This window comes from Sphingopyxis panaciterrae, assembly GCF_011762125.1.
Lineage (GTDB): Bacteria > Pseudomonadota > Alphaproteobacteria > Sphingomonadales > Sphingomonadaceae > Sphingopyxis > Sphingopyxis panaciterrae.
In genome coordinates, this window is the sequence record NZ_JAASQN010000002.1 from 858,603 (window position 1) to 916,273 (window position 57,671).

46 protein-coding genes and 2 pseudogenes (2 of these 48 cut by a window edge) are annotated in these 57,671 nt (G+C 61.4%); 28 read left to right on the forward strand and 20 right to left on the reverse strand.

What is annotated here, in order from left to right; translation table 11 throughout:
• From FHR22_RS11510 to FHR22_RS11530, 5 genes are all read left to right on the forward strand, one after another.
• A protein-coding gene (locus tag FHR22_RS11510; RefSeq protein ID WP_166942237.1) for an amidohydrolase family protein crosses the window boundary here: on the forward strand, positions 1-614 show its 3' portion. It extends 430 nt beyond the left edge of the window; 614 of the gene's 1,044 nt are visible here — the last part of the coding sequence; its start codon lies beyond the left edge, outside the window; its stop codon occupies positions 612-614.
• Positions 615-632: 18 nt separating this feature from the next.
• Entirely contained in the window at positions 633-1,406 is a 774-nt protein-coding gene (locus tag FHR22_RS11515; protein ID WP_166942240.1) for a cyclase family protein, read from the forward strand.
• A 161-nt stretch (positions 1,407-1,567) separates the two neighbouring features.
• Positions 1,568-2,155 (forward strand): OsmC family protein, encoded by a 588-nt coding sequence (locus FHR22_RS11520; RefSeq protein WP_166942243.1) that lies wholly within the window; start codon positions 1,568-1,570, stop codon positions 2,153-2,155.
• 94 nt (positions 2,156-2,249) lie between these two features.
• On the forward strand, positions 2,250-3,194 hold the full coding sequence (gene kce / locus FHR22_RS11525) for a 3,5-dioxohexanoate:acetyl-CoA acetone transferase (RefSeq protein ID WP_166942245.1): 945 nt from the start codon (positions 2,250-2,252) through the stop codon (positions 3,192-3,194).
• 123 nt (positions 3,195-3,317) lie between these two features.
• The gene (locus FHR22_RS11530) at positions 3,318-4,913 is read left to right on the forward strand and encodes an AMP-binding protein (protein WP_166942248.1); all 1,596 of its coding nucleotides are present in this window, start codon (positions 3,318-3,320) and stop codon (positions 4,911-4,913) included.
• A 166-nt stretch (positions 4,914-5,079) separates the two neighbouring features.
• Here FHR22_RS11530 and FHR22_RS11535 read toward each other — a convergent pair whose 3' ends face one another.
• Together FHR22_RS11535 and FHR22_RS11540 are read right to left on the reverse strand one after the other, a co-directional pair.
• A complete protein-coding gene (locus tag FHR22_RS11535) occupies positions 5,080-7,338 on the reverse strand; it encodes a TonB-dependent receptor (RefSeq protein WP_166942251.1) in 2,259 nt (752 codons plus the stop codon).
• A 304-nt stretch (positions 7,339-7,642) separates the two neighbouring features.
• Positions 7,643-8,596 (reverse strand): 3-hydroxyacyl-CoA dehydrogenase, encoded by a 954-nt coding sequence (locus FHR22_RS11540; RefSeq protein WP_166942254.1) that lies wholly within the window; start codon positions 8,594-8,596, stop codon positions 7,643-7,645.
• 129 nt (positions 8,597-8,725) lie between these two features.
• Here FHR22_RS11540 and hisD point away from each other — a divergent pair, with 129 nt between their 5' ends.
• The 3 genes from hisD to FHR22_RS11555 all read left to right on the forward strand — a co-directional run bounded on the left by hisD (position 8,726) and on the right by FHR22_RS11555 (position 11,317).
• Positions 8,726-10,051 carry a histidinol dehydrogenase gene (gene hisD / locus FHR22_RS11545; RefSeq protein WP_166942257.1) on the forward strand — a complete coding sequence of 442 codons (1,326 nt, stop codon included), beginning with the start codon at positions 8,726-8,728 and terminating at the stop codon, positions 10,049-10,051.
• A gap of 1 nt (position 10,052) precedes the next feature.
• Positions 10,053-10,817 (forward strand): SDR family NAD(P)-dependent oxidoreductase, encoded by a 765-nt coding sequence (locus tag FHR22_RS11550; RefSeq protein WP_166942259.1) that lies wholly within the window; start codon positions 10,053-10,055, stop codon positions 10,815-10,817.
• A gap of 68 nt (positions 10,818-10,885) precedes the next feature.
• Positions 10,886-11,317, forward strand: a complete 432-nt coding sequence (locus FHR22_RS11555; protein WP_166942262.1) for an acyl-CoA thioesterase — start codon at positions 10,886-10,888, stop codon at positions 11,315-11,317.
• Positions 11,318-11,780: 463 nt separating this feature from the next.
• Here FHR22_RS11555 and FHR22_RS11560 read toward each other — a convergent pair whose 3' ends face one another.
• Positions 11,781-12,260: a nuclear transport factor 2 family protein gene (locus FHR22_RS11560; protein WP_166942265.1), complete on the reverse strand. Its 480-nt coding sequence runs from the start codon at positions 12,258-12,260 to the stop codon at positions 11,781-11,783.
• Positions 12,261-12,302: 42 nt separating this feature from the next.
• Positions 12,303-13,055, reverse strand: coding sequence for a glucose 1-dehydrogenase (locus FHR22_RS11565; protein WP_166942268.1), 753 nt, complete (start codon positions 13,053-13,055; stop codon positions 12,303-12,305).
• A 357-nt stretch (positions 13,056-13,412) separates the two neighbouring features.
• Between FHR22_RS11565 and FHR22_RS11570 the strand changes: the two genes are divergently transcribed.
• On the forward strand, positions 13,413-14,336 hold the full coding sequence (locus FHR22_RS11570; protein ID WP_166942271.1) for a LysR family transcriptional regulator: 924 nt from the start codon (positions 13,413-13,415) through the stop codon (positions 14,334-14,336).
• Between the two features lie 62 nt (positions 14,337-14,398).
• On the opposite strand, the gene dmpG is transcribed toward FHR22_RS11570, so the two are convergent.
• The 4 genes from dmpG to FHR22_RS11590 form a co-directional block, all read right to left on the reverse strand.
• A complete protein-coding gene (dmpG, locus tag FHR22_RS11575) occupies positions 14,399-15,433 on the reverse strand; it encodes a 4-hydroxy-2-oxovalerate aldolase (RefSeq protein ID WP_166942274.1) in 1,035 nt (344 codons plus the stop codon).
• The gene (locus FHR22_RS11580) at positions 15,430-16,371 is read right to left on the reverse strand and encodes an acetaldehyde dehydrogenase (acetylating) (RefSeq protein ID WP_166942277.1); all 942 of its coding nucleotides are present in this window, start codon (positions 16,369-16,371) and stop codon (positions 15,430-15,432) included. The genes dmpG and FHR22_RS11580 overlap by 4 nt, the downstream gene beginning before the upstream one ends.
• A gap of 11 nt (positions 16,372-16,382) precedes the next feature.
• Positions 16,383-17,174, reverse strand: a complete 792-nt coding sequence (locus tag FHR22_RS11585) for a 2-keto-4-pentenoate hydratase (RefSeq protein WP_243853657.1) — start codon at positions 17,172-17,174, stop codon at positions 16,383-16,385.
• An 81-nt stretch (positions 17,175-17,255) separates the two neighbouring features.
• On the reverse strand, positions 17,256-20,765 hold the full coding sequence (locus FHR22_RS11590; protein ID WP_243853658.1) for an indolepyruvate ferredoxin oxidoreductase family protein: 3,510 nt from the start codon (positions 20,763-20,765) through the stop codon (positions 17,256-17,258).
• A 555-nt stretch (positions 20,766-21,320) separates the two neighbouring features.
• Between FHR22_RS11590 and FHR22_RS11595 the strand changes: the two genes are divergently transcribed.
• The 9 genes and pseudogenes from FHR22_RS11595 to FHR22_RS11635 all read left to right on the forward strand — a co-directional run.
• Positions 21,321-22,292, forward strand: coding sequence for a nitronate monooxygenase (locus tag FHR22_RS11595; protein WP_166942283.1), 972 nt, complete (start codon positions 21,321-21,323; stop codon positions 22,290-22,292).
• 233 nt (positions 22,293-22,525) lie between these two features.
• Entirely contained in the window at positions 22,526-23,350 is an 825-nt protein-coding gene (locus FHR22_RS11600; protein ID WP_166942285.1) for an alpha/beta fold hydrolase, read from the forward strand.
• Positions 23,347-23,793: a (2Fe-2S)-binding protein gene (locus tag FHR22_RS11605; protein WP_166942288.1), complete on the forward strand. Its 447-nt coding sequence runs from the start codon at positions 23,347-23,349 to the stop codon at positions 23,791-23,793. Before FHR22_RS11600 ends, FHR22_RS11605 begins: the two co-directional genes overlap by 4 nt.
• A 13-nt stretch (positions 23,794-23,806) precedes the next feature.
• Positions 23,807-26,002: a xanthine dehydrogenase family protein molybdopterin-binding subunit gene (locus FHR22_RS11610; RefSeq protein WP_166942291.1), complete on the forward strand. Its 2,196-nt coding sequence runs from the start codon at positions 23,807-23,809 to the stop codon at positions 26,000-26,002.
• A 47-nt stretch (positions 26,003-26,049) separates the two neighbouring features.
• Complete coding sequence (locus FHR22_RS11615) at positions 26,050-26,358, forward strand: hypothetical protein (protein ID WP_166942294.1); 309 nt, start codon at positions 26,050-26,052, stop codon at positions 26,356-26,358.
• Between the two features lie 288 nt (positions 26,359-26,646).
• Positions 26,647-28,974, forward strand: coding sequence for a TonB-dependent receptor (locus FHR22_RS11620; protein WP_208417627.1), 2,328 nt, complete (start codon positions 26,647-26,649; stop codon positions 28,972-28,974).
• A gap of 194 nt (positions 28,975-29,168) precedes the next feature.
• Entirely contained in the window at positions 29,169-30,053 is an 885-nt protein-coding gene (locus FHR22_RS11625; RefSeq protein WP_166942300.1) for a cupin domain-containing protein, read from the forward strand.
• Between the two features lie 140 nt (positions 30,054-30,193).
• Complete coding sequence (locus FHR22_RS11630; protein WP_166942303.1) at positions 30,194-31,201, forward strand: XdhC family protein; 1,008 nt, start codon at positions 30,194-30,196, stop codon at positions 31,199-31,201.
• Between the two features lie 39 nt (positions 31,202-31,240).
• Positions 31,241-31,771: pseudogene (locus tag FHR22_RS11635) on the forward strand (nucleotidyltransferase family protein); the annotation flags it as partial.
• Positions 31,772-32,109: 338 nt separating this feature from the next.
• Here the strand turns inward: FHR22_RS11635 and FHR22_RS11640 are convergent.
• From FHR22_RS11640 to FHR22_RS11690, 11 genes are all read right to left on the reverse strand, one after another.
• On the reverse strand, positions 32,110-32,913 hold the full coding sequence (locus FHR22_RS11640; RefSeq protein WP_166942306.1) for an SDR family NAD(P)-dependent oxidoreductase: 804 nt from the start codon (positions 32,911-32,913) through the stop codon (positions 32,110-32,112).
• 353 nt (positions 32,914-33,266) lie between these two features.
• The gene (locus FHR22_RS11645; protein ID WP_166942309.1) at positions 33,267-33,713 is read right to left on the reverse strand and encodes a hypothetical protein; all 447 of its coding nucleotides are present in this window, start codon (positions 33,711-33,713) and stop codon (positions 33,267-33,269) included.
• A 150-nt stretch (positions 33,714-33,863) separates the two neighbouring features.
• On the reverse strand, positions 33,864-34,121 hold the full coding sequence (locus tag FHR22_RS22665) for an aldehyde dehydrogenase family protein (RefSeq protein WP_166942312.1): 258 nt from the start codon (positions 34,119-34,121) through the stop codon (positions 33,864-33,866).
• Positions 34,072-35,184, reverse strand: coding sequence for an acyl-CoA dehydrogenase family protein (locus FHR22_RS11655; protein WP_166942315.1), 1,113 nt, complete (start codon positions 35,182-35,184; stop codon positions 34,072-34,074). The genes FHR22_RS22665 and FHR22_RS11655 overlap by 50 nt, the downstream gene beginning before the upstream one ends.
• A gap of 2 nt (positions 35,185-35,186) precedes the next feature.
• On the reverse strand, positions 35,187-36,383 hold the full coding sequence (locus FHR22_RS11660; RefSeq protein WP_166942318.1) for an acyl-CoA dehydrogenase family protein: 1,197 nt from the start codon (positions 36,381-36,383) through the stop codon (positions 35,187-35,189).
• A gap of 102 nt (positions 36,384-36,485) precedes the next feature.
• The gene (locus FHR22_RS11665) at positions 36,486-37,298 is read right to left on the reverse strand and encodes an enoyl-CoA hydratase-related protein (RefSeq protein ID WP_166942321.1); all 813 of its coding nucleotides are present in this window, start codon (positions 37,296-37,298) and stop codon (positions 36,486-36,488) included.
• Positions 37,295-38,224: an NAD(P)H-dependent flavin oxidoreductase gene (locus FHR22_RS11670; RefSeq protein WP_208417628.1), complete on the reverse strand. Its 930-nt coding sequence runs from the start codon at positions 38,222-38,224 to the stop codon at positions 37,295-37,297. The genes FHR22_RS11665 and FHR22_RS11670 overlap by 4 nt, the downstream gene beginning before the upstream one ends.
• A 165-nt stretch (positions 38,225-38,389) precedes the next feature.
• The gene (locus FHR22_RS11675) at positions 38,390-39,607 is read right to left on the reverse strand and encodes an MFS transporter (protein ID WP_166942326.1); all 1,218 of its coding nucleotides are present in this window, start codon (positions 39,605-39,607) and stop codon (positions 38,390-38,392) included.
• 66 nt (positions 39,608-39,673) lie between these two features.
• Positions 39,674-42,031, reverse strand: coding sequence for a membrane-bound PQQ-dependent dehydrogenase, glucose/quinate/shikimate family (locus FHR22_RS11680; protein WP_166942329.1), 2,358 nt, complete (start codon positions 42,029-42,031; stop codon positions 39,674-39,676).
• A 180-nt stretch (positions 42,032-42,211) separates the two neighbouring features.
• Positions 42,212-44,530 (reverse strand): TonB-dependent receptor, encoded by a 2,319-nt coding sequence (locus tag FHR22_RS11685; RefSeq protein WP_166942333.1) that lies wholly within the window; start codon positions 44,528-44,530, stop codon positions 42,212-42,214.
• Between the two features lie 142 nt (positions 44,531-44,672).
• Positions 44,673-45,455, reverse strand: coding sequence for an SDR family NAD(P)-dependent oxidoreductase (locus tag FHR22_RS11690; RefSeq protein ID WP_166942336.1), 783 nt, complete (start codon positions 45,453-45,455; stop codon positions 44,673-44,675).
• 432 nt (positions 45,456-45,887) lie between these two features.
• Between FHR22_RS11690 and FHR22_RS11695 the strand changes: the two genes are divergently transcribed.
• The 10 genes and pseudogenes from FHR22_RS11695 (at position 45,888) to FHR22_RS11735 (ending at position 57,096) form a co-directional block, all read left to right on the forward strand.
• On the forward strand, positions 45,888-47,066 hold the full coding sequence (locus FHR22_RS11695; RefSeq protein WP_166942339.1) for a saccharopine dehydrogenase family protein: 1,179 nt from the start codon (positions 45,888-45,890) through the stop codon (positions 47,064-47,066).
• A gap of 75 nt (positions 47,067-47,141) precedes the next feature.
• Entirely contained in the window at positions 47,142-47,711 is a 570-nt protein-coding gene (locus tag FHR22_RS11700) for a VOC family protein (RefSeq protein WP_166942342.1), read from the forward strand.
• Between the two features lie 334 nt (positions 47,712-48,045).
• On the forward strand, positions 48,046-49,275 hold the full coding sequence (locus tag FHR22_RS11705) for a thiolase family protein (RefSeq protein WP_166942346.1): 1,230 nt from the start codon (positions 48,046-48,048) through the stop codon (positions 49,273-49,275).
• A gap of 51 nt (positions 49,276-49,326) precedes the next feature.
• Positions 49,327-50,574 (forward strand): acyl-CoA dehydrogenase family protein, encoded by a 1,248-nt coding sequence (locus FHR22_RS11710; protein ID WP_166942350.1) that lies wholly within the window; start codon positions 49,327-49,329, stop codon positions 50,572-50,574.
• On the forward strand, positions 50,571-51,596 hold the full coding sequence (locus FHR22_RS11715; protein WP_166942353.1) for a phosphotransferase: 1,026 nt from the start codon (positions 50,571-50,573) through the stop codon (positions 51,594-51,596). Before FHR22_RS11710 ends, FHR22_RS11715 begins: the two co-directional genes overlap by 4 nt.
• A 9-nt stretch (positions 51,597-51,605) precedes the next feature.
• Positions 51,606-52,382: an SDR family oxidoreductase gene (locus FHR22_RS11720; protein WP_166942356.1), complete on the forward strand. Its 777-nt coding sequence runs from the start codon at positions 51,606-51,608 to the stop codon at positions 52,380-52,382.
• A gap of 137 nt (positions 52,383-52,519) precedes the next feature.
• Positions 52,520-54,550: a 3-hydroxyacyl-CoA dehydrogenase NAD-binding domain-containing protein gene (locus FHR22_RS11725; RefSeq protein WP_166942359.1), complete on the forward strand. Its 2,031-nt coding sequence runs from the start codon at positions 52,520-52,522 to the stop codon at positions 54,548-54,550.
• A 140-nt stretch (positions 54,551-54,690) separates the two neighbouring features.
• A complete protein-coding gene (locus tag FHR22_RS11730) occupies positions 54,691-55,863 on the forward strand; it encodes an acetyl-CoA C-acyltransferase (protein ID WP_166942362.1) in 1,173 nt (390 codons plus the stop codon).
• A 105-nt stretch (positions 55,864-55,968) separates the two neighbouring features.
• Positions 55,969-56,226, forward strand: a pseudogene (locus FHR22_RS22775) (epoxide hydrolase N-terminal domain-containing protein); the annotation flags it as partial.
• Positions 56,227-56,247: 21 nt separating this feature from the next.
• Entirely contained in the window at positions 56,248-57,096 is an 849-nt protein-coding gene (locus FHR22_RS11735) for an alpha/beta hydrolase (protein WP_243853706.1), read from the forward strand.
• A 29-nt stretch (positions 57,097-57,125) separates the two neighbouring features.
• Here FHR22_RS11735 and FHR22_RS11740 read toward each other — a convergent pair whose 3' ends face one another.
• On the reverse strand, positions 57,126-57,671 hold the 3' portion of the coding sequence (locus tag FHR22_RS11740; RefSeq protein ID WP_166942368.1) for an SDR family NAD(P)-dependent oxidoreductase. 198 nt of this gene lie beyond the right edge of the window; 546 of the gene's 744 nt are visible here — the last part of the coding sequence; its start codon lies beyond the right edge, outside the window — the gene reads right to left on this strand; it ends in the stop codon at positions 57,126-57,128.

Here is a 57,671-nt window from a genome sequence, read left to right on the forward strand (position 1 = left end):
CGCACGAACTCGACCGCGCGATCGCGCTGGGCGCGCGCGCCATCACGGTGGGCGCTCACAGCATAGCCGGGCGGGAATTGTACGACGAGGACCTCTGGCCATTATACGCCAAGATGGCGGACGCCGGCCTCCCGCTTTTCGTTCATCCCTATCCGTTCGCGCTCGTGGGGGCGCCGAGAACGCGGTTCGACGGACCGATGCTCGAATTCCCCTATCAATCATCCACCGCGGCGACCAATCTCATCCTCAGCGGCGCACTCGACGCCGTTCCCGATCTCAACGTCTGCATCTCGCATGGCGGCGGTTTCTTCCCCTATCAGTTCGGCCGGATCGAGGCCTTTGCCCAGCTCAATCCGAACAACAAGGCAAGGAAGCCGCTGCGCGAATATCTCTCGCAGATATATTTCGACAATCTCATCCACGATATCTCGGCGCGCCGGTTTCTCGTCGACTGGATGGGCGCGGACAATGTCGTCGTCGGCGACAATTATGCCGGCCTCGATTCGGCCGACGGATTCGCGTTGCTCGACGAGCTCGATCTTCCATCCGACAAGGCCGCAGCCATCGCCGGCGGCAACGCCGCCCGCATCATGCGGCTGTCGAGAGCCTCGTGATAGCTTGAAGGACCGCATATGCCGCGCAGACTCATCGATCTTTCGACCTATCTCGAGAATGATGTTCCTTCGGACCCGCCGGGATTTCAGCCGAAGATCGAATATATCGACCATCACACTTCGGTTCCCGGCCTGACCGCGTTCTTCCCCGGGCTGGAAGCAGAGGATCTCCCAGCCGGCGAAGCATGGGCCTATGAGAGGGTGGAGCTGATAACCCACAACGGCACCCATCTCGATGCTCCTTATCATTATGCATCGACGATGGATAATGGCCAACGCGCGATCACCATCGACGAGGTGCCGCTGGAATGGTGCCTGCAGCCGGCGGTCAAGTTCGATTTCACGGCCTTCGACGACGGCTATGTCGTCACGGCCGACGATGTCAGGGCAGAATTGGACCGGATCGGTCACGAGCTTGCGCCTCTGGAAATCGTTGTGGTCAACACTAGGGCGGGCATGCGCTATGGTCACGAAGACTATATGAACCGTGGCTGCGGCATGGGTTATGAGGCGACGATGTTCCTGCTCGAGCGCGGCGTCCGGCTCACCGGAACCGACGGTTGGAGCTGGGATGCGCCCTTTTCGCATACCGCGATCCGCTATGAGGCCGACCACGACGCTTCGATCATATGGGAGGGTCACAAGGCCGGCCGCGACATCGGCTATTGCCACCTCGAAAAGCTGCACAATCTCGAAGCCTTGCCCGCGACCGGCTTCACGGTCGCATGCTTCCCCGTCAAGATTCGCGGCGCATCGGCGGGCTGGACCAGGGCGGTCGCCATCCTTGACTAGACGGGACGATAGGGGTCCGGCGACGCCGGCTCACGCCGCCTCCGACAGGCGGATGGAGGGGCTCGCACGCGAACGTGGGCGATCGTCACCGCGCGATCCCTCCCCAGGCTACTGACGATTACTATATCATTCGGCGACCCTTCGCCGAACAAGGAGGAAAGATGACGAAATCAGAAATTGTGCGGACGGTCGATCATGAGCCTCCCTTTACGGCTTTCGAACCCACGCCCTTCAGGAAGGCGCGGGCCGGCGAATCGCTCCAGATTGAAATCAATCTCGTTGCAGAGGTTGAAGAGAATTTTCGCAAACTTGCGTTCGTGAAGCCGAACCTGCCGAATATGATGACCTTTGCGATCCGGTCGGATGAAGGTGCCATTCCTTCGAGGAACAATTACAGCGGAGAGGGTTCAGCCCCGCCTCCCTTGAGCTACTTTTGCGCCGGGATCGCCTTTTGCCTCATGTCGCACCTGAAGGGGTTCATCCACGAACGGAACCTCGATATCAAAAGCTATACGGTCGAACAGCGTCTGATATTCTCACGGGGTGCGCCCGAAGATCTCGAGCTATCCGGCAAGACCGGCGCCTCCTGCGATCTGTTCGAGACCCATGTAATCGTGGAGAGCGATGAGCCGGCTGCCGCCGTGAAGGCGTTGATCGAAGACGCCCAGGCGGTCTGCATGGCGTCCGTCGCGCTGGTCAATCCGGTGCCTTCCGTCACCCGCGTTCAGCTCAACGGCGACGCAATCTGACACTTTGAGCCTCGCCGAACGGGTGATGGTTCGATCGATAGTTGCGCCGCGGCCGCACCGGCCGCGCGGCGCGCGTGCGTTTGAGGAGCAAGACATGGCGAAGAAAGTCATCATTACCTGCGCGATCACCGGATCGGCGCACACACCAACCATGTCGCCGGCGATCCCGATCACGCCCGAAGAGATTGCCGAGCAATCGATTGCGGCGGCGGAGGCAGGCGCGTCGATTATCCATCTTCATGCGCGAAATCCCGAGACCGGCGAGCCGACCGGGGATCCCGCCATCTACGCACCCGCTATCCGGCGCATTCGCGAGGCGAGCGACGCGGTGATCAATCTTACGACTGGCGGCAGTCCGGTCATGACCGTCGAGCAGCGGCTAACGGCGGCATTGCATTTCAAACCCGAAATGTGTTCGCTGAACATGGGGAGCATCAACTTTGGCTTCTTCAATGCAGCCAAACGCATTTCCGAATGGAAGCACGACTGGGAAAAGCCCTATATTCTCGGCAGTGAGGACTATGTGTTTCGGAACACCTTCCGGGATATAAGATATATTCTTGAAACAATGGGAAGCGAGGGCAGCAAGTTCGAGCATGAATGCTACGACGTGGGGCATCTCTACAATCTCGCTTATTTCGTCAATCAGGGGCTGGTGAAGGCTCCCTTCTTCATTCAGTTTATTTTCGGCATCATGGGCGGGATCGGACCCGATCTCGACAACCTCATGTTCATGAAACAGACGGCAGATCGCCTGTTCGGCGCTGAAAACTATCATTGGTCGGTGCTGGCGGCCGGACGGCACCAGATGCCGTTCATCACCCAGGCGGCGCTGATGGGCGGCAATGTGCGCGTCGGACTAGAGGACAGCCTTTTCATCGAACCGGGCAAGCTGGCCGGATCCAACGCCGAACAGGTGGCGAAGGCGGTCCGCATTCTCGGCGAAATGGGGCTGACGCCCGCTACCCCCGACGAAGCGCGGGCCATGCTCGGGCTGAAAGGCAAGGCTGCTGTCGAGGCCGAGGCGCATGTCGGTTGATTGCCGTCCAAGGGGAGCATCCATCGTCCGGATGGAATCCCACGCCATAGGCTTTTGCGGCCATGACCATAAACGAGCAAATCATCGATGTCAGGCCGCGCATCATCTACGAGGTAAATAAGCATGGAATCGTTCGACCATGATGGGCCAGCGCAGGGGCGCTATAATTTCGCGCGTGACGTCTTTGCAAAGCTGGTCGCCGAACGCCCCGACGACCGGGCGTTGTTGTGGGTCGGCCCGGCCGGGGAAACGCATGACCGCAGCTTCGCCGACCTCGACGCGGCGGCGGCGCGGGCTGCCGCGGTCCTCGCCGGCGTCGGGGTTCGACGCGGCGACGTGGTGCTCTTGTTGATGTCGCGCGAGCTGGAATGGTGGGACCTGATGCTCGGGTGTCTGCGGCTCGGCGCCATCGCATCGCCGGGAACCGTCCAGTCGACCGTAAAGGACATCGCATATCGCGCAACAGCGGCCAAGGCGCGTTGCGTGGTGGTCTCCGCGGAGATGGTCGACAAGGCAACGGAAGCCCTGAACGGCCTGGCGATCGCGCGAATAACGCTCGGCGATCCGCGCCCGGAGTGGCCGGGTTATCGGGAGCTTGCCGCGACGGTGGAGCCGCTGCTGGAAATCGCCGATACGGCAGCGGATGAGCCTGCGCTATGCTATTTCACCAGCGGCACGACCGGACTGCCCAAGATGACCGAGCACGGGCACGGCTATGCGCGCGCGCACGCCATCACCGGGGAATATTGGCTGGACCTGGGTCCCGACGACCTGCACTGGAACCTGTCGGATACCGGCTGGGCAAAGGCCGCGTGGGGCAGCCTGTTCGCGCCATGGTGCCGGGGCGCCGCGATCTTCGCTTACCATTGCCCCCAGTTCGACCCGGCGGAATCGCTCGACCTGCTGCGGCGATATCCCATTTCCACGCTGTGCGCGACGCCGACAGCCTATCGCATGTTCGTCCGCTCGGGCCTGGAGGGCGAGCGGATGAATGCATTGCGGCATTGCGTCAGTGCGGGCGAACCGCTCAACCCCGAGGTGATGAACCGTTGGCACGCCGCTACGGGCCTTGATATCCACGACGGCTATGGCCAGACCGAGACCGTTCTCCTGTGCGCCAATCGGCCGGGCATGGCCCGACGAGGGTCGATGGGTCGCCCGGCGCCGCCCTTCGATCTGGCCGTGATCGACGAGGCCGGAGCACGGCTGCCGGCCGGGGTGGAGGGGAATGTTGCGCTGCGTACAGCCGGCGGGCGGGCGCCAGGCCTGTTTCTGGGCTACCGGGGCGATCCCGTACGCACCGAGGCGGTTTTCCAGGACGATTGGTATCTGACCGGAGACCGCGCCTATGTCGACGAGGAAGGCTATTTCTGGTTCGTCGGCCGCGCCGACGACGTGATCCTCTCGTCGGGCTATCGGATCGGTCCGTTCGAAGTGGAGAGCGCCCTGTTCGAACATCCGGCCGTCGCCGAAAGCGCGGTGGTGTCCAGCCCCGACCCGACCCGCGGCGAGGTGGTCAAGGCGTTCGTGATCCTGTCGTCCGGGTGGGACCCATCGGACGAGTTGGTCAAAGCCCTGCAGGAACAGGTAAAGAAGACCACCGCGCCGTATAAATATCCTCGCCGGATCGAGTTCGTCGCCGACCTGCCGAAAACCGCCAGCGGCAAAATCCGGCGCAAAGAGCTGCGCGATCAGGAGTGGCACGAGCTCGGTCGTTAAAGCAACGAGAACGGCCACCTCGCATCGCCGGGGAGCGACGATCTACTCGCCGAACCGCCGTTCCTCGTCGGTGTCTTTGTCGCAGTGCCAAGAGGCGCGGGAACCTTGCCCCGCGCCTCTTTTTTTGAGCGCCCGACTGGAGTGCCGCCCGGGATTCACGGCCTCGTCAGAACTTGAAATCCACGGTCGCCGTGAATGTCCGTGGCGCGCCATAGGTGGCGCGAGCATAGTTGACCGAGGTGAGCGTGTTCACGATGAAGGCTTTGTTCAGGGCGTTGGCGACCGCGAGCCGCAAGCTCATCTTTTCCGCCGGATCCGAGATGGCTACCGACCCGTTCAGCATGACGTAGGATTTCTGGTGCGCAAAGCCGACGTCGAGGAAATAATCGCCGTTGTAAGTGGCCGTGGTATTGAAGGCCAGGTTCGCGCCGCCGAGGCTGTGCTTATAGGTAGCGGCCAAGGTTCCGGCGAAGTTCTGGGCCAATGGTATGCGCAATCCATCAGCACTGGCTCTTCTCTGCACGATACCGCCAAATCCATCCATCGCCGGCGAATTGATAACAGCGCTGTCATATTTATCGAATTTTGCATGAAGGAGCTCGAAGCCTCCGTTCAGCGTCAGCCCCGGCGCCGGCCGAGCGGCAAAGTCGACGTCGATTCCGTATAGAGTGGAGGCCGCGGCATTTCCGAACGTGGCCCGCGCGGCGCCCACGCCTCCCTCGGGAAGAAACAGGATCTGCATATTCTTATATTTATAATAGAAACCATTGACATTGAACGTCAGCGCCCGGTCGAACAGCTCACTTTTCAGGCCGACCTCCCAATCATCGAGTTTTTCTGGAAGAAACGGATCGACGTTGGGAGATGTGGCACTGAACCCGCCACTCTTGAATCCACGATTATATGAAACATAGCCCATGATGTCCGGCGAGAACTTGTGGTTGAGCGCGATACGCCAGGTCGGCTCCTCGGCCGTAACCGATTTCCGAGCCGTGACCGGCAGGTTGATGGTCGGGCCGGCGACGAGGGTAACGGCGAAGGCCGCGTCGCTGAGCTTGCGCTTCTCGTAAGTAAAACGTCCGCCGAGCGTCAGCGTCGTCGCATCGCCGAGTTTATAGTCCATCTGAGCAAAAGACGCGGCCGATTCAGTCGTTTCAATGCCTTGCGTCAGAATCCTTGCAAAAGACATGGGCGCGGGCGCCAGGGCGCCGAACGGCGTCGCGTCGCTGCTGAACGGCAGCACGCCCGAACGCGAATGGAAATAGAACACACCCGCGGTCCATTGAAGGCGCCGGTCGGAGGCGGAAACCAGCTGGAATTCCTGCGTGAAGTTCTTGTTGGGCAAATGGGCGTCGGAAGTCGCCAGCGTGGGCGTAATTCCGACGACGTCGAGCCTGGCTTCGCTTCGTCCCTTGCGGTACGACGTAATCGACGCGAATTTGGCGAAGCCGAAATCATGATCGATCTGCGCGCTGACGCCGCCGCCCCGAAAGCGATTATACTCCGGAATATTGCTGCAATTGTCGTAACGGCTGCGCACCGCACAATAGGGAATGATCGCCGGCGGTATCGGGCCGGGCAGCCCCACGCCACCTATACCCCGGTTCGAATATGTCGTGCCCGGCAAGGGCTGGCGCGCCTGCCCATTATCCTCCCTGTCGGAATAATCGCCTATAAGGGAGATGTCGGTGCTTTCGGAAGGCTGGAAGAGCAGCCTGCCCCGGATGCTCACGTCGCGAACGAGCCGGGAGGCCTCCTTCCCCGTCACACGATTTACGCCCCATCCCTTGGCCTGCCTGGCATAACTCGCCGTCATGCTGACCGCCAGCGTGTCCGCGACCGGGCCGGAGACGTAGCTGCTGGCACGAAGCGTTTGATAATTGTCATAGCTGAGAGATGCGGCGCCCACCGTCGTAAAGCTCGGTGCGCGGGTCGAGATCTGAATGACACCCGCCGTCGCGTTCCGGCCGAAAAGCGTGCCTTGCGGTCCTTTCAGGACCGTGATCTGTTCGATATCGAATAGGTCACGAAAGCCTTCACGCTGATTGGGGATCAAGACGCCATCGACATAGATGGACGTCGGATTTTCCGCCGTATTCAGGCGCGTGCTGATCCCGCGGATCGCGGGCACGAATGCGCCGAACGACGGTTTGCTGATATTAAGCCCGGGAACGAGCGTGCCGAGCGCCTCCGTATTCTGCAACCCTGACGACCGCAGCTGATCGGCGACCACAACATTAACCGCCAACGGAACATCCTGAAGACGCTCGGAACGTTTCTGAGCCGTAACCAATATCTCGGTGACGTCTTCAGCGGCGCTGCCTGAATTGCTCGTGCTCGCGGGATCTGATGGAAGCGACTGCGCCCCCGCCGGCGCCGCCCATAACTGCGCCAACGCCGCAGCGATAAAAACCTCTCTATTCATAAACCCTCCCCCTTTTTTGATCGGCCAAAAAGGGGCAGGTAACTTAAAACAATTCAAATTATGATTTTAGATAATGTTTATAATATTTCTTTATGCATGAGAATATTCACTCTCAAATATACAGTATGAATTTATACCGGATTTATCAAAGAAAATCACAGACAATCAAGCCGAAAGGCGCAGCTCGATCCGCAGCGAAAGACTCGTGGCATCGGATGATGCTTTGCTCCATGAAGGCAGCCGTAAGTCATCAAGCAATCCCGGGCCGTCCAAATCGCCGTCCCGGCATGTTGATATTGCGGGCTCAAGCTCCCGCATCCCCATTCGTCATTGTCCGATGCGCCGTGAGCGCCATCAGCATTCTGTCTCGCCATCCACAGCGGCTCGCCAAGTCTTCGAGAGGAAGCGCATCGCGCCGTTCAGCCGCGACCCTTGTAATGAGCTCGGGCGACCATCGCTCGGGATGCTGCCGCTCCATGGCGATCGAATGATAAAGCTGTCCAAGGCGCTCGGCATAGTCGGTCACGCCGCCGGGCGCATTCAGGTCTATCGTCTCGAATGGCCCCATGAAGGACCATCGCATTCCGAGCCCGTCGGACACCGACCGGTCTATGTCGGCTGCCGAAGCGATCCCGGCGTCGAAGAGAGCCCAGGCCTCGTTCAGCAGGGCCCCTTGCAGCCGGTTGAGGACAAATCCCTCAATCTCCCGGCTCAAGACAATCGGCTTTTGCCCCGCGCTTTCCATGAAGTCCCGCAGCACCGGGGCGATCGAAGGATCGGTCCAGGGCGCGGGGACGATTTCTACCAGGGGAATGAGATGGGGCGGATTGACCGGGTGCGCGATGATGAACCTCTCGCGTTTCGCCACATCGCTGGTGAATTCGGATGCGGGAATTCCGGAGCTTGAGCTGCCGACGATCGCGTCGGCGCGCATGGCGGCGCCGATCGCCTGCGAGATTGCGCGCTTTACGTCGACCCGCTCGAAGACCGATTCCTGAATATAATCGGCCTCGCTGACAGCATCTTCGAGACTGTCCGATATCGTGATCCGCGCCATAATGGCGGGAACGTCGCGGACCAGTCCGGAGCGCTCCATGTCGGACAGGCTGTCGGCGATCCAGTCCAGCACGGATGCGCGGGCTGCGTACTGGGCGTCATAAATCGATACCGATTGTCCGGCGCGCGCAAAAACAATCGCCCACCCTGCGCCGACCAGGCCCGCTCCGACGATAGCTACCCGTTCAAATCGGTGATTCATGCAATTCCTCCGCGATCCGCGCCGTAAAAAAATCCGGTGACAATCGCCATCACCGCCGCTAGTGAAACTTCGTAGTCAATAAAATGACTCAAAGGTCAGAACCGGGACATATACGAGGAGTTGGCGGAGATGCAATATTTGAAGCGGAGCGTGACGGCGAACGAGCGCGCGAAGGCCGACCGCAGTGTCCGCGACATCGTCGAGAAGACACTAGCCGATATCGAAGACCGCGGTGACGCCGCGGTGCGCGAGCTTTCGATCAAGTTCGACGGATGGGATCGCGAGAGCTACGCGCTGACGGCAAGCGAAAAGCAGGATTGTCTCGATCAGCTCTCCGGTCAGGATCTCAAGGATATTGAATTTGCGCAGGCGCAGGTCCGCAATTTCGCCCAGATTCAGCGCGATTCAATGACCGACGTCGAAGTCGAGACGCTACCCGGCGTCATTCTCGGCCACAAAAACCTGCCGCTGAACAGCGCCGGATGCTATGTCCCCGGTGGGAAATATCCGCTCCTGGCGTCGGCGCACATGTCCGTGATCACCGCGAAGGTGGCCGGGGTGCCGCGCGTCATCACCTGCGCCCCGCCGTTCCAGGGCAAGCCGGCACCTGCGATCGTCGCTGCGCAGGTCATGGCGGGCGCCGACGAAATCTACGCGCTCGGTGGCATTCAGGCAATCGGCGCCATGGCGATCGGAACCGAGAGCATCAGCCCGGTGGATATTCTGGTCGGCCCTGGCAATGCCTTTGTCGCAGAGGCCAAACGCCAGCTCTTCGGACGCGTGGGCATTGATCTCTTCGCCGGGCCCACCGAAACGCTGGTGATCGCCGACGAGATCGGCTGCGATGCCGAACTCGCCGCCACCGATCTCCTCGGCCAAGCAGAGCACGGTCCGGACAGTCCCGCCATTCTGCTGACCACCTCGGAAAAACTCGCTCGCGAAACGATGAAAGAGATCGAACGGTTGCTCCAGATCCTGCCGACGGCTGACTATGCGCGAAGGGCATGGGAAAGCTATGGCGAGATCATCGTGGCGGACGACGCTGCCGAAATGGTGCGGATCGCCGACGATATCGCGTCCGAGCATGTTCAGGTGATGACGGCCGATCCCGATTTCTTCCTGCAAAACATGACGAACTATGGGGCGTTGTTTCTCGGCGCCCGCACCAATGTCAGTTTCGGCGACAAGGTCATCGGCACCAACCACACATTGCCGACCAAGAAGGCTGCCCGCTATACGGGAGGGCTGTGGGTCGGAAAGTTCCTCAAGACCTGTACATATCAAAAAGTGCTGACCGACGAGGCGTCGGCGATGGTCGGGGAATATTGCAGCCGGCTATGCGCGCTCGAAGGTTTCGCCGGCCATGGCGAGCAGGCGAACATCCGGGTCCGCCGTTACGGTCATCGCGACGTCCCCTATGCCGGGGCGGCGCAACCTCTCCTTGGGGCCGAGTGAAATGGACCTGCCGAGGACGCCGTCCTTCCGCCTGGACGGCCGGCGCGCACTGGTAACCGGAGCCGGCAGGGGGATCGGTCTGGGTCTGGCGGCCGCGCTCGCACAGGCGGGAGCCGAGGTCACGCTCGCCGCGCGTTCGGGCGAGGAGATTGAAGCGGGCGCCTCGACCATCCAATTGGCCGAGGGCGCCGCTTCGGCCGCACTCCTCGACGTGACCGACCTCAACGCCGTCCAGCACTTTTTTGCAGAGCGTCCAGCGTTTCACATTGTGGTCAACAACGCCGGGACAAACCGCCCGATGAATATGCTGGAGGTATCGGAAGCCGACTTCGATGCGGTGCTCGATCTCAACCTGAAGGCGACCTTCTTCGTAACCCAGCAGGCGGCCCGTGCTATGATCCGCGAAGAGATCGCAGGCAGCCTGATCCATGTCGGTTCGCAGATGGGCCATGTCGGGGGCGCCAACCGATCATTATATTGCGCGTCAAAATGGGCGATCGAAGGCATGAACAAGGCGTTCGCGCTCGATCTCGCTGCCCACGGCATCCGATCCAACACCATCGCCCCCACCTTCATTTCAACACCGATGACAAAGCCATTTTTCGAAGATCCGGACTTCACCCGTTCCGTCCTCGAGAAGATCAAACTGGGCCGGCTTGGCACCGTCGAAGACCTTATGGGCGCTGCCGTCTTCCTGGCGTCGGACGCATCGTCCCTGGTCACGGGAACCAGCCTCGTCGTCGACGGCGGCTGGACGGCCGACTGACCGTTCGCCCGAGCGGTCCCCCTTTCCCACGCCTCCCCTACCCGAACCAATATATCTGGAGATTCCCAATGCCCCGCGAGCCCTTCCGTCCGCGATCGGACTATCGCCACTGGACACCCGTCCTGACGCGGTGGTTCGACAATGACGTCTTTGGACATGTCAACAATACGATCTACTATATCTGGCTCGACACGGCCGTGTGCGGATGGCTGATGGAGGCTGGCTTGCTCGAAGTCGACGGCGAGGATCTTATCGGTCTGGTTGTCGACACCGGCTGCGCCTACGCAAGCCCGGTCAGTTTTCCCGAACGGGTGGAAATCGGACTGCGCGTCGCGAAGATGGGAAATTCGAGCGTGACCTATCATCTCGGGGTTTTCGTCGAGGGGGCGGAAAGCGCATCGGCACAGGGACATTTCACCCATGTCTATGTCGACCGGACCAACCGCCGGCCAGCAAAGCTCGATGAGCGATGGCGATCCCTGCTCGCGCAACTGATGTAGGAAAATCTCTGTGCACTGGCTGATCGGCTCATGATCAGGCTGGTCCCGCGCACCCTGCGTTCGTCGTCTTCTCGCCTGGAGTTCCAACGATTTGCAGCCGATCACGTTCGCGCGTCATGCACTTTCGCACGAGTTCCGCCGCGGGATTCACAAACCACTGACATAGGCCCGTACACACCGGACCGGATCGCCGACATGCTCAAGGACGCCCTCGCCGGATCGGGGTGCTCGACGATCGAGATCGTCAAGCGCTCCAACACGGCGGAGGGCTTCCAATTCTCCGAGAACAGATCTTCAAGAGCTCGGCGGCCCGCCTCGCCAAAGACGGGAACATCCCTGACTTCTTCACCAGCATGAGCCACATCGCCTCCATCCGCCCGGTCACCCGGCGAACTGCAAGCTATTGCTACGCTTGAAGAGCTTCCAAATCAGGCCCGGGATTTTCTAACACGTAGCTATGTCTTCAAACCGACGCCGACGCCGCTTCCTGTATCTTCGCTCCACCTTCAAGAAGGCCGTCGTACCCGCCGAAAGCTTCCCACACCACCATCGCGTCAAAATGCTCGCGCAGCCGGGACAGCTTGCCGTCCCTGATCTGCAAATTAAGAACGTAAGTCTGGTTATACGGCTTGCCGGTCATGGTCACCGTTGCACTGGCCTTGAACTCAATGACGAAGAAGTTCGGGTCGAGGGTCGGGTGGACGACCCGGTCGAATATCCGCATGTCGGGAACAGCTGCAAAGAACCAGTCGATAAAGTGGCCAATGAGTACACGGCCAGGGATTGCCTTCTCTAGCGGCGCAGGCATGAAGGGCATTTCCCAAACTGCGTCATCGCTGAACATGTTTTTCATGTCCGAAAGATCCTGGCCCGACGGCAGCGGGCTTTGGAGGTAACCGAAGAATTTCTCGATAACCTCTTTATTCTGTTCACGGGTATCCATGATGGCTTTTCCTTATTTTACAAAGTGGAGTTGCAGACTTGTTTAGGCGACTCTTCCGCCATCGACTGGCAGGACGACACCCGTCACATAACGCGCCTCGTCCGAGCACAGCCATAGCGCGCCATTGGCTATCTCCTCGGGCGTGCCCAACCTGCCCATGGGCACGTCCTGAGCGAAGAAATTCTCGACGTCCGGGATGCCCATTGCGTGGATCGCGGGCGTGTTGACCGTGCCGGGACAAACGCAATTCACGCGAATGCCGCGTTTGGCATAGGTCAACCCTGCAACACGCGTCATGTGGATGGTCGCCGCCTTCGCCGCTGAATAAATCGCAAGCGGCGGCATGCTGATCAACCCGGCTCCCGAAGCGGTATTCACGATCGCGCCACCGCCATTCTGGAGCATGTACTCGATCTCATACTTCATACAGAGCCAAGGCCCCTTGAAGTTGACTGCGGAGATCCGGTCGAACTCCTCCTCCTCGGTGTCGGCTATTTCGGCTGCGGGACCACCATATCCCGCATTATTGTAAGCGCAGTCCAGCCTTCCGTAACGCTCAACTGTCGCCGCAATGAGGCTGCGGACCTGGTCGCTTTCCGTAATGTCCACCTTGTGGAAGAATGCGTCGCCGCCCGCTTGGCGGATAACCTCGACAACTGCTTCGCCCTTCTCTTCGTCGAGGTCGGCCACGACCGTTCGCGCACCACGCTTCGCAAAGAGGATAGCTGCCGCTTCCCCAATACCGGAGGCCGCACCCGTAATAATTGCAACCTTGCCATCGAGTGATTTTGTCATACTACCTCTCCATTCAGCTTTTTCTGAGCGTCGGGATCCGTTTAGAATCTCCAGACTTTCCGGCGTCCAATGCTTCACCCCCTTCCGAGGCTTCACCTCGTTACGAAGAACGATGTTCCCACCAATCAGTGACGACGGTGTTCTACCTTTGGCTTAGCCGGGCGATGGGAAAAACGGCAACGCTTGGAGATCAATGCCGTTATTGATCCGACAAATGATAAGAGCGGGAAACCGGGCCTTGCAGCCCTGGGCCGTAACTCGAATGTCTCAGCTCAAACGGCCCAACCCGACCGCGCAATTGCAATGCAACCATTTCTGTGGGAATGATTGGCACAATAAAAAGAACGCATCAGGGACATGCCGAGCGCCAGAAACATCGACCCCCATTTGTTAGCGTGCTTGGAAGTGCTTGTCGCGGAACGGCACGTCACCCGAGCGGCCGAGCGAATGAACATGACCCAATCGGGCATGAGCAATGCGCTTGCCCGACTTCGCACCCTATTCGGGGACCCCATCCTTGTCAGGACGTCGCACGGCATGGAACCGACTGCGAGGGCGATCACCCTGGCGCGACGTATCAGTCATGTGTTGACGAGTCTTGATTCGATCATCGCAAGCAAATCGACCTTCAATCCGGCAACCGATCATGCATCGTTTGAATTGGTCGCATCGGACTATGTCGCCTCAACCTTGGTGACCAAGGTCGTATCCCGGTTGCGGGATACCGCCCCCCATGTCGCGATCAGCATCGATCAACCCAATCCCGGAAGCGTGCGGCGCTGGCTGGAGGAAGGTATCTTTGACATTGCCATCGGATATTGGCCGACCTTCGACTATGGCGATCTATATGGATCGACAGTTTTCAGCGATAATTTGAGTTGTATAGTGCGTACAGATCATCCTACCATCGGCGATGAGCTGAGTATCGAGGATTATCTCGCTTTACGTCACGCGATGTTCGGCTCGATCAACAGCACCATATCCTCAATCGACTTGAAAGTAGATGAAGCACTTCGAGGCCGCGGAGAGAAGCGCACCATCGGGTTGAACGTGCCGAATTTTCTCGTGCTTCCCTATATTGTTGCAAACTCGGACATGATTGCAACCATTCCTACAAATTTCGCAAAAATAGCTTCCCAACAGCACGGGGTGAGAGTTTTGCCGCTTCCATTTCCGATAGCCGAAATCAACGTCACGATGGTCTGGCATGGCCGTACCAATGCGGACGCGGCGCACATGTGGTTCAGAGATTTGGTGCGTGAGGCAGGCCGCCTCCTTTAGGGTAAGTACCCAGCGTCAGGCGCGATGAATTTTTCACCGAATGCCTGACGCCATGCCAATGATCACGCAGACTCCCGCTCTTTCAGCATATCCAGGGCCACGTCTATGATCATGTCCTCCTGCCCGCCGACCATCTTGCGGCGGCCGAGCTCGACGAGGATGGCTCTGGTGTCGAGGCCGTAGTCGGCTGCGGCTTTCTCGGCATGGCGCAGGAAGGAGGAGTAGACGCCGGCGTAACCGAGTGCCAGGGTCTCACGGTCCACTCGTACCGGCCGGTCCTGGAGCGGACGAACGAGGTCCTCGGCGGCATCCATCAGCTTCATCACGTCGCAACCATGGTTCCAGCCCTTGCGATCGACAGCGGCGACAAACACCTCCAAGGGTGCATTACCGGCGCCCGCTCCCATGCCAGCCAGGCTCGCGTCGATGCGCACCGCCCCCTCCTGTGCCGCCACGATGGAGTTCGCCACGCCCAGCGACAAATTGTGGTGCGCGTGCATGCCGCGCTGCGTTTCTGGCTTGAGCACCCGGTCATAGGCGCGGAACCGCTCGCGCACGCCGTCCATGTCGAGCGCGCCGCCGCTGTCGGTGACGTAGACGCAGTGCGCGCCGTAACTCTCCATCAGCAGCGCCTGCTGGGCCAGCGCCTCGGCCTCGATCATGTGGCTCATCATCAGGAAGCCGGACACGTCCATGCCCAGATCGCGGGCGATGCCGATATGCTGCTTGGAAACATCGGCCTCGGTACAGTGCGTCGCGACGCGAACCGAGCGGACACCGAGATCATAGGCGCGGCGCAGTTCCTCGACCGTACCGAGCCCCGGCAGGATCAGCGTCGTCAGCACCGCTTTCGTCAGCACCTCGGCAACCGCTTCCAGCCACTCCCAGTCGGTATGCGCGCCGAAGCCGTAGTTGAAGCTCGTCCCCGACAGGCCGTCGCCATGCGCGACCTCGATTGCGTCGACACCCGCGGCATCGAGCGCCCTGGCGATCGCCGCGACATGATCGAGCCCGTACATGTGGCGGATCGCGTGCATGCCGTCGCGCAGCGTCACGTCCTGGATGTAGAGCTTCTGGCTATTCACATCGAAGCTCATGCTGCGGCCCTCCGGTCGATAATTCTCTGCGCGAGCAGCTCGCCGGTCGCCTTCGCGGCGGCCGTCATGATGTCGAGATTGCCCGAATAGCTCGGCAGATAGTCTCCCGCCCCTTCCACCTCGAGGAAGATCGAGGTCTTGATACCGGTGAACTCGCCGCGGCCGGGGATCTTGAGCTGGTCGTTGTCGCCGTAACGCTCGAACTGAACTTCCTGCTTGAGCCGGTAGCCGGGCACATAGGCCTGCACCTTCGCGACCATCGCCTTCACGGACGCCCGGATCATCTCCTCGTCGGCACCCTCCGAAAGGGTGAATACCGTGTCGCGCATGATCATCGGCGGCTCGGCGGGGTTGAGGATGATGATCGCCTTGCCCTTTTCCGCGCCGCCGACCTGTTCGATCGCGCGCGCGGTGGTGCGGGTGAATTCGTCGATATTGGCGCGCGTACCGGGGCCGGCCGATCGCGATGACACGGAAGCCACGATCTCGGCATAATGGACCTTCGCGACCTGGCTTACCGCGGCGACCATCGGGATGGTCGCCTGGCCGCCGCACGTCACCATGTTCACGTTCGTCGCTTCGAGATTCCGTTCCATGTTCACGGGCGGAATCGTGAAGGGACCAATCGCCGCAGGGGTCAGGTCGACCACGAGCTTGCCGTCGGCGCGCAGCGCCTCGTCGTGTGCCTTGTGGGCGTAAGCGGAGGTCGCGTCGAACACGATGCCGATCTCGGCATAGTCGGGCAGGGCGCGCAGTCCATCCAACCCTTCATGCGTGGTGGCGACCCCGCGTTCCCGAGCCATCGCCAGTCCCTCGGAAGCAGCATCGATGCCGACCACCGCCGTTAGCTCCATATTCTGCGGATATTTGATCATCTTGATCATCAAATCGGTGCCGATATTGCCCGATCCGATGATCGCCGCCTTCACCTTAGTCATCCCTCAAGCTCCTATGAGAATTCGGCTGCAACACGCCCGAGACCGCTTATATGGGCTTCGTAACGAGCACCCTGCCTCACCGTGACCATTGGACCGACCGCGCCGGTCAATATGATATCCCCCGCGTTGAGCGGGTCGCCGTAAGCACAGCATTGCCTCGCCAACCAAGTGGCGGCGTTAAGCGGATGACCCATGCAATCGCTGCCAAGGCCCTGCGAAACGGTCCGGCCATCTTCGGTCATCGCCATCGTCGCATCCCGCAGATCGACCTGGTCGAGACGCTTTGGATCGGCACCCAATACAAAGCCCGCAGCCGACGCATTATCAGCGACCGTATCGAACAGCTGGATGTCCCAGTCGATGATGCGGCTATCAACGATTTCGAGCGCCGGTAGCACGAAGGCCGTTGCCTTGATGATGTCTACGAGCATGAGGTCGGGGTCGTGCAGATCATGCTCTAGAACGAGTGCGACTTCCGCCTCGATTTTCGGGTGGATCAAACTCGAAATCGAGACCGTCGCGCCATCGCCATAGGCCGTTGAAGCCCACAACGTACCATAGTCGGGCTGGTCCACGCCCAGCTGCCGCTGTACCGTGGCCGCAGTCAGGCCGATCTTGCGGCCGATTACCCGGTCACCGGCCGCGGTACGCAGTTCGCGCACCTGCCGCTGGACGGCATAGGCACCTTCCTGCGTCGTCGAAACCCCAAGCTCCGCAGCACTGTCGCGAAGCGGCCGGATCGGCGTGCGATTGACATCCGCCGCGCGCAGCGCCGCCGCGAGCCGCGCGTGCCGCGCGTCCAAGGATTCAGAATTGTGCGGGGTTGTAGGTTCGGACATAGATAGACCTCGACAATAAAGATGGAAAAGCAGGCTTGTTCACTCTCAAGCCATTCCACTTGAAGCCATTACGGGCGAACGGTGCGATGCGCCCGACGGGCGCTCTGCCGCGCGGAATGAGGAGAGGGCGTCCACCTGCCTTTGCCGCGCCACCGCAACACTGTTCAGCTTCACATGCCCAAAGCCGCGAATGGCTTGCGCCGCTTCGGCAACCTTGGCCGCATCGGAAATATTCTGAGAGTTCAGGGCAGGTAGAAGCGTGTCCAGTACCAGCGCGCGGAAATCGTCGGCCAGCTGACGCTCCAGCCTGCGTTCCTTTGTGTAGCCGAACACATCAAACATCGTGCCACGCAAAAAGCGTCCGCGTGCGAGCAATGCCAGCGCCGGATACATCCACCCGCCAAACCGCGACTTGCGCGGGTGGCCGGTCACGGGGTCGCGACGGGCAAATAGTGGCGGCGCCATATGGAAGCTGAGCTTGAACGGCCCTTCGAAGCGCTCCTCGATAGACTGGCGGAAGCCCGATTGAGTGTGCAGCCGCGCCACCTCATATTCGTCCTTATAGGCCATCAGCCGAAAGAGCGATCGAGCGACTGCCCGGGCGAACTTGTCGCTGTCTGGAAGGACGGCCGCCTCCGCCGCGCGCGCGCGCTCCACAACGTCGGCATAGCGTCGCGCATAGGCGGCATCCTGATAATCCGTCAGGAACGCGACCCGGCGGGCCACTTCTTCGTCGAGCGAAGATGAGAGGATGTGGTGCGGCGGCTGATCGCCCTGCGCCATAGCCCGTACAGCAGGAAGATCGAGCGCAGCCCGCCGCCCCCATTCGAACGCCTGACGGTTGAGCGGCACTGCTACCCCGTTCAGAGCGATAGCGCCATCGAGAGCTTCGAAGGAAAGGGGCAGCAAACCTCTCTGCCATGCAAATCCCACCAGGAAGAGGTTCGTGCCCACGGCGTCACCCACCAGGCGGGTCGCGAGATCGGTTGCGTCGAAGAGATCAACCCGTTCATCTCCCACCATCGATTTCAGCGCCTTGCGCAATGCCGATGTCGGCAAGCGAACGTCGGGGTCACGGGTGAAGGCGCCGGTGATGCTTTCCCGACCGTTGGCGATCACGCGGCCGGTGCCGCGCGAGATGCGACCGAGATTGTCCGGCAAGGCACCGACCACCAGGTCGCAGACCAGGAGAAGGTCCGCGGCGCCCGCACTGATTTTGGACGCGCGTATGTCGTCAGCATTGGGGGCGAGCTGGATGTGGCTGACCACGGCGCCCCCCTTTTGCGCCAGGCCGGTCATGTCCATGACGCGCACGGCCATCCCATCCAGATGGGCGGCCATGCCGATGATTGCGCCGATCGTTACGACGCCGGTTCCGCCTATGCCCGTTACCACCAGCGAGCATTTTTCGCCGTCGATGGCCGGCACCGGGTCGGGTATGGCCTCTCCGCCCGTCAGGGCGGGCGTCGGCTTACGCAGCTTGCCCCCTTCGACGGTCACGAAACTCGGGCAGAAACCATCGAGGCACGATCGATCCTTGTTGCAGGTCGATAGGTCGACGCTACGCTTGCGGCCGAATTCAGTCTCGACCGGGACGACCGACAGGCAATTGGAAGCGCGCGAGCAATCGCCGCACCCTTCGCAGACCAGGTCGTTGATCAACACGGCCACTTGCGGGTCGGGCACTTTCCCCCGCTTACGCAGGCGCCGCAGCTCGGTCGCGCAGGTTTGGTGGTAGATGAGAACGGTGACGCCCGCGATGTCGCGCAACTGACGTTGAACCTGATCGAGTTCCGCACGCGGATGGATGGCCACCTGTTTGCCGAACAAGCCAGCGGGATACTGGTCGGGGTCGTCAGACACGATCACGACGCGCGCCGCGCCCTCTGCCGCGACCTGCGCGGCGACACGATCGACCGTCAGCTCGCCATCCATCGCCTGTCCACCCGTCATGGCCACGGCGTCGTTGAACAGAATCTTATAGGTGATGTTGACGCCGGCCGCGATCGCCGCGCGAATGGCCAGCGAGCCGGAATGGAAATAGGTGCCGTCACCGAGATTTTGGAAGACGTGATCGCTCGTCGAATAGCGCGACAGACCGACCCAGTTCGCGCCCTCGCCACCCATATGTGTGTAGCTGGAGGTATTGCGCTCCATCGGCAGCACCAAGCCGTGACAGCCGATGCCGGCGAACGCGCGGCTGCCCTCGGGAACGTTGGTCGAGCTGTTGTGCGGACAGCCGGAACAGAAATGCGGTGGGCGCTCAGCCAGGCTCGCCAAGCCGCTCAGCGCCGCGCCATTGTCCACCAGGCGCGCGACCCGCGCCGCCAATTCCGCGTCGCCTCCGCGTGCGAGGAGGCGTTTTCCCAGCCGGGCCGCGATAAGGCCGGAACCTAGTTCCCCATTTGAAGGGAATAGCCATTGCCCCTTCTCGTCGCATTTTCCAACGATGACAGGCGCGTTCGGCAAACTGTAAAGATGCTTGCGGAGCTGGTCCTCCACCAGTCCGCGCTTCTCCTCGACGACGATGATTTGCTCCAGCCCGGTCGCGAATTCTCTGATGCCCTCAGGCTCGAGCGGCCAAGGCATCGCAACCTTGTAGAGGCGCAGACCTAATGCGGCTGCCTGTCGTTCCCCGATGCCGAGATCCGCAAGCGCCTGCAACGTGTCAGCATGCGCCTTGCCTACCGTAACGATCCCGATGCGTGCGTCGCCTGCTCCGAAGACGACATGATCGAGCCGGTTTGCGCGCGCAAAGGCAAGCGCTGCCGGAATCTTGAACCTGTGCAACCGCTCGTCCTGCGCGAGCGCAGTGTCAGGCGAGCGCAACGAGACCCCATCGGCGGGCATTTCGAAATCCGTCGGGGTCGAGACATCGATCCTTGGATCGTGGGACACGCTCTCGCTACTGTCCATGATCTCGGTTACGACCTTCAATCCGACCCACAACCCGGTGTAGCGGGACATTTCCCAGCCGATTAGCCCCAACTCCATCTGTTCCGAGATGCTCGAAGGCGCCAGCACGGGGATCATCGCGGCCATCAGCGCATATTCCGACTGATGGGCGGTCGTCGAGGATTTGCAGATATGATCGTCGCCCGCGATGACGAGAACGCCGCCGTTCCGGGCGGATCCGGCAAGGTTGCCGTGTTTGAATACGTCGCCGGTACGATCTACACCCGGGCCTTTGCCATACCATGCGGCGGAGACGCCATCGACACGTCCTTCGCCATAGGTTCCGACCTGCTGCGTGCCCCAGACTGCGGTGGCCGCCATATCCTCATTGACCGCAGGTTGCAGGCTGATGGCCGGATCGACAAGCTTACTCGCGCGGGCGAAAGTCTGATCCAGCGTACCCAGCGGCGACCCCCGATAACCGGTAATATAAACTGCGGTATTCAAACCTTGCTCGGCCCGCCGACGCTGTTCGAGCTGGAAGAGCCGCACGAGTGATTGCGTGCCGCTGAGATAGAATGGCTTGCCGTCGAACCGATATCGATCCTCGAGAGCCAAATCGTGCAGCATCATTTCCGGGCCCTTCATCGTCATTGTCATTCAGCAGGCATTGGCACCGCAGTGCCGTTCGAATTTCTTTCCAGTCGCTTCAGCCGCGTCGCACGCCGTCGTCGCAAGAGGCGGCGGAGTTGCCGTCCCGTATCCGCTACCAGAGGTCGGTGAAGCCAAAATATTGGCGTGCAGACAATGACGGTATTTCACCGATCCTGGCGGGGCGCCGCGATTGTGGCAGGTCGACAGCGACGATTTACCCAAGTCGTCCAGATTCCGGCCGATCTTGATATGGCGCGATTACTTCGCGCAAAGGCGCATATTGGGAATCATCGCGTTATTGGTGGAGTTTGATATGAATTTCATTCACTCCCTTACCTCAATCCCATCATTCTTTAGAGCAGCCTGGGCCTATGATGCCATTCTGCTCGCGCAATTTCGTCATTGATCATAGTGATGATGGTGCCACGTGCCTGAGCGCCTATCAGCATCTTGAATGGCCCTGCGATCACGTTCGGGCGCCGACGCCGCGCGGGTCGCGCTTGCACGCGACGCCGATGCCACAGTGGCCATTCCATCATTTGCTTCTTGGGAGAATAACAAGTGCGGACCAGAATCACCGACCTGTTTGGCATAGCCCATCCGATCGTTCAGGGCGGCATGCACTTCGTGGGATTCGCAGAACTTGCTTCGGCGGTTTCCAATGCAGGCGGTCTCGGCATCATCACCGGACTCACCCAGCGCACGCCCGAAGCTCTTTTGCATGAGATTGAGCGCTGTCGGGGAATGACTGACGCGCCTTTCGGCGTAAACGTCTCATTTCTCCCGTCGCTAAATCCACCGCCCTATGCCGAGTATATTCAGGCGATCATAGAAGGCGGGGTCCGGATCGTCGAGACCGCTGGACGCAGCCCGGCGCCCTATATGCCGATGCTCGACGCGGCAGGTATCAAAGTCCTCCACAAATGCACCTCAGTCCGGCACGCCCTTACGGCCGAGCGCTTGGGATGTGCGGCGGTGAGCATTGATGGTTTCGAATGCGGGGGCCATCCCGGTGAAGACGATATCCCCAACATGATTCTGCTGCCCCGTGCCGCCGACGCATTGCGCATCCCGTTCATCGCATCCGGCGGCATGGCTGACGGGCGGAGTCTGGTCGCCGCTCTGGCGCTCGGCGCCGACGGCATCAACATGGGAACGCGTTTCGTCGCAACGCATGACGCACCGGTCCACGACAATGTCAAACGCGCAATAGTGCAGGCGAGCGAACTGGACACCAGGCTCGTGATGCGACCGCTGCGCAACACCGAGCGCGTCCTCAATAATCGAGCGGTGGAGCAACTGCTGGATGTCGAGCGAGCAAAAGGATCGGCCGTGACCATCGATGACATCCGCAACTACGTCGGCGGCGTCTATCCGCGTGTGATGATCGACGGCGAGATGGAGGCCGGCGCATGGAGTTGCGGCATGGTGGCAGGGCTGATCGACGACATCCCTACGGTAGCTGCATTGATCGAGCGTATCATGGTCGAGGCAGATGATATCGTCCGGGGGCGCCTTGCCGAATTGCTCTAAAGTCCCAAATCCGTATGTCCGCGCCGACATCGAGATCACCTCCCCTTGGCAGCTCAAGCATTGCTTCGATGGTGGCCCACGTCCGTGAACTTGGCTTTAGGCCATTTGTCGTTGTGTCATTTCCCGGATCAATGATCGGATTACTGGTCCGATATAGCCGCTGCCCGGTGATCAGTTAGAGTGGCCAAAGAACGCGAGAAAAGACGTTTGAGGATGAGGCGAAGGCGTAGAAATTGAGCATTCTTGATAAGGTTAGAACGCGCTTTGTGCATCGGTCGCTTTTGGTCGATGGCGAAGTTTGGTCATTCGTGGAAACCAAAGAAGAAGGGTTTCCGCTAGTGTTGCTGCCCGGCGCTCAAGGCACCGGCGACATTTATTTCAATCAAATGCTTACGCTCGGCCAAGATATCAGAATCATCGCCGTCACTTACCCAGAGGTTAGCGATTGCCAATCGCTGGCGAATGGTTTCCGCACGTTCCTCGATGAACTTGGGATTTCCCGCGCAGTTTTTTCGGGTAGTTCGTTTGGCGGCCTGTGGCTTCAATTTTTCGGTGCGCTTTTTCCTCAATATGTGGCCGGCGCCGTGCTCGCTAACAGCTTCATCGACAGCCAAGCTAAACAGAACTTCCTCGATATGGCCTTGGCCATGAGCGGCGCCGACCTTGTGACCATGGTTAATCGCGGCGCTCAGGCTAAGGCCGGCCAGAGCGCAGAGCATACGCAACTATCTGAAATTATTGGAGAATTGGTGGGACCGGTTCAGTCAGGAGAAGGGCTGCAATCTCGGCTACGCGGGTTAAGGTTCAGCGATGTGGCGCCCGTGATAGACATTTCCGCGGAACGAGTTGCCTTAATTGAGTGCGACGACGACCCGTTGATCGATCCAACTATGCAGAATGAGATCGCCGCGCGGTATAGCCGTAGTGCGCGGCACAAGATCGAGGGCGGCGAACATTACCCCGCCGTGCTTAAGCCAGAAAGATACACGGCAATTCTGCGTGACTTTTACACCGCAATCGCAAAGGCCGAGGCGGCGCTCGTTGGGAGTGAGAGATGATATCATTCCGACTGAATGGAGAACCCGTTAGCGTCGATGTTGATCCAGAGAAGCCGCTTTTGTGGGCGATCCGTGAAAACGCCGGCCTCACTGGGACGAAGTTTGGCTGCGGCAAGGGTTTATGCGGCGCATGTACAGTGCATGTCGATGGCGACGCCCAACGCTCCTGTTCGGTGCCGGTAAGTGAAGTCGAGGGTAAGTCTGTCCTGACGGTTGAGGGTCTGTCAAACGATCGCTCGCATAAGTTGCAGCAAGCCTGGATTGAGCATGCGGTGCCGCAATGCGGCTATTGCCAGAGCGGCATGTTGATGGCTGCGGCTGGGTTTCTTGCGACCAATACGGATCCATCGGACGCGGACATCGATGCCGCCATCACCAACATCTGTCGTTGCGGCACCTATCACCGCATCCGCGCGGCGATCAAAGCAGCCGCCACCGCTTAATGGAGTGCGCTCAATGACCCAAGGCCAGACGCGTGCGCACAAGCTGGACCGACGTCAATTCCTGCGCCGGAGCGGTGCGGTCGCAGGTTCCGTCGTCCTGCTCCAGATCGCAATTTCGCTGGAGGGTTGCACATCCGGTTCGTCGTCACCCGATGTCTTGGCCGAGACGGTCGCGTCCAACGCCTTCCTCCGGCTGCACGCGGACAATTCAATCTCCTTCCTCTCTCCCGCCGCCGAGATTGGGCAGGGCACGTCGTCAACGCTGGCGATGATCGCTTGCGACGAACTAGGGGCCGATTGGAACAAGACCCGCTTCGAGTTAGCGACCGGTCTTCCCGAATATCGCAACATGCTGCTGGGTCAGCCAGGACAGCTCTATGCGGGAGAGCAGGTGACGGGCGGCAGTACGGTAACCGCCGGTTTCTTCATGCCAGTTCGAACAGCCGCAGCGCAGATGCGCGAGATGTTGACGCTTGCGGCGGCCCAGAAATGGCAAGTGAATCCAGCCGAATGCAGTACAGCCGATGCTGCGGTGAAGCATGTCGGCTCCGGACGATCAATAATGTTTGCAGCGATCGCTCCGGCTGCGGCTGAATTGCCCGTCCCCGCCAAGCCCGCGTTGCGCGATCCAGCGGAATGGAAACTGATCGGGCGTCCGCAGAAGCGCCTCGACATCCCATCCAAGGTTGACGGCAGCGCCATCTTCGCCGTCGACGTGGTGCGGCCCGGGATGCTGTATGCGGCCATCCGGCATGCACCCGTCGTTGGCTCGAAGCCGGTGCGCGCGGACGAAGCTAAGGCCAGGGCGCGAAAGGGCGTCAAACACGTCTATCTGATCGATAATTTTGCCGCGGTCGTCGCCGACAGCTGGTGGACGGCGAATACCGCGCTGGAGGAGATGGACATCCAGTGGTCGGACGCTCCCAATGCGCAGGCCAGTACGGCGACCGAACTGGCAAAACTCAAGGCTGCGCTCGATGGTCCAGGCGCGTTGCCGTTCGAAGTCAAAGGCGATGCCGCCGCTGCGTTCGCGGCCGCCAAGACCAAGGTCGCGCAGGACTATGATGTCCCTCATCTCGCCCATGCGACGATGGAACCAATGTCCGTGGTCGCCGAATTTACGGCGGATGGGCTGTCAATCTGGACCGGCGCACAGGGGCCAACGGTCCAGCGGCGCGCCGCAGCCTCCGCAGCCGGCTTGCCCGAGGAAAAGGTCCATCTCACGGTCACCTATGCCGGGGGAGGCTTTGGGCGGCGTGGCGACCTCGATTATGTAGAGCAGGCCGTAAAGATCGCGCAGCGGGCGGCGGTCCCGATCAAGCTAATCTGGTCGCGCGAGGAGGATATACAGCACGATCAATACCGCCCGTTCACCGCGATCAGGGCTGAGGCGGCTCTGGACGCAAAGGACAACCTCTCCGCCCTCCGCATGCGCGTGGCCGGGCGTGGCCCTTGGAGTGACCAGCGTCCCTATCTTGTGCAAAAGGGCGTCGATTTCATGCTGATTGACGCCCTCAACACCAAGACCTATCCGGCCGCGAACGCACTATTCGAGGTAGCGCCGACGACCAGCGCCGTAAGGCATGGACCGTGGCGCGGGATCGCCGTGCCGCCCAACATCTTCTTTCTGGAATCGCTGATTGACGAGCTCGCGGTGGCAGCCAAGCTGGACCCGATCGCCATGCGCCGCCCGTGGCTGGCTGGCGACAAGCGCCTTCTGGCCGTGGTCAACAAGGCCGCGAAGGAGGCAGGCTGGGGCGCTGCACGCGAGGGGCACGCACTCGGCTTTGCCTGTTACACCGAGGAGCGGTGGCTCTGCCGCGTCGCCACCGTCGTAGACACCTCGCTCGTGGACGGAAAACCAAAAGTGGATCGGATCGTCGTCGCCGTCGACCATGGCTTTTCGGTCAATCCCGCCAATGTGATTGCGCAAATTCAGGGGGCAGCCCTTTTCGCGCTGACCGCGGCGCTAAAGGGTGAAATTACCATCAAGGATGGGCAGGTCGAGCAGTCGAATTTTCATGATTATCCCGCGATCATGCTGGCTGAGGTACCCCCTGTCGACGTCTTCCTGATAGCGGGCGATCAGATACCGGGAGCCGCCGGGGAAATTGGCGTGCCCGCGATCGCCCCCGCGCTGACCGCATCGATTTTTGCGCTGACGGGAAAGCGCATTCGCTCGTTGCCGGTCAGCAAGCATTTCGCCTGAGGATCGGATCGGCGGACATCCAACGCCTGTAACCCAAGGAGTACAAGATGAAGGTTTTCGTCCAACTGGACGCGCGCGAAGGCGCATCTGTCGAAGAGTTCCAAACCCCCGACAACATAGCTGAAGAGAAGCTGGTATGGAAATACTGGAGCGAAGGAACTCTTCGGGACATTAATTTCCAGACGGATCGGATCGGGGTTATCCTGATTTTCGAGGCTGACACCGTGGCGGAAGTTAGTGGCATGGTTAACGCCTTTCCCTTCGTCCGTAGCGGCCTTCTGAAAGTCACCAGCCTTCAGCAACTCGCGCCATTCGTCGGGCTGGCGGCGCTTTTCGATCCGGCCCATTTCGCCTGAGCTTTCCCGCCACTGTGAAACCAGAGGGAGACTGACCTACATAAGTCAGTCTCCTTTTTTCGTTTGTATGTCCGGACGCTCGTTCGCTCGTGGCCAAGTATCATTGCTTGAATCAATAACCCTATTTGAGTCGTCGGATTGCGACCAATTATCCCGCTTGGCATATATTGTCCGCGTCGCCGCACATTGGCGACCGCCTGATCACTAATCTAACCAGATCAGCTACCAAGTTGATTTCAATTAAAACGACCGGATTTATCAATCCGGCGATAGGGGAGAGACGATCTCATGAGATCACTATCAAAGATATTTCTGCTAACCACTTCCACTATGCTTGCAGGTGCTCCAGCGTTCGCGCAAGTAAGTGACGACCAGCCCGCGCAGGCAGGACCTGACGCTATTCAGGAGATCATTGTAACGGCGCAGAAGCGCGAAGAGTCCGTTCAGAAGACGCCACTGGCGATCACGGCGGTATCTGGCGACGCCATGCGGATGGGGGGTATTTCGAATATCAATACCCTCGCCGCCAGCGTGCCGAATCTGCAGATGTCGCAGTCTTACGGCGCCGCCAACGTGACGCTACGCGGCATCGGCTTCCTGGTGAACAACATTGGCTCGGAAAGCCCGATCGCCACCCATTTCGATGGCGTATATTTCCAACGGACGACCGGCATCCTCGGGAGCTTCTTCGATGTCCAGCGGGTTGAGGTTCTGCGCGGTGCGCAGGGCACGCTCTACGGACGAAATGCGACTGGCGGCTCGGTCAATGTGATCACGGCCGATCCAACCACAACCTTTCAAGGCTTTGCGCAGCTGGTGGCAGGCAAGTACGACCATTTTGGTTTCGAAGCCGCCGCCGGCGGACCGCTGCTCGCGAACTCCGACAAGATTCTGTTCCGCATTGCCGCAAAGGCCGATGAGCGCAGCGGTTGGGGCACCAACCAGTTCACCGGCAACGACATCGACGACAATAATGAACGGGCGGTCCGCGCCAAGCTTCTGTTTCGGCCGAGCGATCGCTTCGAGATCAAGCTGACGGCGGATTATTCGCGCGCGGACGATGCTCAGGCACCCCACTTCGCCGGTACCGCGCCCAACAACGCTGCTCCGTTAGGCGCCACGCTCCTCGGTGGCGCAGTACCGACGAGGCTGCGCGATATTTCCTCGGAAGCCGATCCCATCCGTCGCAATCGCTTCTGGGGCCTGTCGGCCCACACCAGTTACGAGTTTGACGAGTTCGACATCAAGGCGATCACCGCCTACCGGAAAACAGACACGTCCGGCCGAGGCGAGCTCGACCAAACGTCTGCCGCACTGCTCTCCCCGCTCACGCTATACGAGCACGCGCAGCAATTCAGCCAGGAGCTCCAGTTCTCGCGTCAGACCGACAACTACGACCTCATCATCGGCGGCTATTACTTTCAGGAGAAGCTGCACGGCGGCGTCGCGATACCGGCGAGCAACATCTATCTTCCGATAGCCTTCGGCGTTCCGATCGCGCAGGAATATCTCGCCCAGGGTTATTTCGCTGGATCGAACCTCGACACCCGGGCCTTCGCTGCGTTCGGGCAGTTGACCTATCGGGTCAGCGACCAGCTTAGTGCCACCGTTGGCGCAAGGTACAGCATCGAGCGAAAGACCGCGATCAATCGTGGCGCCTTTGATCTCTTCACGCCGTTCGATCCGAGCCGCCTGGAAACGGTGCCGGACGAGGCCAATCTCAGCATCCAGTGCGGCAAAGGCCTCATGACGATCGGCTTCGCTGACCCAAGCGACTGCGATCCTGCAAAGACATTTAAGAACTTCTCGCCCAAGATCGGTTTAGAATTCCAGGCTACGCCGAACACTTTGCTCTATGCCTCTGTTTCCCGCGGCTTCAAATCAGGAACATATAATTTTGGTGTGCCGGCAGGAGCCGTAAACCCTGAGAAGATCACGGATTACGAGACCGGCATGAAGTCGACCTTCGCGGACGGGCGGTTGCGTACGAATCTGTCGGGTTTCTACTACGACTATAAAGAACTGCAACTTTACAAGACCGTCGTCGCAAGTGCCGTTCTTGAAAATGCTGCGGCGGCAAAGATCTACGGCATAGAGGCGGAAATCACTGCCAAGCCAATCCCTGCCCTGCAGTTCGACCTGAGCGGATCATATCTCCATTCCGAGTTCACGGACTTCATATCCGCAGATTCGCTGCGCCCGTTGGGGGATGGCGTATCGATCGACAACTATGGTCAGGCCGCCTTCAATCTCAAAGGCAACAGACTGCCGCTCTCGCCGAAATTCTCCGGCAGGTTGGGGGCGGCTTACACGATCGACTCAAATCTGGGCGAGTTCACGCTCGGGGGAGAAGTCATCTATACAAGCAAGGTGTATTTCTCGGCGTTCAACACCGACGTGGCTGCTTCGGCACCGTCGCGGACGCGGTACAACCTAACCCTCTCGCACAAGAGTTCGGTGGTGGACGGGTTGTATGCGAGCCTTGCCGCAAAGAACATCACGAACAAGGTGGTCGCCACAAGCGGCTTTACGGGGACGCCACTCACCGGTGGAGTGACCAACGCCTATATTGAGCCGCCCTTCACCCTCGATCTCACGATTGGCTACAAGTTCTGACGTGATGCTTGATCGGCTCACTGCTCCGTCCATTTGGCATTGGTTCCCCGAGCAGGGGATTGTGCACGCCCAAATTCTCAATGCAGCGAGCACGTTTGAAACAGTGTCTCACCGGCTGAAACGCGATGGCAACGGCGGGTCGACGCCAGAGGCTCGCTCCCTGCCAAAGCCCTCAATTAAGGAGTAACAGGAATATGAATCAGACGACCCTATCGAACCTCCCCGTTCAATTGCGGCACGTCCGTCATGCGGATCTTCAGGAGGACACTGAGGCTTATCCGGATGTAATGGAGCCAGCGCGGCGGCGATCGATCAGTCATGTTCTCGGTCAGCATCCGAAGGCAGCGCTACGAGGCACGCACAAGTTCCATTTGGACTATCTCGTCTCCGGCGCTGCGACGGAGCCGCCGCTTCACTCGCATGACTATTCCGAGATATTCATGGTCCTGCAAGGCGGCTATCGCTTCTTCTGGGGCAATCATGCGGAGCATTATGTCGACTTGGGGCCGCTCGACATGTTTTCCGTACCGCCGAAGGTGATGCGGAAATTCCACTCTAACCGCGAGCAGCCCGGCATGCTGCTGGCGATATTCGACACCACCTTGCGCGACCCCGACGACGGGATCGTGATTTCACAAGCGCTCATCGATGAAGAGGGCGGCGCCGAAAAATATGCGAAATACGGTTCGGGCTGGGGTGACTCCGTCGATGAAGATGGTATTCAGTCTTATATAGCTCGCATCTCCGACCTCGCATCCAAGGCTCCGGATGAGGGCGGCATCGTACCGCTAATCGCAACGGACCAAGCCGATGCAGGCATCTCGACTCCTCACCATGTAACCGCCCAGTTCGTCTTCGTGAACGGTTCTCTCGATGTCGAGCCGACAGCCGCTACGGAAGTGTTCGTTCCCGTCAGGGGGGGATCCTGCCAGCTGACCGTTGATGGAGAGACGTTTGACCTACAGTCATTCGACGCGCTCTCGGTCGATGGTGGCGGTACACGGTCGCTTCTCGCCCCGAACAACGAACAAGTGGTCCTTCTCCGGATCATCGACACCCGCTCCGAACTGGCCAAGTGACCGTGATTTGAAGATGCTTCCAACGCGCCACCCGGATGACCGCGCGCTGCGGTGGCGCTTGGGGCTGCGGGCCGACGGACGATGCCCTTGGCGCTCGAACCCGAGGAAAAAAGGCATTTGGAACGACAAGTTCGCCGGTGATGCGCCTCGCGCTCGATGTCAGATCGATGACTGACTGGCTCGAAACCGGGCTCGACGACGATATGCGCCCGCACATGTTCGGTGCCCTGGACGCGGGCCAGACTTTTGCCCTGGCCACGATCATCGCCGCGGATGGGGGGCCGCGGCCGGTCGGGGCGCAGATGGTGGTCACCGCCGACCATTCGTGGGGTTACCTGTCGGGCGGCTGTATCGAGCCCGACGTCGTGCTTCATGCCCGGCAAGTCATGGCCGACGGGACGCCGCGCACCTTGGTCTATGGGCGCGGCAGCCCTTTCATAGACATGCGCCTGCCCTGCGGCGGACGGGTGGAGTTGCTCGTCGAGCGCGTACAGCCGGACGACGGCGCACTGGCCGATCTGCGGCAGCTGACGAACACGCGCAGGCTGGCCCGTTGGGAAAGCGACGGCCGCTTCCGCCGGTGCATCCCGCATGATCCGGCACAAGTGGGACGTTCTGAATTCGCAAGGCTCTATGCGCCGTATCAGCGGCTGGCGGTAGTCGGCACCGATCCGTTCGCCCTGGCGATCGCGAGGCTGGGCCGGATCGTCGGATGGCAGACATCGCTGCACGCGCCATCAGGTCCGGCGCCCTCGCCTGCGTTCGACATGCCATATCGCCCGGAGACAGTGCCTTTGCCCCTCACCGACATGGTTCCCGATCGCTGGACGGCCATCGCCGTCGCGACGCACGAAATCGACGCCGACGAAAGGGTGCTCGTGCAGGCGCTGCGCTCCGACGCCGGATACGTCGGCCTGCTCGGATCGCGTCGCCGCGTACCCGAACTACTTGAACGCCTGCGCAGATCGGGGCTGGATGACGATGAGATTGGCCGCCTGCGCGCGCCGATCGGACTGCCAATCGCGGCGAAGTCTCCCTGGGAAGTAGCTGTGGCCGTCGCCGCAGAAATAATCGCAAGCTACAGGAAGGCCGACGCTTGCCGGCCCCTATTGATAGAGGCCGCGGTGCATGAGACGACCGTTGCCTAACGGAGTTCATGCCATAGTTCTGGCAGGGGGGCTGCGCGGCGTTTTGGCGGCGGGAAGCTATCGACCGAGTTCCGAGGGCGACCGCTCATCGCATGGGCCGTCGACACGGCGCTGGCCCTACGGGTTGAAGCGGTCCGCGTAGTCCTGGGTGCGGAGGCGGAAGCCGTCCGGGCGGCGCTGCGCGATACGATCGACCCGCGCCTTGCCTTTGCCCACTGCGCTGATTGGTCGCAGGGTCTATCGGCTTCGCTCGGTTGCGGCATTGCGGCGCTGCCGTCGGACGCGACAGGCGCGATGGTTTTCTTGGGCGACGTGCCCGCGCAACTCGCCCGCCGCGTCCTTGCTGCCCTGGCGGAAGGGGCGCGGGCGGCCGGTCCGGTCTGCCAGGGACGGCCCGCGCATCCTGTCGGGATCTCCAGCGCGCTTTTTCCGGCGGTACGGGCGTTGTCCGGCGACAGAGTTGCTCGCGAACTTTTGCAGGACATGAGCGGCGTAGAAGAGATCGCCACCGACGACGCCGGCAGCACCTTTGACATCGACACCCTCGACGATCACCGCGCCGCCAGCTGATATGGGCAAGGACTAGGGGCGAACTGAACTGTTCCGCCAATTCGGCCAGAATAAGAATATGGGTCATTCGGACGGTGACGACGGCGTTTTCGTTTTGCGCTCCGGAGTTGTTAAAGGCGAACGCCCGACGACCGCGATTGCCATGCACCCCCAAGGAAGCTGCCAGCATAAGCGCCGCGATTTAAAGCGCACCCCGGACATCGTTGGCATGCACACCCGCCGAAGCGATGGCCGGACCGACGCCGGCACCGAGAAACTGGGCGGGACTCACGAACGACATGCTGCGTCGGCAAACGGCTTCACATTTGCAGACCAAGTTGGCAGCGACGTTATCCACCTTATTGGGCCGTCCATCCACCGTCCACGACAATCTCAGCGCCAGTGATGTAACTACTCTCACTGCTTGCGAGAAAAAGAATGGCGTTCGCTATTTCTCGCGCCTGCGCCAACCGTCCCAACGGTACGGCGCCGACAAGCGCGTTGATGATGTCATCAAGGCCTCCCGCTTTGCCCGAATCCGCAATTGTGGCCAGCGTGTCCATAAGAAGCGGCGTATCCACGCATCCTGGAAATACCGTATTCACCCTGATCGGGATCTTCGCTGAAGCAAATTCCATCGCCAGCGCTCGGCTCATCGCACGGACGGCGCCCTTACTGGCTGAATATAGCGCCGCATCCGCAAGTCCGATTTGGCTCATCACCGAGGACACCATAATTATGCTGGACTCTCCAGTGGCTTCCCGGCCACGGGATTCCAGAAGGTTTTTTAAAGCTTTTACGCCAAACAGCATGCCTGCCACGTTGACATCCATCACTTTACGAAAATACTCAGAGGTCAAGCTTTCAACATTCCCGCCGCCATCGATGCCTGCATTGCTGACGAACACATCCAAGCCCCCTGCTTCCTTTTGCAAAATATTCGCAACCTCATACCAACCATCCTCTTGGGTCACATCGAGTTGGCAATAACGAACCGCCCCTCCATATTTACTTAAAAGATCTTCTACGGCTGGGCTTGATGCCTGTTGAAGATCGAGAACAAACACGGACGCGCCTTCTGCGACAAAGCGATCGACGACCGCAGCCCCGATTCCGCGCAGCCCGCCGCTGACCAACGCCGAACGACCTGCCAGATAAGTCATGGATGAATTCCTCATACCAGTTGATAATAGGCGATCGGGCTTGGCGTCTGGTCGCCCAGAAATTCTCCCAATCGATACGGATCTTGAATTCATTCAGTACATTCGGCAGCGAAGCGCCGTTAGCGCCGGGATACGCTGTCCCGCTCCCCATATTCATTGGGCAGGTGACGCCATTGTGAGCGTCCAGGCAATCCACATCATACCTTCAAAATAGGGCCGGTATCGCCCGCGGGTCGGCAGCCACGATCAGCGCCCATTTCTCATCCGAACACCGATCCGCTCGCCCAAGCGTGCCTCCCAAAAAGCATCCCTGAATCAAGCCGGACTCACCCAGTCGGCGTTGTCCACGAAATCTAACGTAAAACTTTGTCCGCGACTGCTCGGGCATATAAGAATTGCGACAGCATGATCGCCACGATCAGATAGGGCATCGCTTTGATGACGGGCTGATCGAGCACCGGCGGCAATGGAGTCATTAAATGATAAACCACGTTCAACACCGCGCCGACAGTCGAAATCAGAAATGCCGTCACCGCATAACGCGAACGGGCCAGCAAGAGCACCGATCCGGCAAGAGCGAACCAGGTGAAGCTTGCCCAAGCGATATGCGCCCACAGAGGGTAATTATCATACCATTCTATGATCAGGCTCGGAATACGGGCCTGCATACTGCGGAGATATTCATCATCCTGCATCCGTATCATTACATAGTCATAGGCGCCAAATACATCGACCAAAAATGCCAGTCCGCATACAATCCAGTATGATACTGGCACTTTACTCGCGGCAACGTCGACCATGGATTACGCCTCCCCAAAACGGCCTGGCAGCTACTCGCGACCGCCAGTCGTTTTAAGACACGTCACCGCATGCTAGGCAAATCTCGAGTTTGGATGCGCTCCATAATGCCTATTTATGATGAGCGGGCGGGGCTACGCGATCCAGCCCGTTCAAAGGTGCGGCCGCGCGTGCGGGCCGAGGCCATATTCGCTGTCATTCGCTTCCCGCGCCACCTGATCCAGGTCATCGAAGCGTTGCGCGACGAGGACCGGGCCGAATATTTCTTCGCACACGACGCTCATGTCGGCGTGACATCGACCAGAACCATGGGATTGACATAGCAGCCGCCGTCCGAGGCCGGTGCGCCGCCTGCTTTGCTCACGCGGCCTGTCCGAACCGGATGAACCGGGCGAGGTGGTGATCTTCATCGCCGAGTTGATGACCGATCATCACCAGCCGCTTGGCGAAGTGCGACACCGGAAGCTCCCAGGTCATGCCCATGCCGCCATGCAGCTGGATCGCTTCTTCGGCGACCAGCGTGCCCGCTCGCCCGATCGTGTACTTCGCCGCCGAAACACTCCGTTCGCGTTTGGCGCGATCGCCCTGCAGGGCGTTGGCGGCGTTGATCGCCGCCGATCGCGCCTGTTCGATCTCGAGCGCGACGGTGGCCATGCGATGTTGTAGCGCCTGGAACTTGCCGATCGGAACGCCGAACTGATGGCGCGTCCGCAGATAGTCGAGGGTGGTCGCTTTGATCATGTCCATGATGCCGACGGCTTCCCAGCTCAGCGCGACGATGCCGGCCGCGACGACATCCTCCAGGACCGGATGGGCATCGTCGGTCAGCAGCAGGCCTGGCGTGTCGACCAGCTGCAGCTCGCCTGCGCGTCCGCCGTCGATCAGCGGATATCCCTCGACAACAACTCCAGGCGCCGCGCGCTTCACGAGGAAGAGGCCGATGCCCGCGCGCTCGCCTTTCATTCCAGCGATGCGCGCAGAGACGATGATATCATCCGCAGCCTCGAGCTGCGGCACGACCGCCTTGCCCCCGTTAAGGAGCCACGCATCTCCATCTCGCCTTGCGTGCGCCGCGATGTTCGTCAGATCATAACGGCTTGCGGACTCCTCATGTGCGAATGCCAATATCGAGGCGCCACCCAGGACGTCGCCGATCAGGCCGTCGTGACCGCCCACCATGGCGAGCGTCCGCGTCGCCATGAGCGTCCCGAGAAATGGCTCCACCGCCATGGCGCGCCCCAGCTGCTCGAAAATCGCGGCAATGTCGAAACCGCTGCCGCCAAAGCCCCCCGCGGTTTCCGAAACCAGCCCGCACAGGACCCCAAGCTCGGCCAGTTCGGCCCAGTGGGCCGGAGACCAGCCGATCGCCGACGCGCTGATCTCGTGCCGCACTTCGACCGGATACCGCTTCTGGAGAAAGCGACCGAACGTTTCGGCGAGCATCGACCGTTCCGCGCTATGGTGAAAATCCATCGTCAGAGTTCCAGACTAACTTTGGTGATGATTTCGCGCTGCACTTCGTTCGACCCGGCAAAGATCGAAAGTTTCCGTTCGTTGAAATAATGGGCGGCGAGGCCGCCGGCATAGTCGGGGCCGATCCGCGAACCCTGGAACTCTTCGTCGAGCGCCTCGGACACGAAGGGCTGTGCGTAAGGGCCGAGGGCGATGCGCGCGAGGCTGGCGAGTTCCTGCCTGATTTCGGTCCCGCGGATCTTGAGCATGGCACTGAGTTCGAGTGGCGCCGCGCTGCTTCCCGAACCGGCCAGCACCCGCAGATTTGTGGTCTTCATATTCTCGAGGTCGATTTCGACCCGCGCGATACGCGCGGCGAAGAGCGGGTCTTCCGCCAAGGGACGACCGCCCTTCTCTTCGGTCTGCGCGATCTGCTTGAGAAAAGCGAGCGACGCGGTTGCGGCGCCCACGCGCGCCTCGCTGGTGCGTTCGTAGGTCAGCAGATATTTCGCGTAGGTCCAGCCCATATTCTCCTCGCCGACGAGATTCTCCACCGGGACGCGAACGTCGGTGAAGAAAATCTCGTTGACCTCATGCTCGCCTTCGAGCGTGATGATGGGCCGAACCTCGACGCCGGGCGACTTCATGTCGATCAGGAGGAAGGAGATCCCCGCCTGTTTCTTTCCCTCGGCCGAGGTGCGCACCAGGCAGAAAATCATGTCGGCATATTGCGCGAGGGTGGTCCAAGTCTTCTGGCCGTTCACCAGATAATGATCGCCCTGCCGTACGGCGCTCGTCTTGAGGCTTGCGAGGTCCGAGCCTGCGCCGGGCTCGGAATAGCCCTGACACCACCAGTCGGTGCCATCGAGAATACGAGGGAGCCAGTGCTGCTTCTGGGCACTCGTGCCAAATTTGATCAGCACTGGGCCGAGCATCGAGACGCCGAAGGGAATGACCCTCGGCGCGAAGGCGAGCGACACTTCTTCGTCGAAGATATGTGCCTGCGCGGTGGTCCAGCCCGGTCCGCCGTACTCGGGCGGCCAGTGGCTCGCCAGCCACCCCCGCTCGTGCAGGATGGCATGCCATTCTTCGTGGTCCTTTTTGTGAAGGCGCTTCCCGGTGCGCACCTTGTCGGCGATCCGGGCCGGGAGCCTGGCTTTCAGAAAGGAACGCACCTCGGCACGAAAGCGCTCCTCGTCTGGCGTGAAATCGAGGTTCATCCGAACCACCTTCTTATCTGCCGCCCGAAAGCGGGCGAAACATCGGAGCGGTCATGCCCCGACCGCAGCGAAACATCGTCAATCTGAGGGGCCGGCCCGGCCCTAAGTCGCGCTCCAGCGCGGAGGACGCTTTTCGATGAACGCATTGCGCCCTTCTTGCGCGTCCTTGGAGCGGATCGCTTCTTGCACGGCGGGCCGGTCCCAGATGTCGAAGATGCTGGTCGTGAGCGACGAGGCAAGGCTGGCCATCGCCGCTTCCTTGGTCGCCCGCACGGCGAGCGGGCTACAGGCGAGGATCGTCTCGGCGAGGCGGAGGGCCCCTTCCATCGCATCGCCTTCGACGACTTCATTGACGACGCCCATGCGCAGCGCGTCAGCTGCTTCCAGCGTCGCCCCGGTCAGAAGCAGACCCATCGCCCGCTTCAATCCGAGCTCATGCGTGATGCGCTGGATACCGCCGGCAAGCGCAACGACGCCGACCTTCGGCTCGGGCAGCCCAAAGCGGGCGGTCTCGCTGGCGACGATCAGGTCGCATGCCAGGGCGAGTTCGAAGCCTCCGCCGAACGCGTAGCCGTTCACCGCTGCGATCACAGGCTTGGTCAGGTCGAAGCGCGTTGTCATCCCGCCGAACCCGGACGATGGAAGGTCCGAAGCATCGACGGGCAGAGGTTGCGTGAGATCCTGCCCGGCGCAAAAGGCGCGGTCCCCGGACCCGGTGATGATGGCGACCCACGCCTCATCGTCGGCGGCGAAATCGTCGATTGCCCGGGCCAGTTCAAAATGCGCGGGAACGTGCAGCGCGTTGCGGGCCGCGGGCCGTGCGATCGTGAGAATGGTTATCGGGCCGCGGCGCTCGACCACGATATGCTCGAATCCCGTCGCTTCCACATCCTTTTGCAAGGTCGAACCGGTCATGCGTTTTTGCCTCCTTGGTCTGGGCGAGCGCCTCGCAATCCGACAAGCCTGTCGATTGCTTCATGATATTCGCGCTCGAACTGATCGATCAGTTCGCGCGTGGGAACGACGTCGTGAATCGACCCGACGCCCTGCCCCGCGCTGAGGATGTCCTTCCAGCGCTTGGGCTCGCCGAGCACCTTGCTGATATCGACCTTGGCGCCTCCGAGGTCGCCGAAATAGCCGGGGGCCGGAATCGTCTGCTTTAGCCAGCTGCCGCCAAGTCCGTCGACCTCGTCGGTATAGACGACGTCGGTAATATCGGATTCGATGAGGAGCTGCTTCAGACGCTCCGACGCCGTGCTTTCGGTCGTGTTGATGAACCGCGTCCCGATATACCCCATGTCGGCGCCGGCCGCGATCGCCCCGGCGAGCGAGGCGCCGTCACTGATACAGCCACCCAGGATGAGGGTCTTGTCCCCGACCAGCGGCCTCAACTCTCCCAGGAACGCGAACGGGTTGTACGTCCCCGAATGGCCGCCCCCGCCCGACGCGATGGCAATGATGCCGTCGACATTCGCCTCGAGCGCCTTTTGGGCATGCCGGACATTGATGACGTCATGGAAGCACAGGCCGCCATAGGCGTGCACGGCGTCGGTGACCTCGCGCGTGATACCGATCGAGGAAATCAGGATCGGAACCTGATATTTCACCGTCAGCGCAATGTCCTCGGCCAGCCGCGCGTTCGACTTGTGAACCGAGAATTGCGTCGCCCACGGCGCGTCCGACGGCGTCAGCCGGCCGCGGATATCCTTCAGCCAATCCTCATAGCCTTCGGACGTCCGTTGATTGAAGGCCGGGAAGGAACCGACGAGGCCCGCGCGACTGGATTCGACGACGAGATCGGGGCTCGAGATCAGGAACATCGGCGAAACGATCGCCGGCATGCGAAGGCGCCCTTCGAAGGCAGCGGGAATCATGGCTTTCGTCTCTCCCTAGACTCGGCGTGGCGCCGGTTTGCGATGACACAGAAATATGCAATCTGACCTGAAAGTCAATTATATAACTTTAAAGTATTATCCTTGCCGGCTTCGCGTCTGGAAGGCTTCGGCTCAATGAGCGGCATCGTCTGACGGCGTCGGATAAGGGGGCAAGGCGAGGAGCAGGACCGCACTCACGGCGACGAGGACGGCTGCGACGATCGAAGCCAGGACGTAATCGCCGAACTGGTCGAAAAACAGACTGAACATCTGGCCGCCGAGGGCACCGCCGATCGTGTAGCAGCAGCTCAGCAAGCCGAGCACTTCGCCGAAATGTTTCCGGTCATAAAAGCGGCTGGTGTAATAGGCGCCGAGCTCGGTCTCGGCCCCCAGGGCCAGCCCAAGGCAGATCGAGCCGATGGTCAGGACCAGCGAACCGCCGGGATAGAAGGACAGGCCGATGCCGATCGTGCCGGCGACATACCAGAGGACGCCGATCTGCGGTTTCTGGACGCGGTCGAGGAGCCAGCCCGCACCGATGCGTCCGAAGACGCCCGCGACCGCCGCCACGACGAGAATGCGCGCGGCGTCCGACGGCTGTAGACCGCGATCGGTGACCATGGGCACGAGGCTGACAAGAAAGCCATTGAGCGCGAGCCCGCTGAGAAAGATCGCCGACAGGAGCAGGATGCCGGGCCGGCGCGAAATAACCGACAAAGCTGCGCTGCGCGTCTTCTCGGATACGGATTTGATGCGTTCGCGGGCATCGCCCATGAACAGGAGCGCGACCGGAAGGGCACAGAGAAGGATCGCCAGTCCGAGGCCGACGCGCGCACCGCGCCACCCGAATTCGGCGATCAGCCACACCACGAGCGGCGGGATCGCCATGTTGCCGAGCGGAACACCGGTGGTGCAGATCGCGATGAGCTTGCCGCGCGAACGCAGCGGCGCGCGGTGGGTCACGACCATCGAGTAGAGAAGCGGCGATTGCACCACGCCCGCCATGCCGATGAGGATCGTCAAAATAGCGTAAAGCGGCAGATTATCGCCGACCAGCGAGAGCGACATCATGCCGAGCCCGAACAGCAGGATTCCCGGCACGAGCACCCGCCGCGCGCCGAAGCGATCCCCCAGTCTTCCGGCAAGCGGGTACAGAACGGCAAGCGCAATCAGCGCCATCGTGACGGTCCCCATGAATTGCGAGCGGGTCCAGCCGAATTCTTTCGTGACCGGCCCCAGGAAAAAACCCTGCGAGTAGAAAATCACGGCTGCAGAAGACGGTAGCAGGGCGACAGCTCCTGCAAACGCCGTCGCGACCGGGTCGCGCCGAAATATTGTGAGGCCTGTCATGACGCGCTCCCGTTGTTCCATACACTTGCGTTATTCGATGCTATCATCAGTTCAAATTCCGACTTTTCACTGCGGCAACGCATAGGCCACCAGCCTGTCGCCGCCTCGCGCGCCCAGGGGCTTGTGCCCTCCGGCGGCGAGCAGGATGAATTGCCGGCCGCTGCCCGCATCGCGATAGGAAATGACGGGCGCGATCCCTGACGCGGGCAAGTCGGCTCCCCAGAGCTCCTTCCCGGTCGATGTATCGAAGGCGCGAAAGCGCCGGTCATTGCTGGCGCCCACGAAGGCCAGGCCCGTCCCGGTGACAAGCACGCCCCCTAGCGACGGTACGCCGATCGGCAGGGGAAGCATCGTGCGCAACCCCAAGGGGCCGGTGTCGCGGCTCGTTCCCAGCGGGCGTGACCAGAGGAGCTTGCGGGCCGACAGATCGATCGCATTGATGCGCGCCCATGGCGGTTGCTGGCACGGGACCTGAAGCGGGGAAAGAAAGCTTTGCGTTTCCACGCCATAGGGGGTGTTCGCCTGCGCCTTGATGCCCCGCATGGCGTCCATTCCCTCGCGCCCCTCGCCCATCGCGAAGGCGCCCGCCCGGTTCGCCTCGGCGCGCGGAACGAGGCGCATATAATTGGCGAGATGGGAGGTGACGGTGACGAGGACCCGCCGCGACGGGTCGATCGACACGCTGCCCCAGTTCATTCCGCCCGCGTAACCCGGATACATGATACTCGGCGTCGGTCCGGGCGGGGTCAGCGGGCCCGAATAGCGGGCGCGCTTGAAGGTGATGCGGCACCAGAGCTGGTCGAACGGCGTGATGCCCCACATATCGGCCTCGCGAAGCGGGGCGCCCGCGAGCGACGGCATTCCCGTCGAAAAGGGTTGCGTCGGCGATACGCGCTCGCGTGGCGGCGCTCCCTCGACGGGCACGCGCCGCTCCTCAACGCTTGTGACGGGCACGCCCGTCGCACGGTCGAGAATGAAAAGTTCGCCGCGCTTTGTCGGCTGGACGACGGCTGGAACCGGCCCCGACGCGGTCGGCATGTCGAAAAGCACCGGCTGCGAGCCGAGATCATAGTCCCAAAGATCATGGTGGGTCGTCTGGAAGACCCACCGCCGCCGTCCGGTCTCGATGTCGAGCGCCATCAACGCACTGGATATCTCGTCGTCGATCGGACGACGCTGCCGGCCATAATGATCGGGTGTCGCATTGCCCGTCGGGACATAAATCAGGCCGAGCTTGTCGTCATACGCCATCTGGGCCCAGCTATTGGGTGTCGCCCGGGTATAGATTTCGCCGGGTGGCGGCGCGCCGATCCGGTTCGGGGCTCCGACGTCATACGCCCATGAAAGCTGGCCGGTGGTGACGTCGAACGCGCGGATCACGCCCGAGGGCTCGCCCCATTTCTGATTGTCCGCGACCGCCGCACCGACCACGACCTTGCCGCGGGCGATCGTCGGCCCGCCGTTGATGAAATAATATCCTTTCGCTACCGGGCCCAGGCCTTCGAGCAGCGAAACTTCTCCATTGCGCCCGAAATCCTGACATGGCCGGCCGCTCAGCGCATCGATCGCGATGAGGCGCGCATCGATTGTCGTCTCGAGGATCCGGGCCTGGCACGGGCCCGTCCGCGCGGTATCCCTGTGATATCCGAGGCTCCGGCAAGCGCGGAACGGCGCACGCTGGACTTCAGCCTCGGGATCGTAGCGCCACACCTGTTTGCCCGAGACGGCGTCGAGGGCCACGAGAACGTTCGTACTGTTGCAGGCATAGACGAGCTTGCCGATTTTCAGGGGCGCGATCTGGAGGTTATAGGGTTCGGCGTCGCCGAAGCTATATTCCCAGGCCGGTTTCAGTCGCGCCACATTTTCGGGCGTGATCTGCGCAAGCCGCGTATAGCGCAGACCTTCGGGGGTGCCGCCATAATCGGTCCAGTCGTCTCCGGCGCCGGTTTCGGCGGAAGGAAAATCCGCCCGTAAGCCTGTGGGCGCAGGGGAGAAGGATGACGCGGTGACAAGACCAGCCACAGGCATGGCGAGCATCAGCAGAACCAGCGCCGCGGTTCCGCCCGACGCGGCCCTCGTCGCGGGCCGGCCGCCGAGCGCGCCCATCATGGTCAGGATGAGGAGCATCAAGCCGAGCAGAGCGAGAAGCCCGAGGCGCGGCAGCATCGCCCAGATGTCGAGCCCGCTTTCGAACCACGTCCACACCGATGTGACGAGCAGCAGCAAACCCGCACCCCCCAGCGCCCAGCGGCTTGCGCGCCAGACAGCGACGGCGAGGCCGCCCAGCCATAGACCCGCGCCAAGATAATAGGGCGAACCGTCCGCGCTGACGAGCAGCATGCCGCCATAAAGAAATGCAGCTGCCCAAAGGCCGACCAGTACGGCCAGCGCGCGGAGCGTCATGCCGAGCTTGCCACGGGTCACAGCGTAACCTTTCCGAGCGCCCTGCCCTTGTTTCCTTGAAGGGTGCGGCCCGAACGAGCCGCCGGATTGCGGACCGGCGCCTGCAAAGAAGCGCGCTTTTGCCTCCGCCTCCAGCGACAGGAGGCGGGGGTCCGCACCGGCGGGCCCCCTTTCGGATCGACCAGGCTCAAAGCCCGGTCATCAAAAGCGAAACTTCGCCTGCACGCCGATCGATCGACCTTCCAGCAAAGCGCGCAACGTATAGTCGAACGCGTCCTGCACGAAGCCCTCGTTCGAGGTGTTGAGCAGGTTCCTGCCGTAGACCGAGAGTTCGGCCCGGTCGCCGGGCAGGTGCAGGGTCAGATTGGCGCTGAGGTCCTTGCGGGCGGTGAGGAAGCGCGTGTTGGCATCGTTCGCCGGCCCCCGCGAGCGGTAGCTGTAATTGACGCTCCCTTCCAGGCGCATGTCGTTCGGGAGCGCGGTCGTATAGGCCGCGCCGATATTATAGTTCCAGGGCGCCGTCCGCGGCGGGACAAGGCCATAGTCGATGCTGTCGATGCGGCCGTCGCCGTTGAGGTCGAACGTCACATTCTTGTATTGAACGTCCACATAGCCAAGGTTGCCGGTCAGCTCGAGCCCGCGCACGGGAATGACGGTCAACTCGGCCTCGAACCCGAGAATGGTGGCGTCGGTCGCATTCGCGACGACGGACACGGTGCCCTGAGTCACCGATGCCACGGTGATGTCGCGTTGCAGGTCGCTGACGTCACTCAGATAGACCGATCCATTCAGGCGGACCTTGCGATCGAAGAGATCGGATTTGAACCCTACTTCGTAGGACCAGACCGTTTCGACGTCGAAAAACGGATCGGATGCCGGGACGGTGTTCGCCGGGACCACCGGAGTGACCCCGGGAGCCGAGGCGTTCGCGGCGTTCGAGCGGACATTATAACCACCGTTCCGAACGCCCTCGCTGACGCTCGCGAAAATCAGGACATTCTCTTCGGGCTTGTAGTTTATGCCGAACTTAGGGGTGAACGAGGGCCATTTGTGCTTCGCATAATAGGGCGGCGGACCGCCGGGTACGTCGCAGGACTTCGTCACGAAACTGCAGGTGCTGTTGTTGTTCGTCGGCTGCAGATAGACGATCGCATCCTTGGTTTCGCTCGTATATCGCCCGCCAAGCGTGAACGACAGGCGATCGGACGCATGATACTCGCCCTGAGCGAAAATTCCGATCGATTCCTGACGGACGTCTCCCCCGTAAGTCCGGTTGATCGTTGCATTCAGGATCTGCCGATCCTGCAGATAGAAATATTTCTGCTTGAAATAATATAGCCCGGCGGTGAGATCGAGATTGCCGAACCGCCCGGCGTAGCGAAGCTCGTCGCTGTACTGATGCTGGTCCAGATAGTCGGTATTGTCGAAGATATAGGCCGGCGTGCCGTCATAGTCGCTTTGAAACTCGTTCTTCAGCTCGCGATAGTTGAAGAGATTTGTGATGACGCCATCGCCGAAGGCGACGTCGATCTGGGTCTCCGACGTGATCGAGAAATAATCGGTCCGCGTATAGCCGGGATTTCCCTGCAAATTCTCGAAATCGGGGTCGCGCGGCACCGCACCTTGCGGCAGATTCTGGAACACCGAGCCGTCGCCCCGGGTTCGGCCGCGTTCGGCAATGACCGTCTGCGTTACTGCATCGCCGAGCTTGAGAACGACCGTCGGCCGGATAAACCAATTCTCCTCGCGACCCATCTTGCGGCCCAGCGACGGATTGTCGAACCAGCCGCGATCGTTCCGATAATAGCCGGAAAGCTTGGCAAGGAGCCTGTCTTCGATGATCGGCCCCTCGACGCTGGCCGCAACATTATATTCGGGCCCGGTTTCGACGCTCGCCTGACCATAGACCGAGAATTTGTTTCCAGGTCGCCGCGTCGTGAGGAGCACGGCGCCGCCGGTCACATTTCGTCCCTGCAACGTGCCCTGCGGCCCGCGCAGAATCTCGATGCCTTCCAGGTCGAACGTGTCGAAATTGGTGCCGGCATTGACGCCGAGATAGACCCCATCGACGAAGACGCCGACCGCCGGCTGCGAATCGGGATTGCCCGAAGCGGTACCGAGACCGCGGATATTGGACGACGCATAACCGCGCGCACCGCCGTTGGGGCCAAGCGAAACGCCGGGCGCGCGGATCGCGATATCGGTCAGGTTCTGAAAATGCGTTTGCTCAAGCTGGGCGGATCCGAGGGCCGTCACGGATACCGGAACGTCCTGCAGCCGCTCCGCACGATTTTTCTTCTGTGCGGTGACGATGATGTCCTGCACGCCATCACTCTGGCCAGATCCAGCCGTCTCGGCTTCGACCTGGCCGGCTTCGACCTGCCCGGCTTCGACTTGGCCGGCTTCGGCATCCGCCTTGTCGGCAAGCTGCGCCCAGGCCGCCTGCGGCCCGCATAGCAAGGCGAACCCCAGGACGGGAACCGCGGAACGCAGCAGCTTGGCCTTCCGGCGCGTCATCATGATCATTCTCCATCTCCCTTGTCTTATCGTTGGGCCGCCCTGCGCCTAATAGACAGGCACGGGATCGAATCGTAAGTTAGATAATCTGACTATGAAGTCAATACGTATGAATCGGGCCGCGCCATTCGCTTGGCGCGGCGCGCTAGCTCGAGAAGGCATATCCGCCGTTTACCGGGTAGGTCTGGCCCGTAATCCAGCTTCCGGCACCCGATGCCAGGAAGAGAATGAGGCCCGCGGCGTCCGAAGGTTCGCCCAGACGCCGGATCACATAGGATTTAAGGATTTTACCGAGCGCCCCCTCGTCGATCATCGACGCAACGCCGGGCGTGCGGACTGTCGAAAGCGCGACGCAATTGGCGGTAATATCGTAGCGTCCGACCGCCTTCGCGATCGCGCGCATGAAGCCCGCTGCGCCGGCCTTCGCGCCCGAGTATGCCGCTAGATGCGGTTCACCGACGCGGCCGGCGTCGGAAATGACGGTGATGATGCGTCCGCCGCGGTGCTGCGTCATCGACGGCAGCACCGCCCTGCAACAGTTCATGACGCCGTTGAAGTTTGTCGAGATGAACGGTTCCCATTCCTCGGGCGATGTTTCCCAAAATGGTTTCGGGCTGATGTTCGGGTCCGACGGTCCGGCGTTGCCCGCATTGTTCACCAAAATGTCGATGCGTCCGAAGCGCGCCACGGCTTCACCGGCCATCGCCTCGACGCTTGCGAGATCTGTAATGTCGGCCTGCTGGGCCATTGCCACGCCGCCCAGCGCTTCGATTTCCTCGGCGACAGCCTGGGCGCGATCCGCGTGAAAATCATTCACCACGACGCTCGCGCCAGCCTGCGCCATGAGCATCGCGGTTGCCCGCCCGACGCCCTGCCCGCCGCCGGTCACGAGAGCGATCTTACCGGTCAAATCCAATATGCTGTCCATGTCTCTTCCCAACGTTCGAAATCGTGAATCTCATTTGCGGCGAGCGCGCTCGCCGAAGCGGTTCGGCTGAAGTTTCTGAAAGGATGATCGGGCCGGAGCACCCTCTGCCGGAATCGCCAGCGCTATGCCGCCTTCATCTTCGGAAAAATGACGCCAAAGTCAATTATTTTTACGCAACCTCCCGTCCGAATTTTCGACAAGTCGCAAATTTACTAAATTTCCTCGCAATTTCGTCGCTCTGCGTTGGGAAATTTGGTTGACATGACTGACTTCTGCGTCAATCTTGCGCAAGCATCTGACTAAAAAAGCCAATGCGGCGGCGAGCCAAATCAAGCCGATCGCGCCTCACCGGGGTGCGATGGGAGATTGCGCCCGGTGTTATTTGATAATCGGCCAGCGAATGAACTGGCGGCAGCGAATTAGGAGAGCCAAATGACGGATTTCGACATTATCGTCTGCGGGGCGACCGGCTATACCGGTCAGCGCGTCTGCGAGCATCTGGCCCAAAGCTACGGGAGCGACCTCCGCTGGGCGATGGCTGGCCGCGACACGACGAAGCTGGAGGATGTCCGGGCCCGGTTTGGGGTGCCGAGCCATGTCGAGCTGATCGAAGTCGATATCACCGATCCGGCGGCAGCGACCTCGCTTGCCCGGCGCGCGAAGACGCTCATCAGCACGGCAGGCCCTTTCGCGACCGTAGGCGAACCCCTTGTAGCGGCCTGCGCGCAAAGCGGCACCGACTATGTCGACATCTCCGGCGACGCTGTGTGGATCCGCAAGATGCTCGACCGTTACCAGGATGCGGCCATTGCTTCCGGCGCGCGCCTGATTTTCACGTGCGGCTTCGACTCGGTGCCGTCGGATCTTGGCGTTTTTCTCCTCCAGAAGGCAGCGCGCGAGAAATTCGGTGCTCCGGCAACAAGGATCAAGGGCCGCATCCGCCGTCTGGTCGGCGGACTGTCGGGCGGCACCCTTGCCAGCGGCCGCGCCAGCGTCGAGGCGGCGGGCGCCGATCCGGCGATCCCGCAGCTTCTCGCAAACCCGTTCGCGCTCGTGCCCGGTTTTGACGGCCCGGCGCAGCCTGCCGAGAAGGAAGTGACATTCGATCCGGACGTCGAAAGCTGGGTGGCGCCGTTCATCCTGGCCGGGATGAATGCGAAGTCGGTCCATCTCTCGAACGCCCTGCTCGGATGGCAATATGGCAAGGATTTCATTTACGACGAAATGATCATGCTTCCGGACGCTACCGATCCCGAATCGGCCCGAACCGCGGCGGATGCCAATATCTGGTCCAATGTGGTGAAGGCCCTGCAGATCGACCTGAAACCCGGCGAAGGGCCGAGCGACGAGGATCTGGCTGCCGGCTCTTTCGAGATCCTCTTTGTCGGCCGCACTGACGCCGGGCAGGAAATCCGCACCACGATCGCCGGGCAGGGAGACCCATATGCCCTCACGCCAAGGATCGTCGCGGAGTGTGCGCTGTGCCTTACCGAGGACGCAAGCCCGGCCACCGGAGGCGTGTGGACCGCGGCAGCGGCATTGGGCGATCGCCTCCAGCGTCGCCTCGAGGACCGTGCGGGCATTTCGTTCGGCGTGGCTTCACCGGGCTGAAGCGCATAATGAGGCCGTTGCCAGTCGCCCGGCCAGATTGACCGACGAACCAGAAGTCCTGAAAGGATCCCCAAGATGTCGATTGAAGACGATGCCCTGATCGCGCGGCAGGCGATGAAACCGCTTGGCCCGATCCGGCAACTGGGCTTTGTGGTGCGCGATCTCGATCACGCGATCCGCGCGTGGACCGACGTCGGCGTCGGTCCCTTCTATGTCGCCGAATCTCCGGAGAAAAGCGATCAGCTGTACTTCGGCGAACCGACCGATTCGCGCGTCAGGGGTGCATGGTCCTACGCGGGGCAAATGCAGATCGAGCTGCTGCAACTGATGAATGACGGACCGTCCTTGTTGCGGGACTTCGCGCTAAGGCACGGCGAGGGCCTGCAGCATAAGGCCTATTGGGTGGAGATGTTCGACGACGTCCTGACCGAATTGCAGCAGCAAGGTTATATCGTCGGGCAAACCGGCTCGCCGCTGGGAGAACATAGCCGCTTCGCTTATGTCTTTCAGCCGAACCGGCCCGAATCCGTCATCGAAATCTCCGAATATCGCGGAACCAAGCGGGCACTCTACGAGGCCATCGAAGGCCATGCGCAAAATTGGGACGGGCGAGATCCCATCCGCACCGCGTCACCGCTGGCCTAGCGCGGACCGTCCTTCCGCAGGCGACGACAGGATTTCGCGCAGGCTCGCGCGTCCGCCGGCGTTATACGCCCGCAAAATCAGCCGATCCCGGTTCTTCGGCCACGCCGGGCCGACGAACCCTGCCCCATCCGAGATTTTCGGCCCGGTCCAAACCTCTCCCAGCCGGAGCGATAAAATGCCGGGGCACCGCGGCCGGCAGACGCGCCGGGACGGAAGAAAATCGACTCGACTCTGACTTTAAAGTCAGATATCTAAATCATGATTCTTAGAATCGTACCGCGCGTGGCCGAACGGCTCACGCTTCGCTCTCTGGCAATCCGAATGAGGAAGCTCGATGGAAGAAATTTTCATTGTCGGTGTAGGAATGACCCGCTTCGGCAAGCATCTCGACCGATCCGTAAAGTCACTCGTTGCCGAAGCGGTCGGCGGTGCCCTCTCCGACGCCAATGCCCAGCAGGCCGACGTGGGCGCCGCGGTGTTTTCCAATATAACCCAGGGACTGATGGAAGGGCAGCATGCCATCCGCGGCCAGATAGCGCTGCGCAGCATGGGCTTCGCGGGCATTCCGATCCTCAATGTCGAGAATGCCTGCGCGGGCGGCGCCACCGCTCTCCACCAGGCGGTGATGATGCTGAGGGCGGGTGTGACCGACGTCGCCTTGGCGGTCGGCGCCGAGAAAATGTACGACGAGGATAAACTGAAGTCGTCGGCGATCTTCGACGGCGGCTGGGATGTACACGATCTCGATGCGATAGCCGAGCGCCTGACGGCGATCGGCGAAGGCGTCTCGCCGCCGCCGGGAACGCCCGAAGGCGTCCGCAGCCCCTTCATGGAACTTTACGCCTCGGTCACCCGCGGTCACATGCGCATGTTCGGGACGACGCAGGAGCATCTCGCAGCGGTCGCGGCCAAAAACCACCGACACTCCACGATGAATCCTCTCGCTCAATATCAAAAGGACATGAGCATCGAGGACGTGCTGGGTGCACCGCTGATCGCGTGGCCCCTCACCTTGCCGATGTGCTCCCCGATCAGCGACGGAGCCGCCGCGGTGCTGCTGTGCACACGCGCCGCTCTCGACCGTTTCGTCGATGCCGCGCCGGTTCGCCTGCTATCGACCGTGCTCACCAGCGGGAGCGACCGGGAATGGGCCGAGTTCGACCGGCATCTGTGCCGCAAGGCGGCGGACCAGGCCTATAATGAGGCGGGGATCGGGCCGTCGGACGTGTCGGTTGCCGAAGTGCACGATGCTTCCGCATTCGCAGAGATCATTCAGGTCGAGAATCTCGGCTTCTGCGAAGTCGGACAAGGCGGCTGGATAGCGGCCCGAGGCGAAACCGCTCTGGGAGGACGCATTCCGGTCAACCCATCGGGCGGCCTTGAATCGAAAGGTCATCCCATTTCGGCAACCGGGCTGGGCCAGATCTACGAACTGGTCACCCAGTTGCGGGGCCGCGCCGGTGCACGTCAGGTCGCGGGGGCCAGGATCGCCGTGGCCGAAAACGGCGGCGGTCACCACGGGGTCGAGGAAGCTGCGGCCGTCGTGACCGTCCTCGCCGCCTGATCGGGTAATCACGGTCGCAAACCTCGACCGTGAGCATATTTGGAGCACGACATGGATTTCACTCTGACGCAGCGTGAACGGGATTTCAGCGGGCGTGTCCGCGAATTCGTGATTCACGAAGTTCGACCATCTTTGGCGTCCTACGCGCAGGAACTTGCGCAAGGCGATCGATGGCAACCGCTGCAAACGATCGAGCGTCTCAAGACCAAAGCTAAGAGCGCCGGCTTGTGGAATCTGTTCATGCCGCCATCGGGCGGTCAATCGCATGTCGACGACAGTTTCGAATTCTCGGGAGAACGCCTCACCAACGTCGAATATGCCCTGTGCGCCGAAGAGATGGGCCGGATAAGCTGGGCTTCCGAGGTCTTCAACTGTTCGGCTCCCGACACCGGGAACATGGAAGTGCTGCATCGCTACGGGACACGCGAGCACAAGGACCGCTGGCTCAGGCCGTTGATGGACGGCGAGATCCGCTCGGCGTTCCTCATGACCGAACCCGACGTTGCCTCCTCCGACGCGACCAACATCGGCACATCGATCCGGCGCGAGGGCGACCATTATGTCATCAACGGACGCAAATGGTGGTCGTCGGGTGCCGGAGATCCCCGCTGCAAACTCGCGGTGCTGATGGGAAAGACCGACCCGGAGGCCGATGTCCACCGTCAGCAGGCGATGATCCTCGTCGATCTCGAGACGCCGGGCGTCAGGGTGGAGCGGCTCCTGTCCGTTTATGGCTATGACCATGCGCCCCATGGTCATGCGGAGATAACGCTGACCGATGTGAAGGTGCCGGCGGAAAATCTGCTCCTCGGCGAAGGGCGTGGCTTCGAGATCGCCCAGGGCCGCCTCGGCCCCGGCCGCATCCATCATTGCATGCGTACGATCGGTCTCGCCGAAGAAGCCCTCGAGGCGATGACGAGACGCCTCGGGTCGCGCACGGTGTTCGGCAAACGCATCTCGGAATATTCCGTTTGGGAAGAGCGGATCGCGCGCGCGCGCATCGACATCGAAATGACGCGGCTGCTCTGCCTCAAGGCCGCCGACATGATGGACCGAGCCGGCAACAAGATTGCCCGGAACGAAATCGCGATGATCAAGGTCCAGGCACCGCATATGGCGCTCGGCATCATCGACGATGCGATCCAGGCGCACGGCGGCGGCGGCGTGTCCGCGGATTTCGAGCTCGCCGCTGACTGGGCGCATGTCCGGTCGCTGCGTTTCGCCGACGGTCCCGACGAAGTCCACGCCCGTGCGATCGCCCGCGCCGAATTCGCGAAATATCGGGACCAGAACCGGTGAGCGATCTCGACGAGGCCCTTCTTGAAGGCTGGCTTCGTGACGAAGTGCCCGGTTTCCCGAAGCTGGTGGGTCTGGAAAAATTCTCCGGTGGCCAGTCCAATCCGACCTACAGGGTCGAGACGGAAGGCCAGAACTATGTGCTTCGTCGCAAGCCTTTCGGGCCGTTGCTCCCATCCGCACACGCGGTCGAACGCGAGTTTCGCCTTTTGTCGGCGCTTCGCCCGACCGGCTTTCCGGTTCCCGCTCCCCTCGCGCTGTGTGAGGACGCGTCCATCATCGGCTCCCCATTCTATCTGATGGAGCTGGTCGAAGGCCGGACCTTCTGGGATGCATCGCTGCCCCAGCTGCCGCTCGCCGAACGCCGCCCCTGCCATGAGGCGATGATCGACACGCTGGCGGCACTGCACCGTCTGGATCACGAGACGCTCGGCTTGACGGACTTCGGCCGCCCGGGCAATTTTTTCGCGCGTCAGGTCGATCGGTGGACGCGGCAATACCGCGCCGCGCAGACCGATGATATCGCCGAGATTGAACGGCTGATCGAATGGCTGCCCCGCACCGTTCCCGAACAGACCCGCGCCTCGATCATCCACGGTGACTACCGGATCGACAATCTGATTTATGAAGCGGAAGAACCGCGGGTTCGGGCGGTTCTCGACTGGGAGCTCGCGACCATCGGCGATCCGCTGGCCGATTTCACCTATCTCGCGATGAACTGGGTGATCCCGTTCGACGGGCAGTCGGGTCTCGGAGGCCTTGACCTTGCGGCGACGGGACTGCCTTCGCTCGAGGACATAACGGCTCGCTATTGCGAGGCCACGGGGCGCGGCGGCCTGCCCGATCTCAACTGGTATTTCGCTTACAACCTGTTTCGTCTCGCGAGCATTGTCCAGGGGATCAAGAAGCGGCTCGCTGACGGCAATGCGTCGAGCGCGAAAGCCGCAGCATCCGCAGAGCGGGTGCGGCCTCTTGCCAAATCCGCGTGGGCAGAGGCGCGTAAAGCCGGCGCCGTGGGCAGCTAGGAGATAGTCATGGATTTGTTCGATTTATCTGAAAAAGTGGCCCTGATCACGGGCTCCTCGCGCGGGATCGGTCGCGCGATCGCCGAAGCCTATGCTGCTAGGGGCGCGCGCGTCGTCATTTCTAGCCGCAAGCAGGATGCCTGCGACGAAGTCGCCGCCGCGATCAACGCCGAGTATGGCGAGGGACGGGCCGTCGCGATCGCGGCAAGCATCTCGGACAAGGCGGCGCTCGAAAAGCTGGTCGAACGCACGCTCGAGATTTTCGGGCGCATCGATATACTCGTCTGCAACGCAGCGTCGAACCCCTATTATGGACCGATGGCGGGCATCAGCGACGAGCAGTTTCGCAAGGTCTTCGACAATAATGTGCTCGCGAACCACTGGCTCATTTCGATGGTGGCGCCCCAGATGATCGAGCGCCGCGACGGCGCGATCATCCTTATTTCCTCCATCGGTGGCTTGATCGGATCGGACGTCATCGGAGCCTATCATATCTCCAAGGCTGCCGACTTTCAGCTCGCGCGAAACCTCGCCGTCGAATTCGGGCCGCACAACATCCGGGTCAACACGGTGGCCCCGGGTGTGGTCCGAACCGACTTTGCGCGCGCGTTGTGGGAGGCGCCCGGGGCGGAAGCGGCGTTCCGGCAATCGATCCCTCTCGGCCGGATCGGAGAACCCGACGAGATCGCCGGAGCGGCCGTGTTCCTGGGCTCGAAAGCCGGGGCCTATATGACCGGGCAAAGCATCGTGATCGATGGCGGCACGACGATACGGAGCAGTCCCTAGCCTGCCCTGTCGGGCCGCTTCGGGCACCGATTTCGGCTCCCGCGGGTCAACCGAAAGCCGCGGGGGAAGGCGAATTCCCCGAAAGTCCGACCGACCACCAACGCGCCAACCTAGATATTTCCAAGCGGGATGAGCCAATGATCGAAACCAAACTCCATCAAGACGTTCTCGAGATCATCATTTCCAATGCGCCGGTCAATGCACTCGGCGCCGGGGTGCGCAGTGCGCTCTCTCAAGCCATCGAGACCGCGCAGGCTGACGATCAGGTCAAGGTGATCCTGCTTCGCGGGGCCGGCAAGCTCTTCTCTGCCGGCGCCGATATCACCGAGTTCGACCAGCCGCCGACAGGGTGCACGCTTCCTGCGGTCATCGACGCGATCGAGGCCAGTCCCAAACCCGTCGTCGCGGCAATTCACGGCACGGCCCTGGGCGGCGGCCTCGAGCTCGCCCTTGGATGTCATTACCGCTTGGCCACCCCGACCGCGAAATTGGGGCTCCCCGAGGTCTCGCTCGGCATCCTCCCCGGTGCGGGCGGCACGCAGCGCCTGCCGCGTCTCGTCGGCTTGGACGCCGCGCTGAACATGATCGTCTCGGGTAGTCCGGTAGACGCTACGAGCGCACTGGCCATGGGTCTCGTCGATCGCCTTGTCGACGAGGAGGATTTCCCGACTGCGGCAATTGCCTATGCCCGGATTCTTGACGCCCCGGGGCGCACCCGAGACAAGCAGGTTGCGGACGATGCGGGTGTATTAGAGCGCTTCGCGGCCGCAAATGCGCGCAGGATCAGGAGCCTCGACGCTCCGAAGGCGTGCATGACGGCGGTCAAGGCATCCGTTGAACTTCCGATCGACGAAGGCCTCGCGCTCGAGCGCAAACTGTTTGCCGAATTGGTCGGCGGTGCCCAGGCGAAAGCCCTGCGGCACGCCTTTTTCGCCGAGCGTGCGGCCGGCAAGATCGCGGATCTGCCCGCGGACACCCCGCGCCGTCCGATTGCCAAGGTCGGGGTCATCGGCGCTGGCACGATGGGCGGCGGTATCTCGATGAACTTTCTCTTGGCGGGAATGGACGTGACGATCGTCGAAATGACCCAGGACGCACTCGATCGCGGCGTCGCGTTGATGCGCGCGAACTATGAGGCGAGCGCGAAGAAAGGTCGGCTGACGCGCGAGCAGGTCGAACATGCAATGTCCCTGCTGACGCCGACGCTGGCGTTCGACGCGCTCGCGGATTGCGACCTCGTCATCGAGGCGGTCTACGAGAATATGGAGGTGAAGAAGGAGATCTTCGCGCGCCTGGACGCTATCGCGAAGCCGGGAGCGATCCTCGCCTCAAATACCTCTTATCTGTCGATCGACGAGATTGCTTCGGCGACCAAGCGCCCTGCCGACGTCCTGGGTCTGCATTTCTTCTCCCCAGCCAACATCATGAAGCTGGTCGAAGTGGTTCGCGGTGCAGCAACGGCAGACGACGTGCTCACGACGGGGATGCAGGTCGCCCGTTCGATCGGCAAAGTGCCGGTCGTCGCGCGCGTTTGCTACGGTTTTATCGGCAATCGCATGCTCATTCCGCGTCAGGACAATGCCTACGCCATGCTTCTCGAGGGCGCGACGCCCGAGCAGATCGACCGCGTGCATACGGACTTTGGAATGCCCATGGGCCCGTTGCAGATGATCGACCTCGCCGGGGTGGACATCGGGTGGCACCGCGATACCGATCGCATCGAAAGCTTGCAGGATGCGCTCTGCGCGGCGGGCCGATGGGGCCAAAAAACCAAGGCCGGCTTCTATAATTATGACGAAAACCGCAAACCTTCGCCTTCGCCGGTCGTCGCGGAAATCATCGATGGATTCCGCAACCGGGCGGGGCTGAAACGGCGCGACATCTCTGACGACGAAATCGTGGCGCGAACATTGTACACGATGGTCAATGAGGGCGCGAAAATCCTGGACGAAAATATCGCCCAACGTGCCTCTGATATCGATGTCGTCTGGCTTCACGGATATGGTTGGCCACGCCACAAGGGCGGACCGATGTTCTGGGCGGATCAGATCGGCCTGACGACCGTCTCCGAGGGGCTTGCGCGCTACGCCGACCGGATAGGCGATGGCTTCTCGATGGCACCGCTGCTTGCCCGGCAGTCGGCCGACGGCGGCGCGCCGGATAAATGACACTATGCGCTCTTTGCCTCGGCAAACAGGCCGCAAATCCGCAAAGACCGGCAGCTACCTGATTGTCTCATTTGAGCGAAGAGATGCGAATTCAACATGCCGCCACATCCAGGCAACGACCAACCCGCAAAGGACTTTCAATGCGCGATGCAGTCATCGTTTCCACGGCCCGCACTCCCATCGGCCGTGCCTATAAGGGCGTCTTCAATGCGACGCCCTCTCCAACGCTCGCAGCCCACGCCATTCGCGCAGCCGTCGAGCGATCGCGCATTGATCCAGCAGAGATAGACGACGTCGTTCTCGGGGCCGCGATGCCACAAGGCATCCAGCACACCATCGGACGTACAGCAGCGTTACGCGCGGGACTCCCGGTTGAAGTTTCCGGCATGACGATCGACCGCCAATGCGCCTCGGGTCTCATGGCGATCGCGACCGCTGCAAAGCAGATCGTCCTTGACCGGATGGATGTGGTGGTCGCTGGCGGCGTGGAATCGATCTCGATGGTTCAAACAAGGGAGATGCGGGACACCCCCGACCCCGAGCTGCTCGCTATCGTCCCCGACATCTATATGCCGATGCTTCGAACCGCCGAGGTCGTGGCAAAACGTTACGCCATCTCGCGAGAGCGGCAAGACGACTATGGTCTTCTCTCGCAGCGGCGCACGGCCGAAGCGCAAGCGGCGGGTTATTTTGATGCGGAGATCGTCCCGGTCACCGCAGCAATGTCGGTCACCGACAAGGCGACAGGCGAGACAACGACGCAGACGGTGACCCTTTCGAAGGACGAGGGCAATCGACCCGAAACGAGCGCGGAAGGGCTGGCTTCACTCAAGCCGGTCATTGATGGTGGCGCGATCACTGCCGGCAACGCATCGCAGCTCTCCGACGGAGCGTCGGCTTGCGTCATGATGGAGGCCGGGCTCGCGGCCCAGCGCGGCGTTCAGCCGCTCGGGCGTTATGTCGGGATGGCCGTCGCCGGCACCGAACCGGACGAAATGGGGATCGGCCCGGTGTTCGCGGTGCCCAGGCTGCTCAAGCGTTTCGGCCTCGGCATCGATGACATCGGACTTTGGGAGCTGAACGAGGCCTTTGCGGTGCAGCTACTCTATTGCCAGGATCGCCTCGGCATCCCCATCGACCGGCTGAACGTCAGTGGCGGTGCCATCTCGATTGGACATCCCTACGGTATGTCCGGCGCGCGCATGGTCGGTCATGCGCTGCTCGAGGGGAAAAGGCGCGGCGCCCGTCATGTCGTGATCACCATGTGTGTCGGCGGCGGAATGGGAGCAGCGGGATTGTTCGAGGTGCTTTGATGAAGGCACTTGCCCTCTACCCTTCCTGGCGGGCCAGTGACGCCCCCGTTGGACTATCGGCTACAAACCCTGACGCAATAGCGTATGAACCTCGAGGAAGCGTCGATGCCTGAACCTTTCGACATTGCCGTCTCCGATGCGCGCCTCGCTTCAATTCGGGCGCGACTTGCGGCTTTTGACTGGTCCGCCCTGCCGGACGCGGGCGGTTGGGAGGGCGGGGTTGGTGTCTCGGACCTGCGGCGGCTCGTGGACCATTGGCTACATCGATATGATTGGCGAATACACGAGGCGAGGCTGAACCGGCTACCGCAGTTCATGGCGGAAATTGAGGGGCAGCGGCTTCATTTTATCCATGCGAAGGGCGATGGCTCTCGCTTGCCGTTGATGCTGATCCATGGCTGGCCAGGTTCGTTCATTGAATTCGAGCGCATCATCGGACCGCTGGTCGCGAGCGGCCACGACGTTATCGTTCCATCGCTGCCGGGCTATGCCTTTTCCGGCAGCCCGCGCGCGCCGATCGGGCCGCGGCGCACCGCGGAGCTGTTCCACCAGCTCCTTTTGCAGCTCTATGGCCCCGGCCGGTATCTTGTCCAGGGCGGCGATTGGGGCGCGGCCGTCGGGGGGTGGATGGCGCAGGCATATCCCGAGGCGGTGGCTGCGCTGCACCTCAACCTGATCCTTGTCGAGGCGGACGACGCAACGCCGGCGACGGCGGACGAACTGGCTTGGGCGAAGCGGCGCGCGAGCCTGGCGCGGCGCGAAGGCGCCTATTCGCACCTGCACGGGACGCGTCCACAAACGCTGGGGATCGCGATGAGCGACAGCCCGGTCGGCGTCGCAGGATGGATTCTGGAGAAATTCGGCGTCTGGGCAGACGTCCCTCGCCGCGCCGACGGCAGCCCCGACCTTTGGCACGCCTTTGACGAGGACCTGCTGCTCACGAACATCATGCTCTATGTGGCGCCGCAAAGCTTCGTGACATCGACCTGGATGTATCGCGGCTGGGTGCTCGAGAATGCGGGCAAATTTCCGCTCGACGCGCCCGTTCGCGTGCCGACGGGCATAGCCGCATTTCCGGACCCGGTGTTCCCGCCGCCGCCGCGGTCCCAAGCCGCCAAAAGCTACAATGTGGTGCATTGGAGCGACATGCCGGCAGGTGGACATTTCGCGGCGCTCGAGAAGCCGGATGCGCTCCTGACGGACATGCAGGAATTTTTCGGTCATTATCGGTGAGGTCCGGCTCCGGCAGGGAGCCGGGGCCATCAGCGGCCTGCGTTACGGCCACCGTCGGCCAGTAGCCCCACACCCGTCACATATGATGCGGCCGGAGACGCCAGAAAGAGCGCGACCGATGCCATTTCTTCGGGCGCCCCCATGCGCGCCATCGGGATCGTCTCGATAACATCGCGGCGCGCCGCCTCACTCGCGTTCGCCAGGAGCGGGGTTTCGATCACGCCGGGACACAGCGCATTCACGCGGATGTTGCGGTCGGCATATTCGATTGCCGCTGCACGCGTCATCGCAAGCACGCCGCCCTTGGTTGCCGTATAGGCGCCGTTCCCACGCGTCGCGCGGTAGGATGCCGTCGACGCGGTGTTGACGATCGCGCCACCCCCATTTGCGAGCATATGGCCGATCGCGCGCTGCATGACCTGGAACGCTGCCGTGAGATTGACATTGATGACGGCTTCGACGGCGCTGGCGGGGATTTCGTGAAGCGGCGCGAAACCGTGGCCGATCCCGGCATTATTGCAAAGAATGTCGACGCGGCCGTGACGGGCCAGCGTCGAAGCGAACATCGCATCGAC

Excerpts from the sequence above, each read along its gene's own strand:
- FHR22_RS11515 (WP_166942240.1), top strand. The coding sequence starts at position 633 with ATGCCGCGCAGACTCATCGATCTTTCGACCTATCTCGAGAATGATGTT.
- FHR22_RS11520 (WP_166942243.1), top strand. The coding sequence starts at position 1,568 with ATGACGAAATCAGAAATTGTGCGGACGGTCGATCATGAGCCTCCCTTT.
- kce (WP_166942245.1), top strand. The coding sequence starts at position 2,250 with ATGGCGAAGAAAGTCATCATTACCTGCGCGATCACCGGATCGGCGCAC.
- FHR22_RS11530 (WP_166942248.1), top strand. The coding sequence starts at position 3,318 with ATGGAATCGTTCGACCATGATGGGCCAGCGCAGGGGCGCTATAATTTC.
- FHR22_RS11535 (WP_166942251.1), bottom strand. The coding sequence starts at position 7,338 with ATGAATAGAGAGGTTTTTATCGCTGCGGCGTTGGCGCAGTTATGGGCG.
- FHR22_RS11540 (WP_166942254.1), bottom strand. The coding sequence starts at position 8,596 with ATGAATCACCGATTTGAACGGGTAGCTATCGTCGGAGCGGGCCTGGTC.
- hisD (WP_166942257.1), top strand. The coding sequence starts at position 8,726 with ATGCAATATTTGAAGCGGAGCGTGACGGCGAACGAGCGCGCGAAGGCC.
- FHR22_RS11550 (WP_166942259.1), top strand. The coding sequence starts at position 10,053 with ATGGACCTGCCGAGGACGCCGTCCTTCCGCCTGGACGGCCGGCGCGCA.
- FHR22_RS11555 (WP_166942262.1), top strand. The coding sequence starts at position 10,886 with ATGCCCCGCGAGCCCTTCCGTCCGCGATCGGACTATCGCCACTGGACA.
- FHR22_RS11560 (WP_166942265.1), bottom strand. The coding sequence starts at position 12,260 with ATGGATACCCGTGAACAGAATAAAGAGGTTATCGAGAAATTCTTCGGT.
- FHR22_RS11565 (WP_166942268.1), bottom strand. The coding sequence starts at position 13,055 with ATGACAAAATCACTCGATGGCAAGGTTGCAATTATTACGGGTGCGGCC.
- FHR22_RS11570 (WP_166942271.1), top strand. The coding sequence starts at position 13,413 with ATGCCGAGCGCCAGAAACATCGACCCCCATTTGTTAGCGTGCTTGGAA.
- dmpG (WP_166942274.1), bottom strand. The coding sequence starts at position 15,433 with ATGAGCTTCGATGTGAATAGCCAGAAGCTCTACATCCAGGACGTGACG.
- FHR22_RS11580 (WP_166942277.1), bottom strand. The coding sequence starts at position 16,371 with ATGACTAAGGTGAAGGCGGCGATCATCGGATCGGGCAATATCGGCACC.
- FHR22_RS11590 (WP_243853658.1), bottom strand. The coding sequence starts at position 20,765 with ATGACAATGACGATGAAGGGCCCGGAAATGATGCTGCACGATTTGGCT.
- FHR22_RS11605 (WP_166942288.1), top strand. The coding sequence starts at position 23,347 with ATGATATCATTCCGACTGAATGGAGAACCCGTTAGCGTCGATGTTGAT.
- FHR22_RS11610 (WP_166942291.1), top strand. The coding sequence starts at position 23,807 with ATGACCCAAGGCCAGACGCGTGCGCACAAGCTGGACCGACGTCAATTC.
- FHR22_RS11615 (WP_166942294.1), top strand. The coding sequence starts at position 26,050 with ATGAAGGTTTTCGTCCAACTGGACGCGCGCGAAGGCGCATCTGTCGAA.
- FHR22_RS11620 (WP_208417627.1), top strand. The coding sequence starts at position 26,647 with ATGAGATCACTATCAAAGATATTTCTGCTAACCACTTCCACTATGCTT.
- FHR22_RS11625 (WP_166942300.1), top strand. The coding sequence starts at position 29,169 with ATGAATCAGACGACCCTATCGAACCTCCCCGTTCAATTGCGGCACGTC.
- FHR22_RS11630 (WP_166942303.1), top strand. The coding sequence starts at position 30,194 with ATGCGCCTCGCGCTCGATGTCAGATCGATGACTGACTGGCTCGAAACC.
- FHR22_RS11640 (WP_166942306.1), bottom strand. The coding sequence starts at position 32,913 with ATGACTTATCTGGCAGGTCGTTCGGCGTTGGTCAGCGGCGGGCTGCGC.
- FHR22_RS11645 (WP_166942309.1), bottom strand. The coding sequence starts at position 33,713 with ATGGTCGACGTTGCCGCGAGTAAAGTGCCAGTATCATACTGGATTGTA.
- FHR22_RS22665 (WP_166942312.1), bottom strand. The coding sequence starts at position 34,121 with ATGAAGATCACCACCTCGCCCGGTTCATCCGGTTCGGACAGGCCGCGT.
- FHR22_RS11655 (WP_166942315.1), bottom strand. The coding sequence starts at position 35,184 with ATGGATTTTCACCATAGCGCGGAACGGTCGATGCTCGCCGAAACGTTC.
- FHR22_RS11660 (WP_166942318.1), bottom strand. The coding sequence starts at position 36,383 with ATGAACCTCGATTTCACGCCAGACGAGGAGCGCTTTCGTGCCGAGGTG.
- FHR22_RS11665 (WP_166942321.1), bottom strand. The coding sequence starts at position 37,298 with ATGACCGGTTCGACCTTGCAAAAGGATGTGGAAGCGACGGGATTCGAG.
- FHR22_RS11670 (WP_208417628.1), bottom strand. The coding sequence starts at position 38,224 with ATGCCGGCGATCGTTTCGCCGATGTTCCTGATCTCGAGCCCCGATCTC.
- FHR22_RS11675 (WP_166942326.1), bottom strand. The coding sequence starts at position 39,607 with ATGACAGGCCTCACAATATTTCGGCGCGACCCGGTCGCGACGGCGTTT.
- FHR22_RS11685 (WP_166942333.1), bottom strand. The coding sequence starts at position 44,530 with ATGATGACGCGCCGGAAGGCCAAGCTGCTGCGTTCCGCGGTTCCCGTC.
- FHR22_RS11690 (WP_166942336.1), bottom strand. The coding sequence starts at position 45,455 with ATGGACAGCATATTGGATTTGACCGGTAAGATCGCTCTCGTGACCGGC.
- FHR22_RS11695 (WP_166942339.1), top strand. The coding sequence starts at position 45,888 with ATGACGGATTTCGACATTATCGTCTGCGGGGCGACCGGCTATACCGGT.
- FHR22_RS11700 (WP_166942342.1), top strand. The coding sequence starts at position 47,142 with ATGTCGATTGAAGACGATGCCCTGATCGCGCGGCAGGCGATGAAACCG.
- FHR22_RS11705 (WP_166942346.1), top strand. The coding sequence starts at position 48,046 with ATGGAAGAAATTTTCATTGTCGGTGTAGGAATGACCCGCTTCGGCAAG.
- FHR22_RS11710 (WP_166942350.1), top strand. The coding sequence starts at position 49,327 with ATGGATTTCACTCTGACGCAGCGTGAACGGGATTTCAGCGGGCGTGTC.
- FHR22_RS11720 (WP_166942356.1), top strand. The coding sequence starts at position 51,606 with ATGGATTTGTTCGATTTATCTGAAAAAGTGGCCCTGATCACGGGCTCC.
- FHR22_RS11725 (WP_166942359.1), top strand. The coding sequence starts at position 52,520 with ATGATCGAAACCAAACTCCATCAAGACGTTCTCGAGATCATCATTTCC.
- FHR22_RS11730 (WP_166942362.1), top strand. The coding sequence starts at position 54,691 with ATGCGCGATGCAGTCATCGTTTCCACGGCCCGCACTCCCATCGGCCGT.
- FHR22_RS11735 (WP_243853706.1), top strand. The coding sequence starts at position 56,248 with ATGCTGATCCATGGCTGGCCAGGTTCGTTCATTGAATTCGAGCGCATC.